Source organism: Methanococcus maripaludis (assembly GCF_002945325.1).
Taxonomy (GTDB): Archaea; AGJL01; Methanococci; order Methanococcales; family Methanococcaceae; genus Methanococcus; species Methanococcus maripaludis.
Window position 1 is genome coordinate 1,034,666 of record NZ_CP026606.1, and the last position, 56,244, is coordinate 1,090,909.

Annotated in this window: 64 protein-coding genes and 8 tRNA genes (2 of these 72 only partly in view); 40 read left to right on the forward strand and 32 right to left on the reverse strand. The window is 33.7% G+C overall.

What is annotated here, in order from left to right:
• A protein-coding gene (locus MMJJ_RS05525; RefSeq protein ID WP_104838009.1) for a GTP-binding protein crosses the window boundary here: on the forward strand, positions 1-448 show its 3' portion. Its footprint begins 26 nt before the window's first position; the window shows 448 of its 474 coding nt (coding positions 27-474); its start codon lies beyond the left edge, outside the window; it ends in the stop codon at positions 446-448.
• A 14-nt stretch (positions 449-462) separates the two neighbouring features.
• A complete protein-coding gene (locus tag MMJJ_RS05530; protein ID WP_011171658.1) occupies positions 463-807 on the forward strand; it encodes a roadblock/LC7 domain-containing protein in 345 nt (114 codons plus the stop codon).
• Between the two features lie 171 nt (positions 808-978).
• Here the strand turns inward: MMJJ_RS05530 and MMJJ_RS05535 are convergent, their stop codons facing one another.
• Entirely contained in the window at positions 979-1,923 is a 945-nt protein-coding gene (locus MMJJ_RS05535; protein ID WP_104838010.1) for a PLP-dependent aminotransferase family protein, read from the reverse strand.
• A gap of 129 nt (positions 1,924-2,052) precedes the next feature.
• On the opposite strand from MMJJ_RS05535, the gene MMJJ_RS05540 reads away from it, so the two are divergent.
• From MMJJ_RS05540 to MMJJ_RS05580, 9 genes are all read left to right on the forward strand, one after another.
• The gene (locus MMJJ_RS05540) at positions 2,053-2,943 is read left to right on the forward strand and encodes a selenium metabolism-associated LysR family transcriptional regulator (RefSeq protein WP_104838011.1); all 891 of its coding nucleotides are present in this window, start codon (positions 2,053-2,055) and stop codon (positions 2,941-2,943) included.
• A gap of 74 nt (positions 2,944-3,017) precedes the next feature.
• A complete protein-coding gene (locus MMJJ_RS05545; protein WP_011171655.1) occupies positions 3,018-3,770 on the forward strand; it encodes a DNA polymerase sliding clamp in 753 nt (250 codons plus the stop codon).
• A 33-nt stretch (positions 3,771-3,803) separates the two neighbouring features.
• Entirely contained in the window at positions 3,804-4,391 is a 588-nt protein-coding gene (locus MMJJ_RS05550) for a hypothetical protein (protein ID WP_104838012.1), read from the forward strand.
• On the forward strand, positions 4,348-4,629 hold the full coding sequence (locus tag MMJJ_RS05555) for a 50S ribosomal protein L44e (protein ID WP_011171653.1): 282 nt from the start codon (positions 4,348-4,350) through the stop codon (positions 4,627-4,629). Before MMJJ_RS05550 ends, MMJJ_RS05555 begins: the two co-directional genes overlap by 44 nt.
• Before the next feature lie 22 nt (positions 4,630-4,651).
• Positions 4,652-4,837 carry a 30S ribosomal protein S27e gene (locus MMJJ_RS05560; protein WP_011171652.1) on the forward strand — a complete coding sequence of 62 codons (186 nt, stop codon included), beginning with the start codon at positions 4,652-4,654 and terminating at the stop codon, positions 4,835-4,837.
• A gap of 113 nt (positions 4,838-4,950) precedes the next feature.
• Positions 4,951-5,748 carry a translation initiation factor IF-2 subunit alpha gene (locus MMJJ_RS05565; protein WP_011171651.1) on the forward strand — a complete coding sequence of 266 codons (798 nt, stop codon included), beginning with the start codon at positions 4,951-4,953 and terminating at the stop codon, positions 5,746-5,748.
• An 8-nt stretch (positions 5,749-5,756) separates the two neighbouring features.
• Positions 5,757-5,912: an RNA-protein complex protein Nop10 gene (locus tag MMJJ_RS05570; RefSeq protein ID WP_011171650.1), complete on the forward strand. Its 156-nt coding sequence runs from the start codon at positions 5,757-5,759 to the stop codon at positions 5,910-5,912.
• 5 nt (positions 5,913-5,917) lie between these two features.
• Entirely contained in the window at positions 5,918-6,583 is a 666-nt protein-coding gene (gene arfB, locus MMJJ_RS05575; protein WP_104838013.1) for a 2-amino-5-formylamino-6-ribosylaminopyrimidin-4(3H)-one 5'-monophosphate deformylase, read from the forward strand.
• Between the two features lie 9 nt (positions 6,584-6,592).
• Positions 6,593-7,048: a methanogenesis marker 9 domain-containing protein gene (locus tag MMJJ_RS05580; RefSeq protein WP_104838014.1), complete on the forward strand. Its 456-nt coding sequence runs from the start codon at positions 6,593-6,595 to the stop codon at positions 7,046-7,048.
• Here the strand turns inward: MMJJ_RS05580 and MMJJ_RS05585 are convergent.
• The 7 genes from MMJJ_RS05585 to MMJJ_RS05610 all read right to left on the reverse strand — a co-directional run bounded on the left by MMJJ_RS05585 (position 7,045) and on the right by MMJJ_RS05610 (position 12,487).
• Complete coding sequence (locus MMJJ_RS05585; RefSeq protein WP_104838015.1) at positions 7,045-7,941, reverse strand: hypothetical protein; 897 nt, start codon at positions 7,939-7,941, stop codon at positions 7,045-7,047. The two genes, MMJJ_RS05580 and MMJJ_RS05585, sit on opposite strands and share 4 nt — an antisense overlap.
• 22 nt (positions 7,942-7,963) lie before the next feature.
• Positions 7,964-8,053: transfer RNA gene (locus MMJJ_RS09310), tRNA-Sec, on the reverse strand.
• Positions 8,054-8,149: 96 nt separating this feature from the next.
• Positions 8,150-9,163, reverse strand: a complete 1,014-nt coding sequence (locus tag MMJJ_RS05590) for a homoserine dehydrogenase (protein WP_104838016.1) — start codon at positions 9,161-9,163, stop codon at positions 8,150-8,152.
• Between the two features lie 11 nt (positions 9,164-9,174).
• A complete protein-coding gene (locus MMJJ_RS05595; RefSeq protein WP_104838017.1) occupies positions 9,175-9,657 on the reverse strand; it encodes a hypothetical protein in 483 nt (160 codons plus the stop codon).
• Positions 9,658-9,827: 170 nt separating this feature from the next.
• The gene (locus tag MMJJ_RS05600) at positions 9,828-11,429 is read right to left on the reverse strand and encodes a sodium:solute symporter family protein (protein WP_104838018.1); all 1,602 of its coding nucleotides are present in this window, start codon (positions 11,427-11,429) and stop codon (positions 9,828-9,830) included.
• On the reverse strand, positions 11,430-11,621 hold the full coding sequence (locus tag MMJJ_RS05605; RefSeq protein WP_013999980.1) for a symporter small accessory protein: 192 nt from the start codon (positions 11,619-11,621) through the stop codon (positions 11,430-11,432).
• 329 nt (positions 11,622-11,950) lie between these two features.
• A complete protein-coding gene (locus MMJJ_RS05610) occupies positions 11,951-12,487 on the reverse strand; it encodes a CDP-2,3-bis-(O-geranylgeranyl)-sn-glycerol synthase (protein ID WP_104838019.1) in 537 nt (178 codons plus the stop codon).
• A 697-nt stretch (positions 12,488-13,184) separates the two neighbouring features.
• Here MMJJ_RS05610 and MMJJ_RS05620 point away from each other — a divergent pair.
• The 9 genes from MMJJ_RS05620 (at position 13,185) to comE (ending at position 22,220) form a co-directional block, all read left to right on the forward strand.
• Positions 13,185-15,161: a CoB--CoM heterodisulfide reductase iron-sulfur subunit A family protein gene (locus MMJJ_RS05620; protein WP_011171641.1), complete on the forward strand. Its 1,977-nt coding sequence runs from the start codon at positions 13,185-13,187 to the stop codon at positions 15,159-15,161.
• A gap of 192 nt (positions 15,162-15,353) precedes the next feature.
• Positions 15,354-15,758: a F420-non-reducing hydrogenase iron-sulfur subunit VhuD gene (gene vhuD / locus MMJJ_RS05625; RefSeq protein ID WP_011171640.1), complete on the forward strand. Its 405-nt coding sequence runs from the start codon at positions 15,354-15,356 to the stop codon at positions 15,756-15,758.
• A gap of 99 nt (positions 15,759-15,857) precedes the next feature.
• Positions 15,858-16,724 (forward strand): F420-non-reducing hydrogenase subunit VhuG, encoded by an 867-nt coding sequence (vhuG, locus tag MMJJ_RS05630; protein ID WP_011171639.1) that lies wholly within the window; start codon positions 15,858-15,860, stop codon positions 16,722-16,724.
• 41 nt (positions 16,725-16,765) lie between these two features.
• A complete protein-coding gene (gene vhuA / locus MMJJ_RS05635) occupies positions 16,766-18,022 on the forward strand; it encodes a F420-non-reducing hydrogenase Vhu subunit A (RefSeq protein WP_104838022.1) in 1,257 nt (418 codons plus the stop codon).
• Between the two features lie 15 nt (positions 18,023-18,037).
• On the forward strand, positions 18,038-18,172 hold the full coding sequence (gene vhuU, locus MMJJ_RS09455; protein WP_011171637.1) for a F420-non-reducing hydrogenase selenoprotein subunit VhuU: 135 nt from the start codon (positions 18,038-18,040) through the stop codon (positions 18,170-18,172).
• An 89-nt stretch (positions 18,173-18,261) separates the two neighbouring features.
• The gene (gene vhuB, locus MMJJ_RS05645) at positions 18,262-19,449 is read left to right on the forward strand and encodes a F420-non-reducing hydrogenase associated-polyferredoxin VhuB (protein ID WP_104838023.1); all 1,188 of its coding nucleotides are present in this window, start codon (positions 18,262-18,264) and stop codon (positions 19,447-19,449) included.
• Positions 19,450-19,478: 29 nt separating this feature from the next.
• The gene (locus tag MMJJ_RS05650; protein ID WP_104838024.1) at positions 19,479-20,783 is read left to right on the forward strand and encodes a formylmethanofuran dehydrogenase subunit B; all 1,305 of its coding nucleotides are present in this window, start codon (positions 19,479-19,481) and stop codon (positions 20,781-20,783) included.
• Between the two features lie 209 nt (positions 20,784-20,992).
• Positions 20,993-21,661, forward strand: coding sequence for a HisA/HisF family protein (locus MMJJ_RS05655; RefSeq protein WP_104838025.1), 669 nt, complete (start codon positions 20,993-20,995; stop codon positions 21,659-21,661).
• Between the two features lies 1 nt (position 21,662).
• Positions 21,663-22,220, forward strand: coding sequence for a sulfopyruvate decarboxylase subunit beta (comE, locus tag MMJJ_RS05660; protein ID WP_104838026.1), 558 nt, complete (start codon positions 21,663-21,665; stop codon positions 22,218-22,220).
• A 12-nt stretch (positions 22,221-22,232) separates the two neighbouring features.
• Here the strand turns inward: comE and MMJJ_RS05665 are convergent, their stop codons facing one another.
• The 4 genes from MMJJ_RS05665 to MMJJ_RS05680 are packed head-to-tail and all read right to left on the reverse strand — an operon-like array spanning position 22,233 to position 24,366.
• Entirely contained in the window at positions 22,233-22,916 is a 684-nt protein-coding gene (locus tag MMJJ_RS05665) for a DUF7388 family protein (protein WP_104838027.1), read from the reverse strand.
• A gap of 11 nt (positions 22,917-22,927) precedes the next feature.
• Complete coding sequence (locus MMJJ_RS05670) at positions 22,928-23,134, reverse strand: 4Fe-4S dicluster domain-containing protein (protein WP_104838028.1); 207 nt, start codon at positions 23,132-23,134, stop codon at positions 22,928-22,930.
• A 15-nt stretch (positions 23,135-23,149) separates the two neighbouring features.
• Entirely contained in the window at positions 23,150-24,151 is a 1,002-nt protein-coding gene (locus tag MMJJ_RS05675; protein WP_104838029.1) for an RNA-guided pseudouridylation complex pseudouridine synthase subunit Cbf5, read from the reverse strand.
• A gap of 17 nt (positions 24,152-24,168) precedes the next feature.
• The gene (locus MMJJ_RS05680; RefSeq protein WP_104838030.1) at positions 24,169-24,366 is read right to left on the reverse strand and encodes an AtpZ/AtpI family protein; all 198 of its coding nucleotides are present in this window, start codon (positions 24,364-24,366) and stop codon (positions 24,169-24,171) included.
• 115 nt (positions 24,367-24,481) lie between these two features.
• On the opposite strand from MMJJ_RS05680, the gene MMJJ_RS09315 reads away from it, so the two are divergent.
• From MMJJ_RS09315 to MMJJ_RS05700, 5 genes are all read left to right on the forward strand, one after another.
• A tRNA-Trp gene (locus MMJJ_RS09315) sits at positions 24,482-24,645 on the forward strand.
• 136 nt (positions 24,646-24,781) lie between these two features.
• Positions 24,782-25,012, forward strand: coding sequence for a class III signal peptide-containing protein (locus MMJJ_RS05685; RefSeq protein WP_104838031.1), 231 nt, complete (start codon positions 24,782-24,784; stop codon positions 25,010-25,012).
• 274 nt (positions 25,013-25,286) lie between these two features.
• Positions 25,287-26,822: a DUF6541 family protein gene (locus MMJJ_RS05690; RefSeq protein WP_211286607.1), complete on the forward strand. Its 1,536-nt coding sequence runs from the start codon at positions 25,287-25,289 to the stop codon at positions 26,820-26,822.
• Positions 26,823-26,854: 32 nt separating this feature from the next.
• Positions 26,855-27,076 (forward strand): class III signal peptide-containing protein, encoded by a 222-nt coding sequence (locus MMJJ_RS05695; protein WP_104838033.1) that lies wholly within the window; start codon positions 26,855-26,857, stop codon positions 27,074-27,076.
• Positions 27,077-27,087: 11 nt separating this feature from the next.
• The gene (locus MMJJ_RS05700) at positions 27,088-27,771 is read left to right on the forward strand and encodes a metallophosphoesterase family protein (protein ID WP_104838034.1); all 684 of its coding nucleotides are present in this window, start codon (positions 27,088-27,090) and stop codon (positions 27,769-27,771) included.
• Here the strand turns inward: MMJJ_RS05700 and MMJJ_RS05705 are convergent, their stop codons facing one another.
• Entirely contained in the window at positions 27,772-28,338 is a 567-nt protein-coding gene (locus MMJJ_RS05705) for a hypothetical protein (RefSeq protein ID WP_244901525.1), read from the reverse strand. It abuts the gene before it with no gap.
• Positions 28,339-28,545: 207 nt separating this feature from the next.
• Here MMJJ_RS05705 and recJ point away from each other — a divergent pair, with 207 nt between their 5' ends.
• Together recJ and MMJJ_RS05715 are read left to right on the forward strand one after the other, a co-directional pair.
• On the forward strand, positions 28,546-29,949 hold the full coding sequence (recJ, locus tag MMJJ_RS05710) for a single-stranded-DNA-specific exonuclease RecJ (RefSeq protein WP_104838036.1): 1,404 nt from the start codon (positions 28,546-28,548) through the stop codon (positions 29,947-29,949).
• Positions 29,950-29,997: 48 nt separating this feature from the next.
• Positions 29,998-31,284 (forward strand): phosphoadenosine phosphosulfate reductase domain-containing protein, encoded by a 1,287-nt coding sequence (locus MMJJ_RS05715; RefSeq protein ID WP_104838037.1) that lies wholly within the window; start codon positions 29,998-30,000, stop codon positions 31,282-31,284.
• Here MMJJ_RS05715 and glmS read toward each other — a convergent pair.
• Entirely contained in the window at positions 31,271-33,070 is a 1,800-nt protein-coding gene (gene glmS / locus MMJJ_RS05720; protein ID WP_104838038.1) for a glutamine--fructose-6-phosphate transaminase (isomerizing), read from the reverse strand. The genes MMJJ_RS05715 and glmS overlap by 14 nt on opposite strands.
• Positions 33,071-33,180: 110 nt before the next feature.
• On the opposite strand from glmS, the gene MMJJ_RS05725 reads away from it, so the two are divergent.
• The gene (locus MMJJ_RS05725; protein ID WP_104838039.1) at positions 33,181-33,618 is read left to right on the forward strand and encodes a UPF0179 family protein; all 438 of its coding nucleotides are present in this window, start codon (positions 33,181-33,183) and stop codon (positions 33,616-33,618) included.
• Between the two features lie 3 nt (positions 33,619-33,621).
• Here the strand turns inward: MMJJ_RS05725 and MMJJ_RS05730 are convergent, their stop codons facing one another.
• On the reverse strand, positions 33,622-34,443 hold the full coding sequence (locus tag MMJJ_RS05730) for a TIM barrel protein (RefSeq protein ID WP_104838040.1): 822 nt from the start codon (positions 34,441-34,443) through the stop codon (positions 33,622-33,624).
• 73 nt (positions 34,444-34,516) lie between these two features.
• Between MMJJ_RS05730 and MMJJ_RS05735 the strand changes: the two genes are divergently transcribed.
• Complete coding sequence (locus tag MMJJ_RS05735) at positions 34,517-35,353, forward strand: UbiA family prenyltransferase (protein ID WP_104838041.1); 837 nt, start codon at positions 34,517-34,519, stop codon at positions 35,351-35,353.
• 13 nt (positions 35,354-35,366) lie between these two features.
• Here the strand turns inward: MMJJ_RS05735 and flaJ are convergent, their stop codons facing one another.
• The 11 genes from flaJ to MMJJ_RS05790 are packed head-to-tail and all read right to left on the reverse strand — an operon-like array spanning position 35,367 to position 44,256.
• On the reverse strand, positions 35,367-37,043 hold the full coding sequence (flaJ, locus tag MMJJ_RS05740) for an archaellar assembly protein FlaJ (protein WP_013999961.1): 1,677 nt from the start codon (positions 37,041-37,043) through the stop codon (positions 35,367-35,369).
• A gap of 10 nt (positions 37,044-37,053) precedes the next feature.
• Complete coding sequence (locus MMJJ_RS05745; RefSeq protein ID WP_104838042.1) at positions 37,054-38,694, reverse strand: type II/IV secretion system ATPase subunit; 1,641 nt, start codon at positions 38,692-38,694, stop codon at positions 37,054-37,056.
• A 9-nt stretch (positions 38,695-38,703) separates the two neighbouring features.
• Positions 38,704-39,396, reverse strand: a complete 693-nt coding sequence (locus tag MMJJ_RS05750; protein WP_011171618.1) for an ATPase domain-containing protein — start codon at positions 39,394-39,396, stop codon at positions 38,704-38,706.
• Positions 39,397-39,411: 15 nt separating this feature from the next.
• Positions 39,412-39,864: a flagellar protein G gene (locus MMJJ_RS05755; protein ID WP_011171617.1), complete on the reverse strand. Its 453-nt coding sequence runs from the start codon at positions 39,862-39,864 to the stop codon at positions 39,412-39,414.
• Positions 39,865-39,904: 40 nt separating this feature from the next.
• Complete coding sequence (locus tag MMJJ_RS05760; RefSeq protein ID WP_104838043.1) at positions 39,905-40,312, reverse strand: flagellar protein F; 408 nt, start codon at positions 40,310-40,312, stop codon at positions 39,905-39,907.
• Positions 40,302-40,709 carry a FlaD/FlaE family flagellar protein gene (locus MMJJ_RS05765; RefSeq protein WP_011171615.1) on the reverse strand — a complete coding sequence of 136 codons (408 nt, stop codon included), beginning with the start codon at positions 40,707-40,709 and terminating at the stop codon, positions 40,302-40,304. Before MMJJ_RS05765 ends, MMJJ_RS05760 begins: the two co-directional genes overlap by 11 nt.
• A gap of 27 nt (positions 40,710-40,736) precedes the next feature.
• Entirely contained in the window at positions 40,737-41,705 is a 969-nt protein-coding gene (locus MMJJ_RS05770) for a FlaD/FlaE family flagellar protein (protein ID WP_104838044.1), read from the reverse strand.
• Entirely contained in the window at positions 41,695-42,255 is a 561-nt protein-coding gene (locus MMJJ_RS05775) for a flagella accessory protein C (RefSeq protein ID WP_104838045.1), read from the reverse strand. The genes MMJJ_RS05770 and MMJJ_RS05775 overlap by 11 nt, the downstream gene beginning before the upstream one ends.
• 10 nt (positions 42,256-42,265) lie before the next feature.
• Positions 42,266-42,898, reverse strand: coding sequence for a flagellin (locus tag MMJJ_RS05780; protein ID WP_181504865.1), 633 nt, complete (start codon positions 42,896-42,898; stop codon positions 42,266-42,268).
• 34 nt (positions 42,899-42,932) lie between these two features.
• Positions 42,933-43,583 carry a flagellin gene (locus MMJJ_RS05785; protein ID WP_104838046.1) on the reverse strand — a complete coding sequence of 217 codons (651 nt, stop codon included), beginning with the start codon at positions 43,581-43,583 and terminating at the stop codon, positions 42,933-42,935.
• Positions 43,584-43,620: 37 nt separating this feature from the next.
• On the reverse strand, positions 43,621-44,256 hold the full coding sequence (locus MMJJ_RS05790) for a flagellin (RefSeq protein WP_104838047.1): 636 nt from the start codon (positions 44,254-44,256) through the stop codon (positions 43,621-43,623).
• A gap of 305 nt (positions 44,257-44,561) precedes the next feature.
• Between MMJJ_RS05790 and MMJJ_RS05795 the strand changes: the two genes are divergently transcribed.
• A complete protein-coding gene (locus MMJJ_RS05795; protein WP_104838048.1) occupies positions 44,562-46,241 on the forward strand; it encodes a HEAT repeat domain-containing protein in 1,680 nt (559 codons plus the stop codon).
• A gap of 31 nt (positions 46,242-46,272) precedes the next feature.
• On the opposite strand, the gene MMJJ_RS05800 is transcribed toward MMJJ_RS05795, so the two are convergent.
• Entirely contained in the window at positions 46,273-47,169 is an 897-nt protein-coding gene (locus MMJJ_RS05800; RefSeq protein ID WP_104838049.1) for a coenzyme F420-0:L-glutamate ligase, read from the reverse strand.
• A gap of 50 nt (positions 47,170-47,219) precedes the next feature.
• Here MMJJ_RS05800 and MMJJ_RS05805 point away from each other — a divergent pair, with 50 nt between their 5' ends.
• A complete protein-coding gene (locus tag MMJJ_RS05805; protein ID WP_104838050.1) occupies positions 47,220-48,425 on the forward strand; it encodes an aconitase X in 1,206 nt (401 codons plus the stop codon).
• A 29-nt stretch (positions 48,426-48,454) separates the two neighbouring features.
• Positions 48,455-49,219, forward strand: a complete 765-nt coding sequence (gene cobM, locus MMJJ_RS05810; protein ID WP_104838051.1) for a precorrin-4 C(11)-methyltransferase — start codon at positions 48,455-48,457, stop codon at positions 49,217-49,219.
• Here cobM and MMJJ_RS05815 read toward each other — a convergent pair.
• Together MMJJ_RS05815 and MMJJ_RS05820 are read right to left on the reverse strand one after the other, a co-directional pair.
• A complete protein-coding gene (locus tag MMJJ_RS05815) occupies positions 49,216-49,413 on the reverse strand; it encodes a hypothetical protein (RefSeq protein ID WP_104838052.1) in 198 nt (65 codons plus the stop codon). The genes cobM and MMJJ_RS05815 overlap by 4 nt on opposite strands.
• Entirely contained in the window at positions 49,403-49,762 is a 360-nt protein-coding gene (locus MMJJ_RS05820) for a DUF2304 domain-containing protein (protein WP_104838053.1), read from the reverse strand. Before MMJJ_RS05820 ends, MMJJ_RS05815 begins: the two co-directional genes overlap by 11 nt.
• Before the next feature lie 85 nt (positions 49,763-49,847).
• On the opposite strand from MMJJ_RS05820, the gene pyrB reads away from it, so the two are divergent.
• Positions 49,848-50,756: an aspartate carbamoyltransferase gene (pyrB, locus tag MMJJ_RS05825; RefSeq protein WP_104838054.1), complete on the forward strand. Its 909-nt coding sequence runs from the start codon at positions 49,848-49,850 to the stop codon at positions 50,754-50,756.
• Positions 50,757-50,914: 158 nt separating this feature from the next.
• On the forward strand, positions 50,915-51,301 hold the full coding sequence (locus MMJJ_RS05830; protein ID WP_013999945.1) for a 30S ribosomal protein S8e: 387 nt from the start codon (positions 50,915-50,917) through the stop codon (positions 51,299-51,301).
• Positions 51,302-51,347: 46 nt separating this feature from the next.
• Here the strand turns inward: MMJJ_RS05830 and MMJJ_RS05835 are convergent, their stop codons facing one another.
• On the reverse strand, positions 51,348-52,520 hold the full coding sequence (locus MMJJ_RS05835; RefSeq protein ID WP_104838055.1) for a bis-aminopropyl spermidine synthase family protein: 1,173 nt from the start codon (positions 52,518-52,520) through the stop codon (positions 51,348-51,350).
• Between the two features lie 122 nt (positions 52,521-52,642).
• Positions 52,643-52,716, reverse strand: a tRNA-Phe gene (locus tag MMJJ_RS05840).
• A 116-nt stretch (positions 52,717-52,832) separates the two neighbouring features.
• On the opposite strand from MMJJ_RS05840, the gene MMJJ_RS05845 reads away from it, so the two are divergent.
• The 6 genes from MMJJ_RS05845 to pdxT all read left to right on the forward strand — a co-directional run bounded on the left by MMJJ_RS05845 (position 52,833) and on the right by pdxT (position 53,991).
• A tRNA-Asn gene (locus MMJJ_RS05845) sits at positions 52,833-52,909 on the forward strand.
• 38 nt (positions 52,910-52,947) lie between these two features.
• A tRNA-Ile gene (locus MMJJ_RS05850) sits at positions 52,948-53,022 on the forward strand.
• A gap of 14 nt (positions 53,023-53,036) precedes the next feature.
• A tRNA-Glu gene (locus MMJJ_RS05855) sits at positions 53,037-53,111 on the forward strand.
• Positions 53,112-53,124: 13 nt separating this feature from the next.
• Positions 53,125-53,209, forward strand: a tRNA-Leu gene (locus MMJJ_RS05860).
• A 29-nt stretch (positions 53,210-53,238) separates the two neighbouring features.
• A tRNA-His gene (locus MMJJ_RS05865) sits at positions 53,239-53,313 on the forward strand.
• A gap of 114 nt (positions 53,314-53,427) precedes the next feature.
• The gene (gene pdxT, locus MMJJ_RS05870; protein WP_104838056.1) at positions 53,428-53,991 is read left to right on the forward strand and encodes a pyridoxal 5'-phosphate synthase glutaminase subunit PdxT; all 564 of its coding nucleotides are present in this window, start codon (positions 53,428-53,430) and stop codon (positions 53,989-53,991) included.
• A gap of 1 nt (position 53,992) precedes the next feature.
• On the opposite strand, the gene MMJJ_RS05875 is transcribed toward pdxT, so the two are convergent.
• On the reverse strand, positions 53,993-56,244 hold the 3' portion of the coding sequence (locus MMJJ_RS05875) for a hypothetical protein (RefSeq protein ID WP_104838057.1). The gene runs 838 nt beyond the window's last position; the window shows 2,252 of its 3,090 coding nt (coding positions 839-3,090); the start codon falls outside the window, past its right edge; it ends in the stop codon at positions 53,993-53,995.

Genomic DNA, 56,244 nt, shown 5'->3' on the forward strand with positions numbered 1-56,244 from the left:
AATGGGTTCAGAAGATGTGGGTAAAACCACGTTAATGGAAAATTTAATTAAAAATGTGGGTAAAGTGGAACACAATGGTACAACTGTGGCGATAGACTATGGTAGAATTGAAATGGATGATAAAAAATTCCATTTCTTTGGAACTCCTGGTCAGGAAAGATTTGGTTTCATGAGGGAAATTGCGGTTGAGGGGGCAGATTATGCTCTTTTAGTTCTTGATGCCACCGTTGGTTTAAGGAAAGTGGATAATGATATTATTAATCTGTTATCTACTAAGAACATCCCGTTTTCAGTATTTATAAATAAAATGGACATTTGCAACGAATCAAATGCAGTTGAAATAATAAATAATTTGAACGGTTTTATAGAAAGTTCAAATATTGTTACAGGATCGATCTACCGAAAAGAAGGTTTATCAGAAATAATGGATCAATTGAAAATAATCTAAGTGGGGTAATAGTTATGATTGATAGAATTCTTGCAGATTTGAGTAAAACTGAGGGAATAAAAGGTTCAATGGTTGTAGGAAAAGATGGTCTTGTTATCGCATCACAAATTCCTTCAAACCTCGATAGCGAACTTATCGGTGCAATGGCTTCTGCAGCATTTGGTTCTGCGGAAAGAACTGCATCAGAAATCGCTCAAGGGCCACTCGAACAGATGATGGTTGAAGCAGAATTTGGTAAAACTTTAATGACTGATGCAGGAGAAGGAATTTTAGTTGTACTGTCTGATTCAAAAGTTAATCTTGGTTTAATCAGAATATCAATGAAAAAAGCAACAGAAAAAATTAAAACTGCATTTTAAGGTATTAAACAGTTTAATTGTTTAGGACCTTACTATTTGAAATAATTAATAACATTTAAATATTTAGGTACCCATAATAGATACGGGGATATGGATTTTAAATGTTTTCGGCAGTGGTGGGGGTAAACTCGACATCTCACGACTGTATTCATACACACTTTTTTTATTTTTTTAAAAGAAATTTAATATTTCATAGATTTCGTTTTCGCTTATTTTGTGAATGTCCATTTTTTTTATCTCCAAAACAACGCCTTTTCGTAAGATTCTCTCATATAATGGACACATTGTGAGGATCGATTTTCCATTGTTCAATTTAACAGATTTATCGATATTTTTAGCGATTTCTTTTGGATTTTCGTAACTTAAAAATACTGAAACTCCGTTCGAATCCTTAAAATATGCATTTTCCATGTTTTCTTTGACAATATTTGAAAATTTTATACATAATTCGTAAGACTTTTTTGAAATCAGTGTTTCTTCTATCATTTTCCCGTAAATATCGGGCATTTTGTAGGTTTTTAAAAGGTTTTTAACATCTTCTTTTAGATGTTTATCTTTTAAATTTTCATTAATTTTTTTAGAAAATCCTAAAAATCCGCCGTATTCGCAATTTATAATTTTTGGTGACCCTGTTGAACAAACAATTATATCTCCATACCCACAATCTCCACCAATTTTTCCAGAAACATCTTCTATAAACAAACAATCGTTTTCACTGCATACTTTTGCAATTTCTTTTAATGGCTGTTCTGCAAGGTATCCTGCAAGTGACGTTAAGAAGAGAGATTTTGCACCACATTCTTTAATTTTTTCATCTAGAATTTCTAAGTTAACTACTCCAAGATCCGTTTTTAGTGTTTCAACAGTTAATCCTGATAATTTAGAATATGTTTCAAAACCTTTCCATCCGCCCATGTCGGGAATTAATGTTTTTGAATTTGGATTTAATTTTGACACGATTTCTGATGCAATATGAATTGCAGAATTTCCTGAGGGGAGTATTTGGATTTCTTTTTCTGAATATAAACGATCATTTATTATCATTTTTAATTCATCGAGATTTCCAGAAGTTTTAATTTGTGATTCGATGCAGGGTTTTCTGTGCGGGATAATCATCTGTTCACCAGAATATTTTTTCTTTTAATTTCCTTAATTTAATTTTTAAAAGAATAATGACATTGTATATATATTAGTTTTTCTAATAGTATCTACTTATAAGAATAAACGTATAATAATAGTGATACCATGGACCCAAAAATCAGTTATTTTCAAACATTTTTATTTGCGGCAAAGACTAAAAGCTTTTCTAAAGCTGCGAAAAAATTGGGAGTCACCCAAGGAACTGTAAGCAACCATATATCTGTTTTAGAGAAATTCTTTGATGCACAGCTTTTTTTGAGGACTCCTGAAGGAGTTGATTTAACTACTGAAGGAAACATCCTCTATGAAAATGCAGAAAAGTTGCTTGAAAATATATCTAATGCAAAACAGCAGATGAGAATTCTGCACGAACATCCTGAAGGCTTAATTCGGATTGCTGCAAGTACTACCCCTGGAGAACATCTACTACCAAGTATAATTAAAGACTATACTAAAGTTTATCGAGATGTGTCTTTTCAGATTCAAATTACGGATTCTGAAAAATGTTTCAAGCTTTTAGAAGACAGGGCAGTTGACATAATTGCAGTTGGAAATATTTATGATGGATCATACGAAAGCGAAGTAATCGGAAAAGATAGGCTCGTACTCGTAGTTCCTCCAGAACATGAACTTGCGAAAAAAGGAGTCGCAAAACTTTCAGATATATTAAAAGAAGATTACATCGATAGAGAAGTTGGATCCGGTACAAGAGAGATATTTGTAGACGCACTTCAAGATAAAGGCTATTCAATGATGGATTTACACACGATAATGAGCCTTGGAAGCAATTCTTCGATAATTACTGCAGTTTCAGAAGGATACGGTATATCAATTATTTCAGAAATCCCTGCAAAAAAAGCGGCAGATGCAGGACAGCTAAAAATAGTGCCTATTGAGGATTTAGATCTTACTCGATACATGTATCTTGTAAAGGGTAAAAAACCAAGAAACCCAAGTGCAATAAAATCATTCTGGGACTTTGTGTCAGGAAAATAATTTTGAATCACTTAAAAAACCATATATATTTTTTGTATAATAATTCATATGAATTAAAAATCACTGGTGAGTGAATGTTCAGGGCTACATGTAATACAAGAGATTTTAAAAAAGTTATAAATGCAACCAGCAATTTAGTAGATGAAATTTGTTTTGAAGTGGACGAAAACGGGATCAAGGCAAGCGCAATGGACCCGTCGCACGTGGCGTTAGTGAGCATGGAAATGCCAAAAGACGTTTTTGAAGAATATGAAGGCGATATTCAAGATATCGGAATTGATTTAGAAGCACTTAAAAAAATCATTGCAAGAGGAAGGGGCGACGAAAAATTAATCCTGGATCTTGATGTAGAAAAAAATAAATTAAATATTACTTTTAAAAGCAACGTTACAAGGAAGTTTTCAATCGCGTTATACGATGTTTCATCAAGTAATTTAAAAGTTCCGGACATCGAATATCCAAACAGCGTTTCAATCAAAGCGGGTGCATTTGTTGAAGCATTAAAAGATGCAGAACTTGTAAATGACCACATAACCTTGAAAATCGATGAAAATAAATTTGTAATTTATTCAAAAGGCGATTTAAACCAGAGTGAAACCGTATTTGACAACAGCATTGACGATGACGACAACGCTCTTGCAGACTTTAACATGGGTGAAGCTTCAAGAAGTACTTTCAATTTAGCTTATTTAAAAGATTTAACAAAATCAACCGCTGCAGAAGATCTTTTAAAAATATATCTTGGTTCTGATATGCCTGTAAAAATCGAGTACGAAGTAAGCGGTTCAAAACTTGTATTCTTACTTGCACCAAGAATTGAATCCTAAATTTATTTTTTTTAGAATAATAACGTGAAAAACATGTATAAGAAAATAAGGGATGCATTTTTCAACGAATTTTTTAAAGAAGGACTAAATGATCTTCCGGAAAATTTTTACAAAGATGCCCGAAACTATCTCGAGACAATCGATGATAAAATTAAATTTGAAAGGGTAAAATACTACTTAAATAATCTTTTAAGTTTTAGAATTTATAAGGTAAACTGTTTAAAAGAAAGCCCAAATAAGTTCACGCCCGATGAAAAACGGGTCGTAGCTTTTATCGAAGAAACGTGCTGTGGATCTGGAAATGAAGATTACATTTCAAAAATAGATGAATCCGATAAAAAAAAAGCCAAATTTTCAGCTAATTTAGATAAACCGGAAGAAAAAACCGATAAGTGTCAAATACCAAAACATATAAATACTGAAAGTGATATTGATATTGTAAGAGTCATCACTAAGTTCCCCTGCTTTACAGATGGGAATTTACAGTATGTTTTACACAAAAATGACGTTATCTCTTTGGATAGGAAATTTTCAAAGATTTTAGAGAAACACAATATTATCAAACGGGTGAACATTCATGAAGATGAAAAAAAAGATAAACAGATATTGCCCATACTGTAAAAAGCACACCGCACACACAGTAGAACGAGCTAAAAAAAGAAAAGCTAGCGAATTGAAATGGGGTCAAAGACAGTTTAGACGAGTTACTGCAGGATACGGAGGGTACCCAAGACCTTTACCTGGAGGAGCTAAACCAATTAAAAAATTGGATTTAAGATACAAATGTTCCGAATGCGGAAAAATGCACACAAGAAGCAACGGCGGCTTCAGAGCAAGAATGTTTGAATTAACAGAATAATTAAGAAAAACGGTGAGAAAACATGCAATTAATCTCAAAACCTAAAAGCAGATTTTTAAAAGTTCAGTGCACTGACTGCAACAATGAACAAGTTATCTTTGGATGCCCTTCAACAGAAGTTAAATGTGCAGCATGCGGTAAAATCATTGCTGAACCAAAGGCATCAAAAGGTGCAATCAAAGCAAAAATCTTAGAAGTATTACAATAACTCTTTTTATTCTTTTTTAAACGTCTTTAAAATTAGTTCAATTTTATAATTGTTTAAATACTAGTGAGTATAAACACTCCATATGCTTATTATAAGATAATCAAGGTGGAATCATGAGAAACGATTTTCCTGAAGAAGGGGACATTATAATCGGAAATGTTATCGACGTTAAATCTTTTGGGGCATTTATCGAACTTTTAGAGTATCCTGGGAAGGAAGGAATGGTTCACATTTCTGAAGTTTCTTCTGGATGGATTAAAAATATAAGAGACCATATCAAAAAGGGTCAGAGAGTAGTTGCAAAGGTAATGAGAGTAACTCCTCATAAAAACCAGATAGATCTTTCATTAAAAAGGGCAACTGATCAGCAGAAAAAAGTTAAGGTTCAGGAATGGAAGAGATTCCAAAGAGCTGAAAAATTACTCCAGTTTGCTTCAGAAAAACTTGGAAAAACAATCGAAGAAGGATGGGAAGCTGCAGGATATCCTTTAATTGACGAATTCGGTGAATTATACGATGCGTTCGAATCGATTGTAATTGAAGGAAAAGAAGTTTTAGATGAACTCGAAACACCACTTCCACAAGAATGGGCAGACGTAATTTACGAAATTGCAAGTGAAAACATAGAACTTTCAAGCGTTAAAGTGTCAGGAATAGTTACACTTACAACGACCGAGCCAACTGGTGTAAAAATCATTAAAAACGGTTTGAAAAAAGCTTTAAAAGCAAATCCTTACGAGGACGTGGAAGTAAATATCACTTACATCGGAGCTCCAAAATATAGGGTAGAAGTACTTTCACCAGACTATAAAAGCGGAGAAGACGTGCTTAGAAGAGTATCTGAAGAAGCAATCGACTTTATAAAAAAACACGCTGGCGGAACTGGAAGCTTTGTAAGGGTTGAAGAGTAATTGATACTATGAAAATGAAAAAATGCCCTAAATGTGGAAAATACACATTGAAAGATTTTTGTAGTGAATGCAACGAAAAATCCGTTACAGTGAAACCTCCAAGATTTTCCCCAGTAGATAAATACGGAAAATACAGAAGAGCTCTTAAAAAAGCCAAAATGTGAAATTTATGGTTGATTTGAGATATTCTTCAGGAAATATTTTCAGTGAATCGGTCCACGAAATAGGAATTATTGCGCTTGGATCATTTCTTGAAAATCACGGTTCTGCCCTTCCAATCGATACCGATGCAAAAATTGCATCATACATCGCATTGAATGTTTCAATTATTACCGGAGCAAAATTTTTGGGGGTAGTTCTCCCTTCAACAGAATATTCTTACGTGAAACACGGTATTCACGATTCCATCAAAGATGTAATTAATTATATCAAATATCTGGTTGAAAATGGTAGAAAAATCGGGATTAAAAAATTCCTGATTATAAACTGCCACGGTGGAAACATCATAATCGAAGATGAACTTTTAAAATTAAATTCTAAAGACTGTTTTATCACGATGAAAAGTGTCTGTTTAACCCATGCATCAACTGAAGAAGTATCTTTGGGGTATGCCGTTGGAATACTTTCAGAAGATAAAATGAAGACCCACGATCCAAAAGTATATGGTGAAATTGGAATGGTCGGCCTAACAGAAGCACGGGAAAAAAATGAAGCTATAGATTTAGAAGCAAAATCTGTGGAAGAAAATGGTGTTTTTTTAGATAAAGTTAATGGAAAATCCCTTTTAAACGATTTAATTAATAATTATGTTGAAATTGTTAAAAATATGATTTAGGTGATTTATATGTGGGAAAATTCCCCTTCACACATCTGCAGAGGTGGCGATTTAAGAGGACTTGCATTTTGCTGCCCTCCTGTAAAGTACTGCCCATTACATAAAGCGTTAGAATCAATTGAAATGCCAGTAGAAGAATTTTCAAAAATAAAGCAGGATTTTGGAAGTAGGACTAGACTAGGACTTGGTAAAAATACCTGTTTTGGAAGTTTGATCTGGTGCTGTAAAATCACAAAACCATGCCCATTTAGGGATAGTGCAATGCTTGCAATCGACATGGGTGAAGACGAGTACATGGAACTTAAAAAAGAACTCGCAGAAGAAATAATCAGAAAATCAAAATTGTTTGAAGAAGGCGTTAAAGCTTTGGAAGAACAGGGAATTTCAAGAGAGGATGCAGAAAAAGCAATTTTGGAAACTGGCGACTTAAAAAAAGCATATGAAATTGTTAAAAAACAAATTTAATTAACATCTTTTATTTTCGCGTTTTTGAACTCTTTAATGTTTTTAAATTCGTCTTCGCTTAATTCGTAGATTTTAAAGACGGTATTATTTAATATACAGAAATTTTTAATCATCCTGTAAGCTTTATCTCCGTCATAATTTTCTAAAAAAGCCATGATCGGGGATTTATCGTTTGACACAATCACCGCATTTTTTTCAACAATTTCTACAATTGATGGATTTTTAGGAAGTATATTATATAAAGAATCATTTTCAACAATTTTTGGTGATTTTTCTTTAATTTTTTCTACTAATTCTTCGAAAGATACGAAATTTTTCAACAATGCATCTTTATTTTCGCCCAATATTTCATCCAAGTCCTGTTTTGATATTTTTTCAGGGCATATTTTTACATCGCTCACTGCAAAAATAGTCTTTAATTTACTCAATGCTTTTGGACCAACAAGGATTTTATCTTTTTTCTGATATATTGCGGCAATTTCTTCTTTATTTGAAAATAGAATGGTTCCTATCTCTTCTTTGTATTTTCTAGGAAATAGTGTAACTTTAAAAAGTCCGTATCCAACGTAATTTTCAATATTTCCATAAACATCTACGAAAATATCTTTTGGACTACTCTTTTCATCAAGATTATTTACGGACACTCTTTCGAGTAATTTATTTACTCGATTAGAACTCATATTTATGGCATCAATCTGGAATTCTTCAGGAATACTTTTAAAAATATCATTTAAATCCATTTTTTTGTCATTTAAACTAGAAAAAACAAGTTTTGAGTTTATGTAGTATAATTTAGCATTATCAAGGGAGATAATTCCTGTAAAATTGTTCAAAATAGATATTAACTCTTTTAAATCAGGAATTCCTCCTTTTTTAGAGTACATTTTTTCCATAAAACCCACCAAAAATATAAAACGGCGCAGGGGGGGAATCGAACCCCGAATTCCAACGGAACTCGACGGATCTGAAGTCCGCCCTCATCTACCAAGATAAGCACCCCGTGCCACGAAGCCAAGATATAAACTCTTTTTAAAGATATATAAGTCTTTTTGTTTACTTTCCTTTTAAACTTTATTAAAAAACGTTTTAAAAAAAGAGTTATTAATTTTTAATAGTCTGGTGAATATTTATTAAATCGCTTAATATGGCAGATGCAGTTTCAATATCTCCTGCACCAGTTCCTACAACTACGATATCGTTTGCAAGATCTGTATCAAACATTGCAACATTTAAACAGCCCATAACATTTAAGGGGCTGTCAACAGGTACAAGTTTTGGGCAAACTTCGAGTTTTTTGTCGGTAACTTCGCCTATTAATTTTATTGTATGGCCACTTTTATTTGCCATGACGAGTGCTTCAGGAGTAATTCTTGTTATTCCTTCTAAATTTACGTCTTTAATTGTTACATCTCGTCCAAATATTGAATTTGCCAAAATTACAATTTTTGCAGCAGTATCAAGTCCGCTGATGTCTTGGTGGGGATTTGTTTCCGCAATTCCAAGTTCTTGAGCTTCTTTTAATACCGTATCAAAATCAAGCTGTTCTTTTTCCATTTTGGTTAAAATGTAGTTTGTAGTCCCGTTTAAAATTCCTTTTATTAATTTAACATCGTTTCCTGCCAATGTTTCCTTTGCAAGATTGATTATCGGCATTGCACCACCGACTGAAGCTTCGTATCTGAAACATAATTTATTTTTTTCTGCAGCAGTTACTAATTCTTTAAATGAAACTGCAAGAGGGCCTTTGTTTGCACTCACGACGTGTTTTTTGGTTTCAAATGCTTTTAACATGTATGATTTTGCAGGTTCTCCAGTTTCAATGTTTGTAGGACTTACTTCTACAACCACATCTGCATTTACAGAGCCTATAACTTCTAAAATATCCATTTTACATCCTTTTTCGGGATAATTTGATATTTTTCTTGTTTCTTCTTTAACTTTTAAGGCTAGTTCTAAATCAAGGCCTTCTTCATCAATTGCAGCACCACTGCGGTCACAAATCGCAGCAACTTTTAAATCTAATCCATATTTTTTCTTTAAATGTTCTGATTTGAGATTAATGGCCTTTAAAACACCCTTACCAATTATTCCAAATCCTACAAGTATTATCTTCATAAATTATCCCCTTAGCATGATTTAATAAATAACAAACCTTTTTCTTTGGCTATTTTATCAAATTCGTCATAAAGTTCTTTTAATTTTTCGTTATCTATCGTTATCCTCATTCTAGCAGAAGATTCTGCGATAGGGTCAGGCATTGTTAAATCTAAATCTACAACTGTACCTATTTCATTAATTCTATCAATCGTATCGAGTACATCTGTATCAACAATGTGTCCTACGACTACAATTTCCAGATTTATTTTTTTCCTTTTTTCATTTATTTTGGCAACGATAACATCCAATTTTTCAAGGTTTTCAATAATAGAATGTAACAAATTATCGTTTAATTTTTCGATCACGACTTTTACAGGAACCCTTCCATCTCGTGTTTTATTTTCACGCATATGAATAACGCTAAAAATATTAGCTCCCGCAGAAGATATCGGTTGCAATGCTTTCAAAAGCTCTCCGGGGGAATCCTTGAGTTCTAGATCAAGAAATATCATTTTTTCACCAGTCAGTATTTCGGATGTAACATAGATACTATTCATAATCATGTTATACACAACAAGTATAAATATTAGACCAAAGCCCCTTAAAAGTTAGATCTGAACGATCGGACGCGCTCGAGATTATTAAAAAATTGATAGCTGAAAAATAAAAAAAGAAAAAAGAATTAAATTCCTTTAAAGCACTTTTTCAAATGTTCTTTTGACGGCGCTTTAGTTAAAAGACTCACCAAAACGGTTGCAATAAATGCAAGCGGTAGGGAGATTACCATTGGGTCTACATAAGGCCAGGGCATCGCGGAAATCAAAACGTCCCTACCAATCAGCATTTTTGAAATTCCAAGTGCTGCTGACTCCGCTTGATGAACGAATACTAAGCAGAACAGACTTACAAAAGTACCTGTTAAAAGACCTGCAATTGCCCCTTCTTTTGTGGTTCTTTTCCAGAATAGTCCTAACGCATATGCCGGTAAAAACGCAGCACTACAGAGTCCAAAGAATAATGCAGTTCCTCTTGCAACTATTCCTCCTGGAAGAATGTACCCTAGAATTGCAGCAATTACAATTGCAACAATAATTCCTAATCTCGTTATAATTACTGAATTTAATCCTTTTTTACCACAAATGGTTTCATAAACGTCCCTTCCAATTGATGTTCCTTGAGCGTGGAACTGGCTTGAAATTGTTGACATTGCAGCTGCAAGCAGTGAAACCAAGAATATGTAAATAAACCATTCCGGCATTGCTTTGTTGATATATAACGGCATGATACTGTCGCTGTTTCCTGTCGGGAATGTTTCAGACACTGTTGCACCAATTGAAAGAACACCTTCGGTATTCATGAAATAAACGTTTGAAAGGGTTCCTACAACGTATGCAGTACCTGTTGCAATTAAAATAAAGACTGCACCAATCAAAACAGCCCTGTTTAATTCTCTGTTACTTTTTACAGTCATGAATCTAACAATAAGTTGAGGTTGTGCTAAAACTCCGATTCCAACACCTAAAATTATGCTCGAAACAATTGTCCACCACATCGGAGAACCAAAAGTTGGCATCGAAGTCCACCCTGCATGTCCTACACTTGCAAGGTTTGCTGGAACTAACCCTGACATATTTGAAATTGCCTGGTGAGCTGTGGTAACTCCACCGAGGATATCATAAGTCATGTAGAGCAAAAACAACATTCCAAAAAACATAATCGTTCCTTGGAATGCATCCGTGTACATAACACCTTTTAAACCACCCATTACGACATATACTGCAATAATTATGGAAAATACAAGCAGTGCAACGTCAAATGAAATATTAAGTGTAGTTTCTATAAATCTTGCAGCACCAATCAAAACTGCTGCTGCATAAATTGGCATTGCACAAAATATTAAAAGCCCTGAAAACCACTGTATAAATTTACTTTCGAATCTTTTTGCCAGTAGCTCAGGAAATGTCAGTGCATTTAAGTTATGCCCCATTTTTCTAGTTCTTTTCCCAAAAAATACAAATGCTATAAAGATACCTAAAAATATATTTAGAAACGTCAGCCATAGCAAACTCATACCAAATAGCCCTGAGAATCCACCAAAACCAACAATTGCAGCAGTACTGATAAATGTAGCACCGTAGCTCATTGCCATAACGAATGGGTGGATTTTTCTACCTCCGACCATGTAGTCTTCAGCACTTGAAGTTCCTTTCCAACCTTTGTATCCGAGGTATCCAATAACTAACAAATATATTAAAACAATCACGTTTAGAAGAAGGATATTCATTTAGACCACCGTTCCGATTTCATCTTCCATCTTTTCTTCTTCTTTTTCCCAGTCCAATTGTTCTTCAATTTCTTTTTCTTCGGTTTCTGAACCTTTATTCCAATTTAATGCCCCGTATATAACGCATAATAATGTACTTAAGATGCAGAGCACGTATGCGCTTAATACATAGGGGTCTGAAATGCCTAACATGAAACACCTCTGAAAAGGATAGTCGTGTAATATGATGTAATCAACTAATATAACACATTATAAAACTTTTATAAACTATATGCTCAGTATTTTTTTGATTAACGAGTGTTAACAATACTGGAATAAAACAAAACCGAGATACCCAAATCTAAAATGTTTTTCTGTACTTTTAAACAAAGCATACTTGATTATTTTGAAAATGGACATTTGATTCATAAGGATCTCTGAAATTTACTAAACTTTAATTCTGCCACAAAATCCCTTTACCAAGTTTTAGTATATATAAATTATTGAATTCGTCAGATTAAAAAATAGAAATTTAGTGGGGATTACCACCATACTTTTTTTAAATGGAGTTTGTATGCGATAATGTTCGAAGAAAAATGAATTATCGGGGAAATTACAAGTAATAGTACAATAATGTTTGCAGGTAGTGGATACAGCGAATATGCGAATAATAATGCAAATATTATAAACGTTATTTGATCCAATAGTGGAGCGGACTGTCCCTGATTTAAGTTAAATCTTCTTTTTATAAAGCTTCCAAGCATATCTCCAAAAAGAGCGCCAGTTGCAAGTAAAAAACTCAAAATAATATATCCTGTTAGTCCGTAATTAAAAACTGATTCTGGGCCCATATATAATATAACTATAAAATGCTGTAAAATTCCAGTAATTATTCCAAAAAGTATTCCAAAAAAGGTGCCCCTGTAAGTTACACCATTTCCAATAATCCTGTTTCCATCGAAAAAATTTTTTCCAAAATCAACAGGTTTTCCCCCGCCCAAAATACAAGGAACTGCATTGGCTACATACGCAGGTAAAATATACCACAAGGCGCTAAATAACAATAAAAGTAAATCCATGAAATCCCTCGAGAATATGAAATTGACACTTAGCATACTATTTTTGTACACTATTTAAGGATTACTTCTATAAAAAAGTCGCCAGTATTTTTTAAAAATATAAAAAAATGGAGGGGTAAGAAATAGGGGGTGGTTTATGTAAAGTATGATAATTAATTAAAATAGAACGGGGAGGGGTTTTTTAAATTTTTTGTAAATTATTAACAGTATATTATTGGTAATTAAAAGAGTCTTTTATTATATGAGGGGTGGGAATGGGATTAGGAGATCAAATCTCCTACACGGTGTTATCAGTAGTGAAGTGGGGGTATGAGGGGGGTTTAAAATAACAATCTCACTACTGTTCCACACCGTGCAATCAATACATTTCAACTTTTGATATATATATCTAACGGTTATTTAATTAATTTTGAAGCTAGAATAATATTCTTTGATCAAATAACCTATGCTGATATTATTTTTTAATAATCCGCCATAGATTATGCCAATTAGAAATATTAAATGGTATTATTATAAAATCTAATATCTATTTTGCTATTACTCTACATCTCAAATAACTATTTTTAAAAGCAGTTATTACTTTTTCTAATATTAATGGGCGCTATTAGCAATTTCAAGAATGTATCTTTTTATAAGCAGGTGAGTGTAGTATAAATGTATACCAATTACCTTACTTTTTATATGTGGAGGTGAATCCATGAGTGACCCCAAAGTGGGTGTATTCGTCTGCTACTGTGGTGCAAACATCAATGGTGCAGTGGATTGTGAAGCCGTAAAGGATTTCGCTTCTGAATTAGACGGTGTAGCCGTTGCAGCTACTTACCCGTTCATGTGTGCTGACCCAGGTCAAGGTCTTATTAAAGACGCGATCAAAGAGCACGGATTGGACAGGATAGTTGTTGCAGCATGCACCCCTAAGATCCACGAGCCAACCTTTAGAGGTTGCCTACAAGACGCGGGAATATCCCCTTACTATTTAGAATTTGTAAATATTAGAGAACACGACGCATTTGTCCACATGGGCGATGTAGAGGGCGCAACCAGGAAAGCATGTGAAATGATTGCTGGTGGAGTAGAACGAGCTAAGAAATTAGAAGACGTTCCTCAAAAAGTCGTAGACGTAGATAAAAGCTGTATGGTTATCGGTGCAGGTATTGCAGGTATTCAATCTGCTCTTGACCTCGGTGACCAAGGATTCAAAGTCTACCTTGTAGACAAAGACGAGTCAATCGGAGGAAGGATGGCGCAACTTGCAAAGACTTTCCCGACAGATGACTGTGCAATGTGAATTCTCGCACCAAAAATGGTGTCTGCAGCTAACCACCCTAACATTGAATTAATTACATTTGCTGAGATTAAAAATATCGACGGTTACATCGGAAATTTCGATGTTACACTCGAGAAAAAACCAAGATATGTTGATGAAGATACCTGTACCGGATGTGGTGCATGTGCAGCAGCATGTCCAATAGAAGTGCCTAATGAATTTGATTTAGGATTAGGTACTAGGAAAGCAATTTATGTTCCATTCCCACAAGCAGTTCCATTACTTTACACAATCGATAAAGAACACTGTATTGATTGTGGACTTTGTGCAAAAGTTTGCTGTGCAGAGGCAGTAAGATACGATCAGAAACCTCAAGAACTCAATATCAAAGTCGGTACAATTATTACCGCAACTGGATACGATGAGTTCGATGCAACTAAAAAAGAAGAGTATGGATACGGAGTTTACGACAACGTAATTACAACTCTCGAAGTTGAAAGGATGATTAACCCAGCTGGTCCAACCCACGGGCACGAAATCAGACCTAGCGACGGAAAAGCACCAAAAAGAACTGTATATATACAGTGCGTTGGTTCAAGAGACGAGAAAGTTGGAAACCCATACTGTTCAAGAGTATGCTGTATGTTTGCATTGAAAAATGCGCAGTTAATGAAAATGCACGACCCTAATGCAGAAGTTTACATCTGTTACATGGATATCAGGGCTTTCGGTAAAGGATACGAAGAGTACTATAAGAGAGCTCAGGACCAGTTCGGAGTTAAATTCATTAGGGGAAGACCAGCTAACATCTTTGAAGATCCAGAAACTAAAAACTTGACTGTGAGAGTAGAAGACACCCTCATGGGAGAAATTTTAGAGATCGACGCTGATTTAGTTGTTCTTTCAGCAGGATTGGAAGCTAAAAAAGATGCCGGAGAACTTGCTAAAATGCTCGGTATCGATAGAGGTCCAGAAGGATTCTTTAAAGAATTACACCCTAAATTAGCACCTGTTAACACGAAAGTTGACGGTATTGCAATTGCAGGGGTCGCTCAAGGACCAAAAGATATTCCAGATACAGTAGCACAGGCAAAAGGTGCTGCAAGTGCTGTTGCAATTCCAATGTCACAAGGTCAGTTCAAGATCGAAATGATTAGGGCAACAGTTAACGAGGAAGTATGTGGTGGCTGTAAAGTATGTGCTTTAATGTGTCCATATAACGCTATCACTTACGAAGAAAAAGACGGTCACTTGGTGGCAATAACTGATGACGTTGCATGTAAAGGATGTGGAGCTTGTGCAGCAGCATGTCCAAGCGGTGCAATGCAGTTAAGATACTACCGAGATGAACAAGTCATTGGAATGATTGACGGTATATTAAATGCCGCAAAAATGTTAGAAGAATAATTTAAGCACAAGGAACTAGGGAATGAAATACTGAATAACTAATTATCTATTAAATTAAATTAAATTCTCAGCAAAATTAAGTTAGGAATGGTGTTAATTCAGATCATGTGACGAACAACCCGAAGGCTAAGGCCAGGGGAGTTCTGATGAGCTACGAGTTAATTTATTAAAAAATTAAAAAAGGGATATATTATGGCAGAACCCGTAATTATGGCCTTTGTATGTTACCAGTGAGGATACGGTGCAGCCGATTTGGCTGGTACGAGCAGAATGCAATACCCTGCATCAGTTAGAGCTATTAGAGTGCCATGTACTGGTAAATTCGATATTACCTATGCATTAAGAGCATTCCAAAAAGGCGCTGATGCTGTATTCGTTGCAGGTTGAAAACCAAACGAATGTGCATTCGAAACTGGAAACTTCAAAGCTGAAGAAAGGGTTAAGTTTGGAAAACAGATCCTAGATGAACTCGGAATCGGTGGCGAAAGACTTGAGATGTTCTTCATGTCAGGTGCTGACGCAGGTAAATTTACCGAAGCAGTTAAAGAAATGACCGATAGAGTTAAAAAACTAGGACCCAACCCAATCAAAGCGTAAAACCGTTTAAAAAGAGAATGAATTTTGCGGGGAACCAAAAGGACTCGTAAAATGACTGCCCTCTGTGTAGGGAATTTTTAACAATCACAAGGTGATTAAATGGCAGATAAAGTTAAGGTAGGCATTATACAACTCTGCGGATGCTCTGGATGCCATATATCACTACTTGATTTACACGAAGGCCTTTTGGACGTTCTTCCAGCTTTGGAAATTGTATACGCTCCAATCATTGCTGACGTAAAAGAAATTCCTGATGTTGACGTATTCTTAGTCGAAGGCGGAGTAAGAAGCGAACACGATGAACACTTGATTCATGAAATCAGGGAAAAATCAAAAGTAGTGATTGCATGGGGATCCTGTGCAGCTTTCGGAGGTATTCCGGGACTTGGCAATATGTATACTCCAGAACAACTTAAAGAAACAGTTTATACGACAGTTTCAACAGATAACCCTGGAGTTATTCCAACTGAAGGAGTTCCTGAACTAACTACTGAGGTAAGGGCTATTTCTGATGTAGTTAAAGCAGATTACGTAATTCCTGGATGTCCTCCAAAACCTGCACTAACCGCAGGGGCAATTGTTGCATTATTGGAAGGAAAAGATCCAGTATTACCGACAAAAATTGTATGTGATGAATGTCCAAGAACAAAAGAGAATGTATTCCCTAAAGAGTTCAAGAGATCCTTTGAAGGAACTCCTGATCCAGAGAAATGTCTCTTTGAACAAGGATACACATGCATGGGTATGGCTACAAGAGCAGGCTGTGGTGCAATGTGTCCATCAGCAAATATGCCTTGTAGAGGATGCTACGGTAAAACTGATGAAACTTTGGATCAAGGGGCAGCAGCTGCAAACACTTATGCAAATGCAGGAGAAGCAGCGCTTGAAATCCCGGATAAGGTTGCAACACTAAACAGATTCACGTTACCTGTTGCTTTAGTATCCAAAAAAATCCAAAAAGAATAAACAAATACTTTCAAAAAACATAATTTAAGGATGGTGACTCTATGGGTAAGGTTACTATCGAACCTCTATCCCGTTTAGAAGGGCACGGTAAGGTTTCAATAACCTTAGATGATGCGGGAAAACCAACAGATGTAAAATTACATATTACTGCCCTTAGAGGATTCGAACAGTTTGTTGTAGGACGACCTGCAGAGGAAGTACCAAGAATAGTACCAAGAATTTGTGGAATTTGCCAGACTCCGCACCACTTGGCAAGTGTTAAAGCAGTAGATGCTGCATGGGGTGCAGAAGTACCAAGTGCAGCCGAAAAATTAAGAGAATTAATGCATCTTGGAAACATGATGCATTCTCACGCATTGCACTTCTATTACTTGGCAGCTCCTGACTTTGTACTTGGTCCTGATTCAGATCCTGCAGCTAGAAACATTATTGGAGTTATTGGCGCAGCTCCTGAAGTTGCTAAAAAAGCAATTGCAATGAGACGAGTTGGTCAATCAATTGTTGAAACAATTGGTGGTAGAGCAATTCACCCTGTTACAGGAGTTCCTGGTGGGGTATCCAAAGCATTGAGCGAAGAAAAAAGAGACGAATTATTAAAAGAAATTGACGAAATGATCGCATATGGTCAAGACGGTATCGCTCTTATCAAATCACTCAATGAAAAATACATGGATGTTGTAAAATCACTCGGTGTAATTGATACCTGGTATTTAGGTATGGTAAAAGAAGGTAAACACAATTTCTACGGGGACACATTAAGATTCATGTCACCTGATGGAAAACAAACTACCGACTTTAAACCTTCAGAATACTTAGATAACATCGGTGAACACGTTGTAGGACACAACTACGTTAAATATCCATACAACAAAAAAGTTGGATATCCTGACGGTCTCTACAGAGTGGGCCCATTAGCAATGCTTAATGTATGTGATTCAATGCCTACGCCTCTTGCCGAAGAAGCTAGAAAAGATTTCGCAGACACTTTCGGAAAACCTGCAAACCAATCATTAGCATACAATCATGCAAGATTGATAGAATTGCTCGCTTCATGCGAAAGAGTCAAAGAACTTTTAGAAGACTCAGAAATAACTTCAACAGACATTAAAGCAGAAGTTGAACCAAAAGCAGGAAATGGTGTTGGTGCGATTTACGCTCCAAGAGGTACTTTATTCCACAATTATGAAACAGATGATAAAGGAATTGTTGTTAAAGCAAACATGATTGTAGCTTCAACACACAACGTACCTACCATGGAAAAAGCTATCCAACAAGCTGCAGAAGTTGTCTTCAAATAAGCAACGGTGGTAAAGATGGTAGATGAGGCAAAATTAAATTTAATCGAGATCGTGCTAAGAGCATACGATCCATGATATTCATGTGCAGCGCACATGATTGTAAAAGACGAACAAGGAAAAGTTCTCCTTGAAGTCAAAAAAGAAGAATAAAACTTCTCTAACCGAACCCTAAACGGGAGGCTAGGGAAACCTTCAATAGAAGGCCCCATACCTTTAAAAATTTTTTCGGGGGTTGTCATTTGGCAGGAATATCTATTCAAGAGGATGCTTGCCTTGTGTGTAATGCCTGTGCGAAGGCATGCCCTACAGAGGCAATAGAGATTGCCCCCTTTAAGACATGTATTCAGTGCTTTAGTTGTGCTACTGCATGTCCGACAGGGGCATTAGTTGAAAAAGACGGAAAGTTAGTTTTCAATGGAAGCAAATGTGATTTGGACGGAGCATGTCAAAAAGCATGCCCTGTAGGAATCAAAAAAGTAGATGACAGATTCCCATACTCCAAAGGACACTGTGTTCTCTGTGAGAAATGTGTTGATATCTGCCCTGCTGAAATAATTTCACTTCCTGGAAAAGCCGAAAAGCCTAAAAAAGAAATAATCATTCCACAAGAACCAATTGCAGTTACAAAAGACTGTGTTGCTTGTGGCGTATGTGTTCCAGAGTGTCCGGTTGATGCAATATCCATCGAAGATATCGCAGTAATTGATACAGACAAGTGTATATACTGTACTGTATGTTCACAAACTTGTCCATGGAACGCAATCTTTGTAGCTGGAAAACTGCCTCAAAAAAGACAGAAAACAATCAAATCTTTCACAGTTAATGAGGAAGAATGTATTGGTTGTGAGAAGTGTGTTGAAGCATGTCCTGGTTCAATGATTGAGTACAATGGTGAAGCTTTAGGTGTTAAATTACCAGGGGCATGCCCTGCATGTGGACTCTGTGTAGAAAGCTGTCCAGTTGAAGTTATTAGCTTGGAAGTTGAATATGCAAGCGCAAAACCAGTTACTGACGAAGGTCTAGTCTGGTCAGAAGAAAAATGTGCATACTGCGGACCTTGTGCAATCAAATGTCCAACAGGTGCAATAAAAGTAGTTAATCCGAAAGGATTAGAATTACCTTCAAAGAAAAAAACCGAAAAAGCAAACGAATTCGCAATGTGTATTCGATGTGGTGCCTGTGCAATGAAGTGTCCAACCGGCGCTTTAAAAATGGGCAAAATGGTTCATGAAGGTAAAGAATACGCAAGAGTTGAATTTAGCCCTGCATTATGTAATGAATGCGGCGAATGTGTAGATGTATGTCCACAGAAAACACTGGAACTCACCGGTGACGACAAAATGCCTCTTAAAGGTTACTGTGTAATGTGCTTGAAATGTATTGAAGCATGCAACAAAACCAAAAAAGAAGCATTATCATTGAAATAAACCATTCCCATTTTTTTTGGGTGATAAAAGTGGAAGTGTTTAAGAATGTCGTATGTCCATTCTGTGGGACTCTTTGCGATGATATTGAAGTTCTTGTAGAAAATAACCATGTAGTTGGGACTAGAAATGCATGCAGAATCGGAAATGCAAAATTTATGCACTTCGAGGGCGCTGTAAGACATGAATCTCCTCTTATGAGGGAAAATAAGAAGGATGACTTTAAAAAGGTTGACTACGAGACTGCAACAGAAGAAACCGCAAGGTTACTCGTCGAAGCAAAGTTACCGCTCATTTACGGGTGGAGTTCTGCGGAATGCCATGCACAGCAATTAGGTGTATTATTGGCTGAAAAAACGAAAGCTATTGTGGATAACACCGCGAGTGTTTGACACGGGCCTTCACTTTTAGCTGTACAGGATGTAGGATACCCTGTTTCAACATTAGGAGAAACTAAAAACAGAGCAGACGTTGTCTTGTTCTGGGGTTCAAACCCAATGCATGCTCACCCAAGACACATGAGCAGGTACTCAGTATTCCCAAGAGGATTCTTTAGACAAAGAGGTAAACAGGACAGACAGATGATTGTGGTAGATCCGAGAAAAACGGATACTGCAAAACTCGCTGACATTCACCTCCAAGTGGAGCCTCATAAGGATTATGAGCTTGTAAGTGCTCTTAGAGCTGCAGCAAAAGGATTTAATATTGAAGCTGAACAGGTAGCTGGTGTTCCAACGGAAACCATCTACGAAGCAGTCGACATCTGTAAAAATGCCCAGTTCGGTTCACTCTTCTTTGCGATGGGTGTAACAATGAGCAGGGGAAAACACAGAATTATTGACAATGCTATTCAGTTTGTAATTGACATGAATGCATATACTAAGTTTGTATTGACTCCAATGAGGGGACACTACAACGTTAACGGATTCAATCAGGTTTCAACCTGGGTTACTGGATACCCCTACGGTGTAGACTTCTCAAGAGGGTACCCAAGATACAATCCGGGAGAAACTGCTTCAAACGATGTATTGCAGAGAGGAGACACCGACATGATGATCAACGTTGCATCAGATGCAGGTGCACACTTCCCTCAAAAAGCAGTACAGCACATGGCAAAAATCCCGCTTGTATGTATCGATCCTCACGAAACTCCATCATCTGTAATTTCCAATATTGTACTTCCTCCAGCAATAACCGGACTTGAAGTTTCAGGAACTGCTTACAGAATGGACGGTGTTCCAATCGAACTAAGAAAAGTCATCAAAGCTCCTGAAGGAATGCTTTCCGATGCAGAAATAATGAAAATGTTGATCAAAAAGGTCGACGAAATGAAATAATTAAATTTCGGTATCCTACGACTGAAGAAAATAACTCGTTGAACGGAAACCTTTATGGACCTTTCAACAAAAATCTTTTTTTAAATTATTTATTTCAAAATTACTCTGGTTTTAAAGAATCTATTTTAATTTATTAAATATGGAAAAATTATATAATTTACAAGTTTGAAATTCATTTTTAGATTTAATTATTTGATTCGGGTGTTTTTATGGAAATTATACCAGTTATTGATTTAATGAATGGATTGGCAGTTTCTGGAAAAAGTGGAAATAGAAAAGAATATGTTCCAATAAAATCCGTATTATGTGATTCTTCAGATCCCCACGATGTAATTAAAAAATACAACGAAAATGGGGCAAAAAAAGTATATATCGCAGATTTAAACTCGATAATGGGTACCGGAAACAATTTTGAAATTGTAAAAAGTCTCGATATTTTTAAAATTGTTGATTTTGGAGTTACTGATAAAAAAGATTTAGAAAACGTCAAAAAATGTGTCAATATGACGATTCTTGGAACTGAAACTCTAAATGATATTTCGATTTTAAAAGAAGGAAATATTATTTTAAGCCTTGATTTTAAGGATGGAAAACTTTTAAATTATGATTTAGATGACATTTTAAGTAAAGTCGATAAAAAAACTCCGTTAATAATACTGGATATCTCATCAGTTGGAACTCAAAAAGGAATTAACGTGGAATTAATAAAAGATATATTGAAAAAAACCGATAATCCAATATACATTGGTGGTGGAATTAAATCTGAGGATGACTTAAAAATTTCAAAGGAACTTGGAATTTCCGGAGTTTTGATTGGAACTACAATACACAATGGAAAACTCGATTTAAAAAAAATAATTCAAAAGTACGGGGAATAGTATGGAACTTACAAGATATGAAATTATTAAAATTTTAATGGAATACGTGACCGATGAAATAGTTGTTTGTAACATCGGAATTCCAAGTAAAGAACTCTTTAAAATTAACGATAGGGAAAAAAACTTCTACATGTTAGGATCGATGGGTCTGTCATCATCCATCGGACATGGATTAGCACTTTCTGTAAATGAAAAGGTAATTGCAATTGATGGAGATGGTTCTGTATTGATGAACATGGGCTCTCTTGCAACAATTGGAAAAACAGCTCCAAAAGACTTTTTATTATTAATTGTTGACAACTGCGCTTATGGATCAACTGGAAATCAGGAAACTCATTCAACATGTACTGATTTATACCAAGTTTCAAAAGCATGCGGAATAGATTCAATTGGCGTATTTAATGAAGAACAGCTTAGAGAGGCAGTTAAACTTGTATTAACTGAATCTGGTACAAAAGTAATTATTGCAAAAGCAAGACCGCACAATGAAAACGTTCCAAACATAAACTTGGTTCCAACTGAAATAAAACACAGATTTATGAATTCGATAAAAAAATAATAAATAAAAAAGTTATTTTCCCAAAAATTTATTTTTAAAGTTTAAAATATTTTCATAATCCTGATTTATTGGATATCCGACAATAATATGGTCTTTAAATTTATTTAAATCTTCATTTTTCAAGTCTTCAAGTGAAATTATGAAATCCTGCCAGTTTCCGTGATAATTTTCACGTCTTCCAAGGTAGTTTTTCATGGAATCCAATATATTTTCATCCATTTTTTCAACATATGGTATGTAAACTGCTTTTTTAGACGAAATATCTGGATTTTCACAGCCGTAAACATAGTAAGAAATTAAATCGTTTTTTTCGATAAAATCCTGTACCAGATTTTCAACACCTTCGGTTCCAACCCAGATTTTATTTTCGTAAGTTATTGCTTTTTCTAAAATATCTAAAATCCTTGTTTTTTGGAAATTAGATTCTTTTTTTGAAAGATAAGCCTTATTTCCTAAAACAACGCAGATATCAAAGTCATATGACGCATATTTTTCTAAAAGTTCAAAAGAATCGTTTCTTTTACTTTGAACAGTTAAAACTGCTTTTTTCAAACTTTCAAGAATACTTTCATCTAGCAAAGTAGTTTCAGCATCTATAACGTGGTAATCAAAAGATTTTGAAACATTTTTATTTATTTCAAGCAATATGTCATAATCATAATTGATTTTAGTCAATTTTGTTGCAATTGCAAGCATTTTTTTCACGTTTATTCTTCAGTTTCAACGGTAATTGCCTGATCTGGACACTCTAATATGCAGAGCTGGCAGTTTGTGCATTCTTTTGGATTTACTGGGTTTGGCGGGTAAATTCCTTTTTTATTTAGTGTTTCGGACTTTTTGTAAACGTCTTTTGGACACACTTCTATGCAGATGTCGCAGCCTTTACAGTAATTTTCGTCAATTATGATCTTCATAATATTCACCGCTAATTATTTCTTCTTTGATTCCGGTTTATTTTTATTATTTTTATTTCTTTTTTTCCAGATTCTTGGATAAATTCCTGGCTCCATTATAACACGCGTTATTTCTACAACTTCGCCTTCTTCAGTTTTTAACATATCTTTTGTATTCATGAGCGGTTTTCCAACTGCAACAGCTTCTCCTTTCAGTGTTTCGATTAAAACAATTTCATCAGTTCCAATTCCTTTTTCAATTTTTGAAACTCCTGAAGAATAAAGTGTAGCTCCATGGCATACTGCATCAACCGCGCTATCCTTTACAATTATTTTTTTAAGGTGTTGTAGCCCATATTCAAGGGGTTTTACTAATTTTCTTAATTCTTCTTCGTTTCCGTCTTCCTTCCAGAATATATATGCATCAAGTAAATCCTGCAAATAAACAGCTTCATTTTCGTAAAATGGTCCGCTAATAGTTCTTCTAAGCTCTTGCATGTGTGCAGAAGTTCCAAGAGCTTCACCCATATCATCTACGAGTTTTCTTAAATATGTTCCGGATTGACATTTCGTTCTAAATAAAATATCTCGCCCATCAATTTCTAAAATCTCAATTTCGTATATTTTTCTAATTCTAAGGCTTCTTTTAACCGCTGCTTTTAAAGGAGGCCTTTGGTGAATTCTTCCAGTAAATTCTTTAAAAATTTTTTCAATATCTGAAAACTTAGCATCATCATGAAGATGCATTAAACATACGTATTCTTTTGGCGGGATGTGCCAGATCGGAACGCATTTTGTCGTGTTTCCTAATGCCACGGGAAGTGCTCCTGTAACTTTTGGGTCAAGTGTTCCGCCGTGTCCTGCTTTAACTAAATTTAGCATGTTTCTAACCCATGCGGCAACTTCGTGGGAAGTTGGACCAGACGGCTTATCAATTACAACGAGCCCAGTATTTAGAAGTGTTTTTATGTCTCTATTGTATGGGTCTGATCCGTAATTATAATCTGTTTTTGATTCTTCTTTTACAATTAATTCCAAAGTCTCACCTTAAAGGCTCATTTTCGTTTTTTATTTTTCATAAACTGTTTTTGGTGTTTTTTCATAAATCTGTAGAGCCTGAATGCAGTTACAATAATTCCTGTAAAAAATCCAATTAATACAAAGCAGTTGTTACTATATGCATTCTTAAGTATATAACCTATTATAATTCCAAAAGTTATCGGGAGGACTATTTCAAAAGCAAGATCGATCATATTTTCAAATGTTTATTTCATAATCATAAAACTCGTAATCAAAGAAAACTTACTCAAAAATAAATTTAACAGTAAACTATATATATTTCTTTTTTTATTCTTATAATGTGCAATAGGGAGTATGGTGTAGTCTGGTCTATCATCGGGGACTCCAAGTGCCTATATGGCCTTCTTAGAAATCTAAGAATTTTTAAGGCGCACAAACACAAGTTTGTTGCGTGGACTAAAGCCCGATGCAGGAGAAATCCCTGGACCTGGGTTCAAATCCCAGTACTTCCACTTTTTTTCTTTTAAAAATATTATTCCACCGTATCGGTAACTATATACGCTTTTATGCCCAAACTTAAATGAATAAATATATATATTCTGTAAAAGATATGAATTAATGAACTTATAACACTGTTCAGGTGGTTACATGAAATTTTTAGAAAAACTAACATCAAAAAAAGGTCAGGTATCAATGGAAATTGGTATCCTCGTTGCAGCAGCAGTTGCAGTTGCAGCAATCGCAGCATACTTCTACGCAACAAACGTTAAAAATGCGCAAGCAGATACTGGAGCATCAGCTGCATCAACAACAGGTAATTTAACAAATATTGCAGATAGTGCAACATCGGGAATTTCATCTATTACGCTGACTGCGTAATTTCTTTTCTATTATTTTTGGTGATTTTTTGGATTTATTTTATTTTTTGATAGTTCTAATTTTGATATACTTGATAAATCCTTTAAAAAATGACGAAAAATTGATGACAACTCCTTTTTTATCAATTTCTTATATTATAATTTCATCTTATTTTATGTCAGTTTTCGGCGTATCGTTAATCAAAATTTACTATATTATCCCGTTAATTTTTTTAACGATTTTCAATTTTAAAAAAATTTCTTTTAAAAATGTAAAGTTAAATAAAATTTCAGTTTTGTTTGTAATATTAATTTCATTACTCGCAGTTTTTGAAGGATATATAATATTTCCCGAAAACCCGTTAAATAAAACAGATACTCAATACCACAGTTATAAATCACAGGCAATAATCGAAGAAAAAAGTTTATTTTATACAACATCTGAAATCCCATACGTAAATTACGTTAAATATCCTTCAGGATTTCATTCTTTAGTTTATTTCATTTCAAATCAGGTAAATGACATTCCAGATGCATTTAATTTTTTAATGTACTTTATGCTGGTTTCAATGGTTATTGGGTTTTATTTGGTTGGAGAATCAATAAAATCAGGACTTGGATATTTTACAGCACCTTTTGTACTGGCAGGAAGTGTTTTTTATGGAATAATTTACGTACTCTATCCAAATTATCTCGCTTATTCCTTATTTTTAATCTCTGTATTTTTCTTAATTAAATACTCAAAATCAAGGGATACTAATTATCTCTATCTTTTTTCTTTAGTTTTATTTGCAATGATTTATACACACCCGTTTCCTGTTTTAATGTTGATTTTATTTATTTTATCAATCACGATATTCGAAATATCAAATAAAAATTATAACGTAATAAAAAATTATTTTATATTTTCAGTTATTCCCGCAGTAGCTTCATTACTATTAATTTCAAAAAGAATGTCAAAAGATATAGTTTCATACAGCAAATCGTCAAATCTGCTTTCAGAACCTGTTAATATAATTATTCATAACATTTTCGCAGGATTTGGAATATTTTACCTGTTTATGAAACATCCTGTGTATGCCGTTACACTCGATAACGGAGTTACATTTTTAATTTCACTATTCTTTACTTATCTCTTCATAATTGGACTTTATGGCATATTTAAACATAAAATGTATTATCTAATACTGTTTCCTATATTGTTACTCTTTATTTTGATTAACAGTGAATCTATCCATCTTAGCATACCATTTTTTAATACCATGTATGCATCAAACAGGATGATGTACAATATTCAAATAATAATGCCGATATTTTATGGTTTCGGAGTTTATTCGATCATAAACACTCTTAAAAAAAGAACATTTAAATTAGGTTTTATTTTCTTAACTTCGTTTGTTATTTTTTCTTCAGCATGCATGAATTATCAAATAATTCCTGATTATTTAAAAGAGCAGTATGTAGTTTCTGAAGCTGATTTGAATGCTTTTGAATGGATTAACTTAAATAATATTTCAAATGAAACGTTTTTAAATTTTGGGGAAGATGCAGGACAATTTTTACCAATATATACATCTAATAAACCTGTTTTTTATTACTCAAAATTTTCAAGCGGAGATTTTTCAATAGGAAATAATACAATATATGAACTTGCAAAATTTATTGATGGCAATGATCAGTATAACTACACGAAAGTATGTAAAATGAATAATATTAAGTATATTTACGTTTCAGGAGTACTTGGTGAATTATGTAGTGACTTCTTCAAAGATATGGCTTATTTTAAAATACTATATGGAGAAGACAACGTATATATTGTTGAAGTTATATAACTATTTAAAGAACTGGATGTGGACGTGGTGCTATGAAATTTTTAGAAAAAATAACATCAAAAAAAGGTCAAATAGCAATGGAACTCGGAATACTGGTTATGGCGGCAGTTGCAGTTGCAGCAATCGCAGCATACTTTTATGCAACGAATGTTAGCAATACTGGAAAACAGATTACAAATTCGACAAACCAGACAACTCAGGCACTCGCTGATGCAATATCTGATGCTACATCAGAACTGTCTAGCTACGCATAAGATGTGACTTTATGAGGCTTATAGGATTAACAGATTTACATAACCGCATAATTAATTTTGATAAACTTTTAAGGTACAAACCTGATGTTATTTTAATTTCTGGAGATTTTACAAAATGTAGCTTTGCTAAATCAGAGGATCAGGATGATTTATACGATATTGTCTATGACGTAGATACAAAACTTATCGATTTTTTAGAAAATTTAAACAACAAAATAAAAGTGTTTATAATCCCTGGAAACTGGGAAAATTTGAATACAATACAAAAAATGAATGAATCCGGGTTAAATATCGATGAAAAACTTGTTAAATTTTACGATACAATTTTTATTGGATTGGGGGGTTCAAATGAGACTCCAATTTGTAGTCCAAACGAATATTCAGAAGATGAAATTTACGAAAGATTTATCAAAATTTTAAAAAATGAAAAAATAGATGTTAAAAATAATTTTATTTTACTCTCACACGTTCCGCCAAAATATACAATGGCTGACAGGTGTGAAGCAGGACACGTTGGAAGTAGCGCAGTTAGAAAAATTATTGAAGAATTTAAACCAGTTTTATGCGCATGCGGACATGTTCATGAAAGTAGGAGTATTGATAAAATCGGAAATACCTTGATTGTAAACCCATCTTCAACTGGATTTTTTATATATGATACGAAAACTAAAAATTTAGAGATACATGATTTATAATTATCTTAAACGTCTTTTTTTCAAAGAAACTCTACTTGAAGCCTTCTTTTTTATAAATGATCTCATATCTAAGTAGTAAAATAAAATAAACAGGTATGGGAGTAATATTTCAGGATAGTAATCAATTTCAATTATATTTAATAGTATTAATCCCACCATTAAAGTTAGATACAGTATAATATACAGTTCAAATGCCCAGTAACGAACAATACTGCTTCCAACAAGCGCAAATGAAGTAATTAACATGATAAATGCAATATAAAACATGCTTAAGTATCCTAATGGTATAATATATAATAAAAACACGAATAGCAATGCTGAATAAAATAAAATGATTGCAATATAATATTCAAGTCCAAATTCCTGAAGCCCTTGAAAACTTGATGCATCGATACTTAATGAATTATCAAAATATGCTCTTGAAATTTCAAATACTACCATGGTAGCTATTGAAAACCCGATAACTGGAATAATACTGTGTATACTCAACGTTTTTAACGTTATTTCCGAAAGTACGTATGTATTAATTGTACACATCAAAACTAAAATCAGATAGTATCCAGTCATAGACTTTGATATTTTTGTGAATACATAACCTATTATACCGGAAATTAACACAAGAAGTAGTATCTGATAATCCATAAATATTCCTGCTATGGTTTTTTAAGGGTCAATTATACATATATATTAATTTTATAATATATAAATGGTACTCTCATGAGTTCTGAGTTATAAACGTCTAAATTGTACTTATTTTTGAATAATGGTGCTATAATGGAATATTTACTTAATTTAAAAAAAGCAGTTAAGATACTTAGAAAAAATCGGGACAAAAAGATACTGGTCTGTACCCACATCGATACGGATGGAATAAATTCCAGAATTATTTTAGAAAACGTGCTCGAAAGATTAAATATTGAAGCGGAATTTTTATTTTTAAGGCAGATTGATTACGGAACAATTGATACAATTCCTTTTGACAATGATTTAATAATATTTGCAGACCTGGGAAGCGGTCAAATCGATTTAATAAATGAAAAATTAAAAGAAACTTCAAAAAAGCCAAAAATAATTATTTTGGACCACCACATAGTTTCAAACGAGAAAATACCTGAAAATATTGTAAATGTAAACCCTCATAACGATGGTATTGATGGGGGAAAGGAAATCTGTGGTGCAGGGGTCTGCTATCTTTTTGCAAAGATATGTGATCCTCGGTTTACTGATCTTGCAAAATATGCAGTTTTGGGGGCTGTTGGAGATGTTCAAAGCCTTGAAGGAAATTTAATTGGGTTAAATCGGGATGTAATTTTAAGAGATGCAGTAAAAGCAGGAGATATTTCCGTAAGTCCAGATTTACAGTTTTATGGGAAACATACAAGACCGCTTTTTACTTCTATTAAATATTTCACCGATGTTAGAACTGATCTTACTGATAACGATTCTCGAATAATTAACTTTATAAATAATGTAAACAGAAAGCACGGAACCGACATAATTCCAAAAGATTATTTATGCGATTTAACATTTGATCAGAAAAAAATCATGGGCAGTGAGTTCTTACACAAATGTAGCCGGTACATTCCTCCTGCATGGCGGATACACCTTCCAAAAGTTATTTTTGGAGAAAGCTACGAGCTAACAAACGAGGAATTCAAGTCGAATTTAAAGAATCTGGAAGAATTTTCAACATGTATAAACGGCTGTTCGAGATACGATGAATACGATGTTCCCTTGGAAGTTTTAAAAGGGGATCGGGATAAAAACTATAGTAAAATGCTTAAAATGCTTAAAAAACACAAAAGAAATCTTGCGGGTTCAATGAACTTTTTAAGAAACGATGTTGAAATAGTTCAGAAAGAAAACTTCCAGTACTTTAAGGTTGACAAAAATGCAATAAAAGGAAACATCGTAGGAATTGTTGCTGGAATGAGTTATTCTCTTGAAAAAGTTGACTGGAAAAAACCGATTTTTGCAGTTTCTGAAATGGATGACGGATACAAAGTATCAGCAAGATGTCCAAAGCTTTTATCCTTTGCAGAAGATATAAATCTTGCAAGTGCGATAAACTACGCTTCCAAAAAAGTTGGTGGAAGTGGCGGGGGACACAAATTTGCATGTGGGGCATATATCCCAGAAATCGGGGATTTTGTCAAATATCTCGAAGAAAAACTATAATTTAAACTAAAAATAAAATAGAATATCAAGACTTTGCAGGTAAAAGTTATGTTTAATGAAGACACAAAATTTGCATCCCCTTATGAAATAAAAGTTTTAAACGAATTAACTGGAAAAAATTTTCAGGAAGATGATTTAATCCTTTTAGAAAAGCTTTCTGGAATGGATTACAGAAAAAGAGTTTACGTTTCAGAAGATCAGATTGGAACACTCGAATTTGATTTACTGGATTTAACGTGGAAATTTATTCCATCTCCTCTTTACTATATGATTGAAGACCCAAAAATCTCCTTAAAATATACTAAAAAAAGGCTTAAAGGAAAATACATTAAAGAAGAGCTTTTGGAAAACCCTGAAGAATTAAATGAAGCATTAAAAGATGATTTTGAATATATCGGGGTAAAAATTGGGGATTTTTTAGGAGTTGGGGTTAGAAAAGAAGATCGGGTAAAAGTAAAAGATCTTTCAAGGAAAAAAGAGCTAGATTTTCAAAAAATTGCAGATTATTTAGAGTATAATAAAGAATACCTTGATGAAATGGTTGAAAATTCAATAGAAATCCTTCAAGATGCTGTTGAAAAATACAAAAGAAAAGGATACGCGATAAACGCATCTTTTAGTGGCGGAAAGGACAGTGCAGTATGCACACTTATTTCAAAAGAAGTTATTCCTGATTTAGATGTAGTATTTATCGATACAGGCTTAGAATATCCTGAAACCCTAAATTATGTGAAAGATTTTGTAGATAAATATGATATCAATCTTGATACTGTAGATGGGGATAATTTCTGGGACAATCTTGAAAAAGAAGGCATTCCAACAAAAGACAATCGATGGTGCAACAGTGCCTGTAAATTAATGCCTCTAAAAAGATACTTAAAAAAGAAGTACGGAAACAGAAAAGTTCTTACAATTGATGGTTCCAGAAAATACGAGAGTTTCACCCGTGCAAATTTGGATTACGAAAGAAAAAGCGGATTTATCGATTTCCAGACAAATGTCTTCCCAATTCTTGACTGGAATTCGATTGATATCTGGAGCTACATATTTTCAAAAGATATTATATATAATCCAATGTATGATAAAGGATTTGAAAGAATCGGCTGTTATTTATGCCCTTCAGCATTAAACAGTGAATTTTTAAGGGTAAAAGAACTTTATCCTGACTACTTTGAAAGATGGGTTAAATATCTTAAGAAATATTTCCCAGAAAGCGAAGTATTAAGGGGATTTTGGAGATGGGATGAACTTCCTCCAAAAATGATAGAACTCGAAGAAAATATGGGTGTAGATATCGAAAAAAAGAAAAGATTAAAAAGAATTACTCAACTGTAACACTTTTTGCAAGCCCTCGAGGCTTATCCACATCTCTTTTTAAATCAACAGCTTTGTAATATGCTAAAAGCTGACAAGCAGTAGCATAGACAAAAGGACTTACCTCTTCAATTACATCAGGAACTTTTATTGAATATTTTAAATTATCTTCAACGGGTGAAATTCCGATGATTTTGCCGTTTCTTGCTTTTATTTCTTCAACATTTGAAAGAACGGGACTTAAAAGCTCGGATTTTGATGGAGGAATTAGTGCAACAGTGTCCATATTTTCATCAATCAAAGAAATAGTCCCGTGTTTTAAAAATCCGCTGCTCATCCCTTCTGCATGCAAATATGTTATTTCTTTAAATTTCAAAGCTCCTTCAAGGGCATTTGCAAGATTAATTCCTTTTGAAATAAAGAGGTAGTTTTTAGCAGTCAATTCTTCTGCAATTTTTGAAATGTTTTCTTTTTCGTCCAAAACTTTTGAAACGTAATTTGGAATATTTAATAACTCTTTTTCAAAAATATCCATGTTTTTTCCAATTATTTTACCGTACTCAATGAATAACCTGTATAAAATAACAAGCTGTGACATGAAGGTTTTTGTTGCACAAACTGCAATTTCTAGGCCGGATCCCATCATTATTGTAATGTCTGCTTCTCTTGTTGCAGTACTTCCAAGAACGTTTACGATAGTTGCAGTTTTTGCACCTTTTTCTTTAGCGTATTTAACTGCTTTCATCGTGTCGTATGTTTCACCACTTTGAGTTATTGCAATAACCAGTGTTTTTTCATCAACAATTCCTTTTGTTAAAAATTCAGACGAATCGATTGGAATAACTAATTTATTTAATCCTGAGAACCAGTATTCTGCAACCATTGCAGCATGAAGTGAAGTTCCCATTGCAGTGATGTATATTTTATCACATTTTTCAATTTCTTTTCCAAGATTTTCAATTTCCAATTTTGAAATTTTCATTGAATTTTTTAAAATTACTGGTTCTTCCATAATTTCTTTTAACATGAAGTGCTCATATCCTTCCTTTTCAGCACTTTCCATATCCCACTGGAGTTCAATTTTATCTCTTTGAACTTGTTTTCCATCGTTTAAAACTTCGATATCTATTTTATCGTTTTCTTTTCTCAAAATTACGATATCACGATCGTTTAAGGGCATTGCAAGTTTAGTATATTCTAAAAATGCAGAAATATCGCTTCCAATAAAACATTCATCTTTTTTTATTCCTAAAATTAGTGGACTTTCATTCCTAACTCCAACAAGCATTTCTGGAAAATCCTGATTTAAAATTAAGAGAGCGTACGTTCCATTAAGTTTTTTAATTGTATTTTGAATGGCGTTAATATATGTTTTTTCAGTTATTTCTTTAAAATCTTTTAGTTCTTCTTCAATCAAGTGTGGAATAACTTCAGTATCGGTTTCAGATTTGAAAATGTGGCCTTTTGAAATTAATAGTTCCTTTAATTCCTTGTAATTTGATATGATTCCATTGTGTGCAATACATATTTTTTCTATGCAGTCGTAGTGCGGGTGTGCATTATCTTTTGTAATTCCGCCGTGTGTTGCCCACCTGCTGTGCCCAATTCCAATAAAGCCGTTCATGTCATCAAAATTTTCTTTTTTTGAGACTTCTAAAACTTTTCCAGTATTTTTCTTAAGTTTAATTGTATCATCAATAGTTGCAATTCCGCAGCTATCGTATCCCCTATATTCTAGCCTTTTTAAACCATTTAGTAGTATTTTTGAAGCCCGTTCATTTCCGATATATCCAATAATTCCGCACATATAAAACACCTAAATTTTCGACTGAAAGCTATTTGACATTGTTTATATAATATAATTTCGATTATTATAGTTAGTACTATTTATTCAGTCTTATTATCGGTGATTTATTTATGAAAAAAATAACTTTAATCGGTAGCGAACTTGCAAAAACCGGAAACGAATTTATTTATCTCGGGCCCCTTGAAGAATGCGAACCTTGCAGATTTAAAAGGATATGCCACAACAACTTGGAAATTGGAACGAGGTATAAAATTGTAAGTGTGAGATCTGCAAATCACCCATGTACCGTTCATGAAAATGGAGTTAAGGTTGTAGAAGTAACGCCTGCAGAATTTACAATAATAATTGAGTCTAAAAAAGCTCTCGAAGGAGTAACTTTAACGCATGCAGATGTGCAGTGTGACAGGGTATGCTGTGAAAATTACCTTTTATGTCACCCTGAAGGAGTATCTGGAAAATATAAGGTAGCATCAATACTTCCTGAAAAAGTAGAATGTAAAAAGGGAAATTCTCTTAAAAAAATTTCAATAGTTCCGGTTCAGCAGTAATGTTTATAACTCCTCATAATTCTTTTTTAAAATAACTGCGTCGTATTCTAATCGAGGACTTTCACAAATAACCGTTCCAGAACATTCAAAATCTTTTAAAGCTTTTAAAACTGCCATATAATTAAATTCAGAATTTAAAATTGGAAAATGCTTTTTTTCGCCCCCGTTTCCAAAATCAATTCCTGAAATGTGGATGTGCATATCCTTAATTCCTTTTTTTCCAAGATTATTTTCAAGTTTTGATAATATATTTGAAAATGAATCATAATCATTTATTTTTCCAAGACTTCGTGCGAATACGTGCGAAAAGTCAATGCACGGCATAATGTCAATTTCAGCTGACAATTGGATTAATTCATCAACGCTTCCAAATTGTGAGATTTTTCCAGTAGTTTCGGGCCTTAAAATCGCATTTATTTTATTTTCATTCATTATTTCAAGTATTTTTTGAATATTTGCTTTTATTTTCCCATAAACTAAATCTTTATCCTGTTTTAAATAAAATCCAGAATGAAAAACCACGTTTTTATTTTCAGAATTTTTTTTATTGAATATACTAATTATTTTTGCAGAATCAACGATTCTTTTAATGCTGGATTCGATTTTTTCAGGTTCTTTTGCATTTAAATTGATATAATAAGGGGCATGAGCACTGAGTGTAATTTTCAAATTTTTTGCCAAAGTTTCTGCTTTTTCAGCTTTTAAATTTACGCCACGTACGAATTCAAGCTCCATCGCATCAAGATTAATTTCTTTTAAATATTCGAGTGCGCTTTCTGTATTTTTAGCATTTATTGGTATTCCTGCAGTTCCAAATTTCAACATTTTATCACATGAGTTAAGAGTATCAACCTATTTATCTAAGTTTGTAGCTATATATTTTGATGTAGGTGAAGACATGGATATAAAAGCATATTTCGAGTTAATCAGGTTAAAAAATTGTTTGACAGCATCTTTTGGGGCATTTATAGGGGGATTAATTGCATCTTACTTCAATCTGGCCATGGTCGATAATTTAATTCTTGCATCAATAGTCGTTTTTTTAGTTTGCGGGTTTGGAAATGCTTTAAATGATATTTATGATTTAAAAATTGATCGGATAAACAAACCCAAACGACCGATTCCTTCAAAACGAATCACCTTGAATAATGCAAAGGTATTTTCATATTCATTGGTAGCTATGGGTCTATTTATATCCCTGTTTAATATATCATGCTTTTTGATGGCAGTTTTAAATTCGATAGTACTCCAGCAGTATGCAAGCACGTACAAAAAAAATAAAATTATTGGAAACTTAATTGTAGCATATTTAACAGGTTCAGTCTTTATATTTGGTGGAATTGCTGTTGGAAATATTGATGTTACAATAATGCTCTTTTTATGCGCTTTATTTGCAATGTGGTCACGAGAAATAATTAAGGATTACGAGGACATCGAAGGAGACATTAAAGAAAAAGTAATTTCAATTCCTATAAAATGTGGTGAAAGGTCAATATATATCGCAGCATTTTTGCTTATTTTCGCAATTTTTTTGAGCCCACTACCATATTTATTTGGATTTTTTGGAATTTATTATATTATTTCTGTGGTTTTCTGCGATTTATTATTTTTACTTGGAATATACAAACTTGTATTCAATCCCTCAAAAATGGAAGCAAAAAAAGCTTCAAGAAATATAAAAATAGTAACAAATCTAGTTTTAATAGCGTTCTTAATCGGTTCACTATTCAAATGATTTTTTAAATAAATTAAATTGGAAGGCTCGTTCCAAGGAGGCTTCCAGTCATTACTTCTGCAATATACCCAACAATTGATGCAACCCAGAGCATTATTACAAAGTGCATTAATGAAACCTGGTAGTGTCCTCCATCCATTAATTTTATCAGGTAGCCTGAAACAATTGAATAAATTACGAGTACCCCGTAGATTAAATAAGCAATAAGGCTGAAATCTTCAGGGGTTATGATATTCACAATCGATATCATTGTGTCGGGTATATCTAAACTTGTATAAAGTCCATTAACCATGTTTGCAACCCCTGCCGAAGCGTAAAGGGTAAGGGCCATACCTCCAGCTAATCCGTACATGATCCCGGAGAACTGGCTGACACTTTGATATTTTGCTTTTCTTAAGTTAATGATTTTTCTGAAGTTTTTCCCAATCATGTGGGCAGCAACCCCTGCGTTTCCACCTAAAAATGTACAACGTTCAAACATTTCAGAGAACAGCTGTATCATGTAGCTGCAGGTATCATATCCAAAGTATCGCCATGCTTTCTGGCTGTTTACCCTGATGGATACTCTTTTGTAAAGGCCTTCCAAGTCTTTTGTTAATGGACCAAAGTCGTTTGATGAGAGGTATTCTAATGAATCAGTCATACCTCCTCCTTTTGCACTAACAGAATCCCCTAGTGACCTTAAAAAGTCTGGAAAGTTGAATTCTTTTCTTATTACGAGGTTTTCTTCACGCTGTGCGAAATATCCTCCAATAGCAAGTGGACTCATTCCAAGCGCGAAAATTATCTGGTAGGGTATTTTCATTATTTGAGGAATTTCTCCAATGAATTTTCCCCATAAAAGGAATAATGTAAATAATACTGTTCCGATAACTGATATTATTAGCCATTTTTTTAATTTCAAGTCGATTTTGGTTGGTTTTTCCCCAGTATGCCACAAACGGTCATATGGAAGTCTGCTTTTTATCGCATAGACCAAAAGTACTTCAATAAGTACAAAACCTAACAGTGCAACTGTCACCATGGTTACAAAATCATAGGGGAGTAGAAATGGTGCAATTATTGCGAAAGTCACGAAAAAGGATACTGAAGTTACTGCACTGACATACATCTCTTTAAACGTGTCAAGCGTGTAAATTGCCCTTTTGTAGAATTCACCGTAGTCTTCCATCACAATGTCCTGTTCACCGTGCAAAAATTCTTTTAATTCCTGACCGCTGTCTATTGAATAAGCCATACGATCTAAAAAATCACCAAACTGACTGCTCGGAGACCGGTTTGCCAAGAACCTGCAGGATTCTGCAAGCGACTGGTTCCATCTTTTAATTAATACAAAAATTTTATGAGATTCTGTTGCAAGCTGGCCTAATTCTTCTTTTTCGGTTGCTAAAAGGTGCATTAATTCTTTTCTATCCAAATCAGTAATTGAAAGAACACCAAATTTTGTAATGAATATGTGGAGTCTTTCATTTATCTTTTGACGTTGAGAATCAAGTTCAATATATGGGTAGCCTATGGCACTTCCCATTAAAAGAAGCGGCAGAAATAATACGACCAATCGAGTGTAGCCTGAAAAGTAGGTTATTCCCAATATTAATAATAAAATTGAGATGATACTTGCAGGAAGTATAAATTTAAGAATGTAATCTTTTGGTTTTAGTCCAACCCTTGGGAGTATATCAAAAAACATAAGAAACACCTTAAACCTGGAATGGCAGTCCTTCCAATCCTTTTTCATAGAAACTCCAGATAATATCTAAAACCTCGTAGTATCCAAAGATTCCTCTTGCAATCATTTCTTCGAGAATTCTAACTCTTAAATCAAGTTCATCGTAGATTTCTCTTGGATCTTCGTATCCTGCAACGGTTGCAATTTTGTCTTCAAGGATGTAACTGTTATTCAATCCGGTAAAGTTGTGGACGTCTTTTTGAGGGTCCCATTCAAAAACACCTCTTGTAATGACTCCATCAACTTCCTTGTAGTATCCTTCAATTTCTTCAACTGAAACAACTCTTCTTAAGAATTTTCCTCTAGCATAAACTGCAAGCTGGAACAGACAGACGTTTAAGTTATCCATAAATGTTTGTGGAATACATATCGGGTCCCCTGTAAGCCTTTGTATCATTTTTCTAACGTTTGCAGCGTGGAACGTTGAAATTACCGGGTGACCGGTCTGCATTGCCTGGAAAGCAACAGCTCCTTCGACAGACCTGATTTCCCCTACAATAATGTAATTCGGCCTTGACCTTAATGCGGCTCTCAAAAGATCAAATAGTGTAACTCTGCTCTCTTCAGGGCCTCTTTCCCTGGTTAATAACTGCTGCCAAACAGGGTTTGGAGGTTTTACCTCAGAAGTATCTTCACAGGAGAATATTTTTGATTTAGGCTTGATAAATGGTAAAATTGCATTTAGTGAAGTAGTTTTTCCTGACGCAGTTTCCCCACAGATGAATATACTCATTCCGTATTCAAGGCAGAGCCAAAGATATGCTGCAGTCTGAGCAGACATTGTACCCCAGCTGATAATTTGGGTAATGCTTATTGGAACGTCTGTAAATTTACGAATTGTAAATGATGGGCCTTTTAATGAAACGTCCCCTGAATAAAGAATGTTTATCCTTGATCCATCCGGTAAAGAACCATCTACAATTGGTGTAGCGTCAGAAACTGGTCTTCCGATTCTTTCACACATATTTTTTAAGTAATTGGAAATGTCCCCTTCATCTTCCCATTCAATGTTTGATGGAAGCATATCATAGATTTTGTGAACCAGCTGGCAGTTTTTAGCACCGATTACGTGAATATCTTCAATGTATGGGTCTCTTTTTATTGGTTCAAGAGTTCCAAGTCCGATTAAGTCTCTTTTCAATAAATAGAGGAATTTATCTCTTTCACTTTTATTTATGTTTATTTTTCCAGAATCGGTTATTTTTGACAGAATTCCTTTTTTCTTTTCGTTTTTTTGACTTGATACTTTTGCAACCATGTCAAATAGTTTTGTGACTACTTTTCCAAACTCTTCATCGTTTTCAGGAATATCGCTGTATGGCGCATACTCTAATATTTTATCGAGGATGTCGAAATATTTTTTTCTCTCTTCTGAACCGTTTAATTTAGGTTCTATTGCAATATATCTTGTTTTTAAATTAGGGGTTCCGTAAAGGTGGATAAATATCGGGTCACCTATTGGATAAATTATATTTGGATATCTTATTTCTTTAAAATCTCTTGAAAGGCTTGGAACGAATTCTGGGACTTTCATGTAAGTTTTTTTAAATTTTTCAACGTAATTTTTTAAATGGGGATTGTTCATTTGTGCAGTTTTGAAATCATTAGCCATATTACCACCTTATGCTACAGAGGATATTTCTACGGCAATTCCAAGTCCTGGATCGACTCTAAATACCATAACTTTCTGGAAGGAACTTTTTGCAAAGTTGTATTTTTCAATTTTAGCAGAATTTTTAAGATTTCCCCCGAAAGAATAAGTTGCTGTTTTTATGACAATTGTTGCAGAAGTTCTGAGTATTGTCAATATTGATTCAGGGAGTTCTTTTGGGTTTACTGTGTAAATTATAATTTTATTCATGGATGCAATTCTTTTAAAAAAAGCCATTAAATCTGTGATCTGTACTTCACTTGCATCATTAGATACTAATGTAGAAATAGAATCAAATAAAACAATATCTTTTTCATAAAATGCTCTTGTATGCATTACTTTTTTAATAAAGTCATCTTTTATTGCATTTTCTGAAATTAACGGATATACTGGAATGTACAAAAGATTACCATCTAATAATTTTTTATTTATGGTGTATTTCAAGGACATCATCTGTTTTACAAATTCAGTGGTTGTCAATTGGGTTGATACATAAGAAAGCGAATAAGAGTTCTGTAAAAATCCGTATGCTAACCGCTGACAGAATATTGACTTTCCGGATGACTCTTCTCCTTCAATTAAGATAACGCTTCCAAAGGGGATTCCCCCACCAAGTCTTTTGTGAACGTCATCTCTGCTCAGCTCTATTCTTGCTAGTTTCAAATCAACCACCGATACTTAATTGACATCTCCTGTTATTGTTCTAGATACGCCATGTTCAGATACTATTTTTATTTTGTGAAATCCAGTTTCGTTATAATTAATTTCAATTTTTCCAACTTCTGATGGACTTAAAACGCTGCCGGCACCATTTACAATGCTCGTATCAGAAATATCTCGGATTTCTCCATCTATTATTGCTGTTATTGTATCACTTTGAATAGAAATTTGTGTTTTTCCAGTATTTTTTATATATACTGTACTTATTCCGTTAATTGAATTTCTGGGGATATTTCCTGGATCATTAATAATTTCGAAATCCTGAGATAACTGCGTTGATAACGTATCGCCCTTACTGCTGATTCCGAGCGATATTTTGTGCGTACTTGTTGCAAGAATTCCTGCGACAGCGGCCGTAATTATCAAAACACTAACAAAGATTATTACTTCTGAGAAAACATTGGATGCCATCTAAATCACAACGCAAAAGTTATCCTAAAAACAAGGATCTTTAGTTTAAATTGTAGTAATACTGGTTTCCGTATTCAGAAACTACCGATATTCTTCCCGGGGAACTTGCATTTACTGAAATATTTACACTTTCTAAAGGTGCTAAATACAGTTCACCAGACGTGATTGTAAAATTCACGGGAGTTCCGTTGTATAAAACGTCCCAATTATCTAATTCATGTGTTAATTGCCCTTCATTTAAAAGGGTAATGTTCATATTTTCTGATGAATGTTCAACTGATACAACAGTTATTTTTTCATCTAATTTATTTTTCAAATATTCTGAATGCTGGTTATAAGCATCATTTACTTTTGCAGACGTTAGGTCTACAGTACTGTACATGTAAATCGAACATATCAGCACTGTAGTCAACAACAACGTTAGTCCCGCAGTTGAACTAAATCCCATAGTATTGCTCTGCGCCTCTTTTTATCCTTCTAATTTCCCATTCTAGTTTATCTAAAACTTCGCTTGATATTTTTTTACCATTTAATCTTTCGATAAATAATAATGAAACCAAGTGGTCAGCAATAGTTAATTTTCCAGAAGGACTTGCAATGTCGTCATCTTCTATTTTTATTCCTTTTGAGAATTTTAATAGTCCTGAAATTGCATTGTCAGATAACCATCCTAAGTTGTAGTAGAATTCAAGAATATCTGCAATGTTTGATTGTCCCACTCTTTCTGATAAGTATTCTAACCATTTAAATGCAAATATCAATGAAAATGCATCTTCTGGAACAGCTTCTAATTTAGCAGGCTTTTGGGATTCGAGTAATATTGATGATAATGCTGCAGTGTTCATTTCGCTCACTCCTTGTAGTTACTTAAATTACATTTTTTGTAGTTCTTCAGCCCATTTCTTTATTCTATTTATTTCTCTTTCCATGCCTTCAAGTTCTTCAACTGCGATAGGCCTTCCTGCTAATTTTTCAATGTAGAGTAATGATACAACGTGGTCTTCTGGAGCCATGCATTCATTAGCTTTCCAGTCGATATCTTCATGGAAATACTTCATGTTTTTTGATACTTTCATCAATTTGCTGATTGCTTTTCCAGATACCCATCCAAGGTTGTGGTAGTAATCAAGTACATCTATTAAATTTCCTGTTCCCACTCTACTAATTAAAAATTCAAGCCATTTGAATACTAACATGGTAGAAAGTGTATCTTCGGGCAATTCTTGAAGTCTTGCAGTCGTTTCAACTGCAGGGGTTAATTCAGGTCTCATATTATTTCCCTCCTCAATTTCCAAAGGAACTTTCGAAACAACCTTTTCAATTTTAGGTTCTTCTTTGAACTCAATGATTGGTTCAACAGTCTGTTTTTCAATTATTTTTACAGGCTCCACAACGGGTTCCTTAACAGGTTCAATTGAAACTTCAGGTTCTTCGATAATTTCTGGAACATCTACAGCCTTAGAAATTTCGGGAACTTCAATTTTTTCATCATCGAGATAGTTCAATTCTTTTTTAATGTCATCAGAAACTTTTGTTGCAGATGAAATTGTAGCAACTTTCATCAAAGCATCTAATTTCTGGCTCAAATCGTTAATTTTATTTGTAAGTTCTGCAGCCTTCTTGTCTTCCGGTTTTTTTCCAAAATAAAGGTCAGAAACTCTTCCAACGATTTTATCAAGCTGAGGTCTTGTTAATTTTCTGTTTTTTAAATTATTTTTTAAGAGTTCTACGATAAATGAAGGAATTTTGGATCTCAAATCATCCAAATATTCATCCATTTCACTCTCGGTAAGGTATTCTTCCGAAGCGGAAGCATATTCCATTTTAACGTTACCAATCATCGGAATCCTCTCCTGATATTGCTTTGGAGAATTCTTCTTCTGCAAGCACTTCATTAATAACTCCATCAAGGTCAATTTGGTGCGTATTTAAATATACGTTTGCCAGAATCACAACATCATTTTGAAGTTCTTCAACCCTTTTTTTCAGGTTTCGAGATTCATTTTCCATCATTTCTACTTTTTCCATGCTGGTTGCTGTGATTTTTGAAATGCCTATGAATGGATTGATTTGATTAGATACCACTTCGTAAAGTGCCATCATATCTTGAAAATTTTCGTTAATATTTTGAATGTCACCCCTGAGGTTTTCATTCTCTTTCCTCAGGTTTGTGACCATCATTTCAATTTTTGGGAACTTGGATTCAAGTTCCCCAATTTTGGCAAGAAGTTCTTCATTTGCAGCAAACAAATCTTCAGATTCGTTCACTGCTTCCTCTTCAAGTGTAAAACTAAATTCGTCATCAGGTTCAGGTTCTGAACTTTCTTCAGTCTTCCTGCCTAATTTGATCTTCTGTTTTATCTCTTCAATAATCTCTGAGATATTAGGCATAATATCACCATTATTGAAGTGTAGTTACATTTTCAGTAAATACAGATGGAGCTCTAAATTCAACGATTCCTGATGCACCATATTCTGGAATTACTTCACCAGAAACTTTTGAGGTTGAAGCAACATCCATAGTAACTGTAAGGTATACTTTGTCACCGTAATTTATTGTCGGGTGTGTAGAATCAGTGGTTGAATTATCACTATCCTGTAGTACTATTACACCATATTTGGTGTCAGTACCCCATTCAGTTTCATCAAAAATGCTGTCAGATCCCGCATCTTTAACAACTGCATTGTGTTGGGCACTGTCGTAAACGAGAGAATATTTTGCATCTCCTGTACTCAATGTCAAAATCGTTGTCGAAAGATCGATTTCTCCACCAACATTTGGTGTAACCATAACTGCTAATTTATCAATTGTAGTTTTGTCTGTTGCATGACCAATTACTTTTAAAACTTGTATTCCGCTTGCAACTTGTTCGGTGCTTTCTTCACCAACGGTTGAAGCTTTGTGCTGAAGTTTTCCAGCGGTATTAATAATTACTGAGGCAGCAATTGCTGCAACGAGTACCATTGCAATAAAAATTATCAAGGTACCGATTCCAACGGCACCTTTCTTATTCTTCATGAATTTTTTCACCATTTCACCACCTCGGATAAAAAAATAAGCAAGGGGCTTATTGTAATGAAACTACTTTTTCAGTGAATGTTGAAGGTGTGGTGAATGAAATAACTCCTGGAGCACCAAATTCTGGCTGAACAGATCCTGAAATTTCCATTCTTGTATCGAATGAAACTCCGCTTACAATAATTGCAACTATGTCACCTTTGTTGATAACTGGTGCTGAACTTGTAAATGAGAGATCTGCATCTTGAATTTCAACTATTCCAAATTCTGTAGTATCTGCTAATTTTGACCAGTTTACAGTTGTAGTGTTGTAAAGGTCTCCACCTGCAGTTAGGTTTGTGTATGCAGTAGTATCGTATTTAGTAACGGTTTTTGTACTTCCGTCTGAAAGTGTTAAAACAACCTGATTCATGTCGATTGCAGCACTTCCTGCGTTAGGAGTTATGTAAATTGCTAATTTTGTAATGTTTGCACCAGCTGAACCATCTTGGTATCCGCTAATACCCATAATTTGTAAACCGCTTGCAACTTGTTCGGTACTATCTTTACCGGTAGTTGAAGCTTTCTGTTGTAAATATCCGCTTGTGTTAATTAAAACACTTGCTGCAACTGCAGCAACTAGTACCATTGCAATAAAAACAATCAAGGTTCCGATTCCAGAAGCACCTTTTTTGTTTTTCATGAATTCTGTTATTTTCATAATTGAACCTCCAATAAGGATGAATTTTTTAAATTAATTATTGAAGTTCTACAAGTGCTGTTGTGTATGAAGCAGGGGTTGTAAATGAAATAACTCCTGGAGCACCAAATTCTGGCTGAACTTTTCCTGAGATTGCAGTTCTTTCAGGGATTTCTCCACCAAATGATGCATTAACGTCAACAATCAATGCTACAGCATCTCCTTTGTTGATAACTGCATTGTCAACTGCTGAATCATCGTAATCTTGTAAAATATTTACTTGGAATGTGGTTGCGGTTGCGCCAGTGTCGTTTGAAAATACACTTGAGTTTCCGCTACTCATGTCTTGGTTACCGCCGTAACCTAAAACTACGCTTTTTCCGTCGTAATCAAGCATAATTTTTGTTTGTGCTAAATCGATTGCAGAACTTCCTGCGTTAGGACATAAGTAAATTGCAAGCAATTTAACATCTGAAGTTCCAACGCTTCCAGTAATTCCGTTTATTAATAAACCGCTTGCAACTTGTTCGGTACTTTCTTTACCGGTAGTTGAAGCTTTCTGTTGTAAGAATCCGCTTGTGTTAATTAAAACACTTGCTGCAACTGCAGCAACTAATACCATTGCAATAAAAACAATCAAGGTACCAATTCCGGAAGCACCTTTTTTGTTTTTCATGAATTCTGTTATTTTCATGATTGAACCTCCTAAGTTCACCAGACTTTCTTTTCGAGAGTTTCTAGCCTTTAGAATCTCGTATGAATCCTTGAGATTTTTACCTCTTCGGGGATATTCCCGAAGAAATATGTCGTTTTTTGTTAATATATACTTTTTTTGCACTTATTTTGGCATATGGTGCTGTATTTGGTTTTGTATGTAGTTATGTATATGATTATGTAGGTAAATTTAATGAAAAAACGGTTAACCTACACAAACACATGCAAAAAACGAATATAATCCATTTAATTCATAATAATATTACTATTAAAAGCGTGATAATAATGATAGGATCTTTTAAATCAACTGATTATCATTTAAATCCAAAAAGCGGTGCAGATACAAAAGGAATATCTGGTTTTGATTTTTCAGATTTTCGAGATGTTCTTTCTGTTGGAAAATATGCATTTGAACATCGGGAATCTATAAAACATTTTATTCCAAAATTTGAAAAAGCACTTGAAAGTGATTTTAAAATAAAATGGGCGGCATTAAACTCACTTTCAATGATTTCAAAGGCAAATCCTCTCGAAGTTCTGCCGTTAATTCCAAAAATTGCGGAATTATTGGAAAACTCTGACTGGAGAATTCGAAAAAATGCAGTTTTATTTTTTGGAGATTTTGGACTTGTATGTTATAATAATGTTAAACCCTACATGGAAAATTTGAAAAAGTGTATTAATGATTCAAACATTGATGTGGTTTGTTCAAGTGCATATGCTCTTTCAAAAATAATGTTAAATTCAAAATGTGAAGAAAAAATTGATTTATTTGGGATACTGCGCGAAAAAATAACTTCAAAAGTAGTTTTAATGGATTTAATAAAAAATATCGGAGAAATTAACCCTGATTTAATAAAATCTTGTCAAAATGATGTATTATCCTGTTTAGATTCAAATGATCCTGTTTTAAAATCAAAAGTAATTAAGATTTTAGGAGATATTAAAGATTACGAACTCGACGAAAATACGTCTAAAATATTGATCGATTCATTAAAAAGTGATAATTTAGAAATTAGGCGAAGTTCAGTTTATTCAATATGGAAATATTCTGAAAAATATCCCGAATACTTAAAAAATGCAATTAATACGCTTGTTGAATTTACAAGTTCGAGCGATAAATATACTAAAATATATTCGCTTTTAGCGCTGAATAAATTAAGCTACACGGAACCACTTAAATTTGAAAATTTAAACATAAATCCATTATTGGATGAAGATCCTGATGTCATTTATCCTTCAATCACGCTTCTTTACAATTTATCAAAATACAGCCCGAAAGTTACTACAAGACACTATAAAAAAGTCTGTGTATTGATGAACAATCCTGATAAATACATTTCAAAGCAGGCTCTTCGAATTGTCGGTAATCTTGGAAAATACGATCAAAAGTACATTAACAGATATATTAATAATGTAAGATTGAAACTTTCAGACGAAGAACTTTCAAAAGAAGCAACGATCGCAATGGTAAAATCCGGCTACATTGAGAAAAAGAATCTTGAAATAATTTTAAAGGCTGCAGACAAGGCTAAATATAATATGGAGTTTTTAAGAGAAATAATTGAAGAATATCCAAAAGAACTTCTTTCATCCCTTGAAAAAGAGTTATTTAATTTAAAAAGAACGTGGAATCAAGAATATATCAATGAACTCTGTTATTCTATAAATGAGAGATTATCATTAAATGATCCAGATTTTACGAATATAAAATTGGAAAGACCTGAAATTGAAGAACCTCCCGTAATTGTTGCTTTAAAATCAGAGTGCACAGAAGTAGAACTTGAAGATGGAAAACAGGTTTATATTTTAGATAAAAGCAAATGCATTGAAACTTCGCTTTCGGGGGACCTTTTAGAACTTTTAGATGTGGAAAATAAAAATGAATTCGATATTTACAAATTATCGCACGATTTAATGATTCAATCATTAATCGAATCTGCAATAAATGAGCCAAAAAGATAGATATTTTATTTTAATTTTTTACTTTTTTAAATTATTCACATTTTACAATAACTAATGGGCTGTGTTCCATCTCTTTTAAAACATCAACAGTTATTTCAAAAGTGTTGTATTTTTTCATTAAATCATGAATTGACTTTGTATATGGGACTTGAGACGTATCTGATAGATTTGCAATGTATAGAATCGTTTTTAAGGGATATTTTTTGTAATTCTCATTTCCCACAATTGCAAGCGGGGTTGCACCACAAAGGCCGCCCTGTTTTAATATTTTTCCAAATTTCCCTAAAATATATCCAAAAACACCTATTTTTGAAATTATTCCATCAATTGCAATTGGAAGTGCTGTAACGTACCAGTTAAAAAACCTGTATGTTGCATCTGTATCGATTACCATAACCGTTAAATCGAGATTCAGTTCTTCCTTTATTTTTTTATGGAGTTTTTTTGCAGAATTTTCAGGTTTTTCTGGAAGGAGGGATGCATAAGTACCCGGAACGTTTGTTAAGTCAATTCCGCCTTCTGATGCAGGTTTTAGTGCGTATATTAACCCTACATTTTCAATTACTATTTGTTTGTGTTTTAGTGTTTCCGTCTTTGGCATTTTTCTTAAATTTTTAACCCTGTCGCCCCTAGTACCTAAAAGAGGGCCTAATACATATCCCCAGCCGTATTTTGATAGATAATATGTAAAATATGCCCAGAATTTAGGATTCGCCAAACTTTCATCTACGAAGTTGTCTTCGCTTGTAGCTATGAATTTTTCACTGACGACTAAAAAATCCCCGTTTTTTATTTCAAATCCGTTTTCAATTTCATTTTTTAAAGAATTGATGGATTCTGATACAAAATCTTCGTTTCTATCGATATATCTGGTTCTTATCGGTGTTGCATTTATTTCCATTTTTTCACGAATTAAAACTATCTCCATTATTTTTATATTTTGGTACTCTATAATTAGTAAGGAAAAAGGTGAAAATTATGCATCTAACGAGAGAAGAGGAAAAATTGTATGCAGGAGAATACGGGGAAGCCCTAGAAACCTGCATGAACTTACTTGTGTCATTAGGCGATATTTACGGAGCAGAAAAACTGGTAGATATATCTTCTGCACAGGTTTCCGGAGTTTCTTACAAAACTATCGGTGAAAAGGGACTGGAATTTTTAAAAGACCTTGCAGATCAGGGTTTAAAGGCAACAGTTCCAACAACGTTAAATCCTGCTGGAATGGATTTGATAAGGTACGATGAACTCAAATTCCCAAAGGATTTTGCAAAAAAACAGCTCGAAATAATTGACTGTTTTAAAAGAATGGAAATTGAAATCAGCTGTACATGTACGCCTTATTTAACTGGAAATGTTCCAATGTTTGGTTCACACGTTGCATGGGCAGAGTCTTCTGCAGTAGCTTATGTAAATTCAGTAATCGGTGCAAGAACCAACAGGGAGGGCGGACCTTCAGCATTAGCAGCTGCAATCATTGGAAAAACACCATGTTACGGATACCATTTGGATGAAAACAGGCTTCCAACACAAGTTTTTGAAGTTGATATGGAACTTGAAGATGCAAGTTCATTTTACGGAATTTTGGGAAGAATTACGGGAAAAATTGTAAAAAACGGAATTCCATACTTCAAATTTAAAAATTGTGAATCAGTTAAAAATGATTATTTAAAAGCACTTGGAGCCGCACTTGCAGCAAGCGGCGGTGTTGCATTATACCACGTTGAAGGAATAACTCCCGAAGCAAAAAAAGGACTGGAAATAACAGGTCTTGAAAAAGTAGTTATCGGAAAAGACGATTTTGAAAAAGAATATGATTCTTTCAAAACTTCAGAAAAACCAGATTTAATTTGTATCGGATGTCCACACTGCAGTCTTGATGAAATCAAAGAAGTTGCAGAGTTTGTAAAAGCTGAAAATGCAAAATTCAATGCAGAAGTTTGGGTTTGTACATCAATTCACATGAAATCGATTGCTGACAGGATGGGATATACGAAAATTATTGAAGATGCTGGCGGAAAAGTAGTTGTTGACACGTGTATGGTCGTAGCTCCGATTGAAGACATGGGATACAAAAACGTTGCAACGAATTCTGGAAAAGCTGCAACGTATCTGCCGGGTTTTTGCAAAAGCAACGTGATATACGGAACAACTTATGAAATTTTGAAAAAAGCAACTGAATAATTTATTAATTTTAATAAATCGGTGAAATAATGAAAAAGATGATTATTGTTGGTGCGGGTCCTGGAGACAAGGAATTAATCACGATAAAAGGAAAAAATGCAATTGAAAGTGCAGATATCTTAATTTATGCAGGTTCGTTAGTAAATCCGGAAGTTTTAGATTACAACAAAAAGGATGCAAAAATCTACAACAGTGCAACGATGACACTCGATGAAGTAATCGAAGTTGCAGTAAACGGAATTAAAAACGGATTAACTGTTGTAAGGGTTCATACTGGAGACCCTGCACTTTACGGTGCGATAAAAGAGCAGATCGATGAATTGAAAAAATATGAAATCGATGTAGAAATAATTCCAGGAGTAACTTCCCTTTTTGCAGCAGCGGCAACTTTAAAATCAGAATTAACGCTTCCTGATGTATCACAAACAGTAATAATTACACGGCCTGAAGGAAGAACTCCAAAACCTGCAAAAGAAAGTTTAATCGCGCTTGCAAAACACAACGCTACAATGGCAATTTATTTGGGAACAGGAATGATAGAAAAAGTATGTAAGGAGCTAATTGAAGGTGGATATCCGGAAAACACTGCGGTTTCAGTGGTATATCATGCATCATGGCCTGACGAGAAAAAAATTACTGGAACACTAAAAGACATATCTGAAAAAGTAAAAGGCGAAGGAATTACAAAAACAGCACTTATAATCGTTGGAAATGTAACAAATCCTGACAGTTATGATTATTCAAAACTTTACGACAAAGACTTTGAACACGAATTTAGAAAACCTAAAAATTAAAGATTTAATTCTTCTATTTTTTCCATTAAAATTTTTAAATCAGTTTTTTTTGCAACGTTCTGCTCATTACCTATTAATTCAGTTAATTTTATTTTTAATTCTTCAATATTTTCCGATTCTTCAATTAATTCTCTTATATATTCCATATTTTGAACATAAGGCGCAGTTTCCATTACTAATTCTCTATTTTCCATCATTTTCACCTTTTGTTTTTTTATCGTATCTTTCATTAATTGCAATTTCTGAAACAATTGTTGTAATTTCTCTTTCAAGGTGTTCTGTCCTTAAATATGATTTGTAAACTAAGAAAAACAGAATTATAATTCCAAAATACACTAAAACGTCAATACCTCTTCCTACACCCAGACTGTTTGCAATTTTTCCAAGAAAATTTGGAAAACTTACCATTAACATTACAAAAATCCATCCTAAAATCCATATAACTGCAGTAAATGGTGAAATAGCACTTTTTTTAGCCTGGACTGCAACTTTTAAAATAACAATTAATCCAACGATAATCCCGATAATTTGAACAGGTTCCATCAACACACCTCGTCTGCATATATACTTTACACCATAATTTTATATATATTTAATTTATAACTAATGAAAAATGTCGGTGGTTTTAATGAGGCATTTAATTTCGATGAGAGACATCGGCCGGGAAGAAATTCTGAATATTTTAGACGAATCCGAAAGAATGGAAGCTATTTTAAATGAAAAAGGTCACTGTGATTTTTTAAATGGGAGAATACTCGCAACTCTTTTTTACGAACCATCAACAAGGACAAGACTTTCTTTTGAAACTGCAATGAAAAGGCTTGGTGGAAACGTTATTGGTTTTACGGATATTTCAAATACTTCTGTAACAAAGGGCGAATCTTTAGCCGACACTATCAAAGTAATCAGTGGTTACAGTGATTTGATTGCAATAAGGCACCCGTCAGAAGGAGCTGCAAGGCTTTCAAGTGAAAATTCAAAAGTTCCAGTTATAAATGCTGGAGATGGATCAAATCAGCACCCAACGCAAACACTTCTTGATTTATACACGATTAAAAGAGAAGTTGGACACATTGAAAATTTAAAAATCGCATTTATAGGGGACTTAAAGTATGGAAGAACTGTCCACTCCTTATGTCAAGCATTATCCTTATTCAAAGGTGTAGAAATAAAATTAATTTCTCCAGACGAACTTAAAATGCCAAGAGAAGTAATTGAAGATATCGCTGGAAAAATAAAACTTTCAGAAATGGCTGATGTCGATATTGACGATGTTGATGTTGTTTACATGACAAGGATTCAGAAAGAAAGGTTTGTCGATGTTAATGAATACTACAAGGTAAAAGGAATATATCGACTTTCAAAAGAGCACATCGGGGAGAAAAACGTGGTTATCATGCACCCTCTTCCAAGGGTAGATGAAATCGATTCTGAAGTTGACAACATCCCTCAAGCAAGGTACTTTAAACAGTCATTTTATGGAGTTCCTGTCAGAATGGCGATTTTAAAGCTTTTATTTGAAGATTCAATAAAATAATTAAATTATTATTCTTATTTAACCTATTTTAAAATGCAGTTAATTTTTTATACTATCATATCAATCACATATTATACTCGCATACTCTCTCAAAAAACTTATTATATAAGGAAAAACTTCGATTTTTTTTTAAAAATAAACACAAATAAGGTGTAAACATGGCAATTTGGCAAGGAGCAAGCAGAAGACTCTCAACAGGAGCTAAAGTTTGGAGAGCTGCAAAAAAACATAAAAGAGAAATGGGAAGACCTGCAGCAGAAACACAAGTTTCAGAAGTAATCAAAAGAAAAATTGTAAGATGCAGAGGCGCAAACTTAAAAGTTAAGTTGGAAAAAACAAACTATGCAAACGTCTTTGATCAAGCAAACAAAGTTTGTAAAAAAGTTGCAGTAACAAATGTTATCGACAACAAAGCAAACAAACACTACATCAGAAGAAATGTTATGACAAAAGGCGCAATCATCGAAACAGAAATGGGTAAAGCAAAAGTTACCTCAAGACCTGGACAAGATGGTGTTGTAAACGCTGTTTTATTAACAGAATAATTCTCTTTTTTTATTTTAAAAAAAATTAAAATTTTAATTTTCAAATTTATTTTTGTTTTACTTTAGCTCTTTTAATCATCGAAAATTTTTTTCCACCGCATTCGCAGGTTAAATCTTCGATTCTTTTTACATTATTTCCCACTTCATGGATTTTTTTACAATTCATGCATTGGTAGTATCTTAAAGTTGGTTTTAATTCTCCAGTGTATATTTTTTCAGAATTAACTTCTATTTTTTTCAAATTTTTACCAACAAGTCTTGCCAAAAATGTAGTGTTTCCAATAATTTCGGTTCCTTCATAGAAATTAAATCCAGGAATCAATTCGTAAATTAAAAAGTTCATATTGTTGATTGATTTTTGAAGTTCAATGTATTCTTCTACAGGCTTGTGAGAGAATGCAAGATACAATATTCCGTTATCTCCGAGTGCTTCGATGCCCCTTGACATGAAAAGCACTGCGCCGTTTAGTGTATATGGTGGATCGGTAAATATTGTATCAAATTTATTTACAAATTCACTTGGAAGTTCATTTTTAAAGTCCCATTTTACAGTTCTAATGTTTAAATTCTCTTTTTTAGAAACTTCTGAAATTAATTTCAAAAGTCTATCATCAATATCTAAAACAACAACTTCACTGCAAAGCCCTGTCATCGCAGTTGGAATTGATGCAAGGTCATCGTCACCTACAAATAAAACTCTTTTTCCTTCCAAATCTCCCCTATCCGCCATTATTGCAGCTCTTGCAGTGGCGGTTTCAGGCGTTGCAAAAGACTGGTCAATCATTGTGTTTACTTGCGGTCTTAATTTAGCGTAAGTTTTGTGCTTTTTCAATATCTTTTCAAATTTTTCATCAAACACGATATTTCGCCCACTGCATACTGGACATTTCATGTCAGATTTAAGCTTAAGTCCAAGTTCATTTTCAACAAAATCAATACCTTTTTTTGAAAGCACAGCTCCTTTATCATCTCTTTTTAAGAGCGATTCTCTTTCAAGAATTGATCTAACTTTAGATACAATTGGGAGGGGCAGTTTTACATACTGACCAATCTTTTTTGTTGAAATTGGCTGATTTCTATATATGCATCTTAAAATATCTTCAACAGCTCTTTCCCCTTCTGAAACTTTCACGTTTTTTGCAATACGCTTCAAAAATGATTTTTTAGCGTCAATTTTTAAGTTTTCCGTTTTTTTACCCATGCTTCCGATAATCTTCATGAATCCACCAGTTTATATTACAATAAAATAATAGTATCTTATTATTAAAAATAACATATTAAAAAATAACACATAAAACCGTATATTCAAATTAATAAATTAATATTCCCAAAATAAAAACGTGCCAAGGGGGTGATTCGAACACCCGACAACTGGATCTTCAGTCCAGCGTTCTCCCAGGCTGAACTACCTTGGCAATTTCCAGTTAAATCCACAATTAAGCATATCTTTTATGATATAAATACTTTACTACGAAAGGTTTATATATCAGAATGTTGATTGTTATTGTGCGGTCAAGTAGTATGACAGCGAGCCTCCTTAGCTCAGTAGGTAGCAGCGACGGACTGTTAATCCGTAGGTCGCAGGTTCGAGCCCTGCAGGAGGCGCCATTTTTTCTAACAAATTATTCACTCTCAAGACCGGGTACGGGCCCGTAGCTCAGGCTGGTTAGAGTGCTCGGCTCATAACCGAGTGGTCATGGGTTCAAATCCCATCGGGCCCATATATTTGAAACAAGCTCCAGTGGTGTAGTCCGGCCAATCATCCGGCCCTTTCGAGGCCGGGACTCGGGTTCAAATCCCGGCTGGAGCATTTTATTTTAAGTGCAGGGGTTGTCGAGCCTGGCCAAAGATGCAGGACTTAGAATCCTGTCCAGTAGTGGTTCCAGGGTTCAAATCCCTGCCCCTGCATTATAGTAATATTAAAAAACGATATTGTGGCCGTGGTAGGGTAGTGGCTATCCTGAGGGACTGTGGATCCCTCGACCCGGGTTCGATTCCCGGTCTCGGCCCCATTTTTTATTTTAGGAAAATATATTTGTTAATTTAAATATATAATTGATTATACAAATTTTTAAACAATGATTTACTATCCGTATTAACCACAATTTATAAAAAACGGTGAATTTATGAAAATAATCGGGATACTCGGCATTCAGGGCGACATTGAAGAACACGAAGATGCAGTTAAAAAAATAAACTGCATCCCTAAACGGATAAGAACGGTAGATGATTTAGAAGGAATAGACGCATTAATAATTCCCGGCGGAGAAAGTACCACAATTGGAAAATTGATGGTAAGTTATGGATTTATCGATAAAATTAGAAATTTAAAAATCCCGATACTTGGAACTTGTGCAGGAATGGTTCTTTTATCTAAAGGAACTGGAAAAGAGCAGCCATTACTTGAAATGTTGAATGTGACGATAAAAAGAAATGCATACGGTAGTCAAAAAGATAGTTTTGAAAAAGAAATAGATTTAGGCGGAAAAAAAATAAATGCAGTATTTATTCGAGCACCCCAAGTTGGGGAGATTCTCTCAAAAGACGTTGAAATCATTTCAAAAGACGATGAAAATATTGTAGGAATAAAAGAAGGAAACATAATGGCAATATCATTTCACCCGGAACTTTCAGATGACGGGGTTATTGCATATGAATACTTTTTGAAAAATATTGTAGAAAAAAAATAAATTAATAATTCATATTCATTTTTCTTTTTTTAATGAGTTCTGCTATTTCTGAACTTACATAAGGATTTGAACTCGTTTCAAAGGTTTTTAATTCATCAAATAAATAATCAGGTATTTTATCGATTCCTTTTATTTTAAAGAATTTTATCAGGAAGAGTTTAGAATCGTCATTTGATGTTTTAAGATACTCAATAATTTGTTTGCTGACCTTTTCAAGCATTTCAAGGTTATCCTCAAAGTTGCATGAGTAAATTACTTCAAGAGCTTTTTTAAAGATTATCCATTTTTTATCGTCACTTATTAATTCTAAAACTTTTTTAGAAATTTCAGGATGCTCTGTGCATTTAACATTTAATTTTACCATGCTGGCAAGCGTTTCTAACGCTTCAACCTGTATTTGCGGTTCATTTTCATCGAGAAGTTTTGAAATAAGTGGTAAGTATTCTTCAAAATTTTCAGCATTTAAAACTGATTCTTCAAACCAAGAAGTTTTTTTAGTTATTATCACTTTTAAACATTCAAGTCCCTTATACGCTAATAACGGGTATTTCTCATTGAAAATTATTTTGAAAATGTTATTAAGTACTGATTTTTTGTATTTTCCAAGTTCGTACATTAAATTAGTATCACCGGATTTTAAATTGGCTTTAAAAATATCCAGTAAAATTATCGTAATAATTAGTGAATTTCTTTCAGAGTTAAGGATGCTAAATTTCATAAAATCAAAGAATTCAAGATCCACGTAGTTTAGTGTTTTATAATCATGTGTTAACAGGTATTTTAGTGAAAAATAAATCTCTTGCCAGGTTTGATTTTTGATATCGACAACTTCTGACTCAAAGTTATTTTCCAAGATATAATTTTCAAGCTCCTGTTTTTCTTCAAATATTTTTTTAGATTCTTCTGTATCGATTTTTTCAAGTATTTTTAAAGATAGTGATGTGATTTTCGGGGTTGCTTGCGGATATATCACAAACTCTTTTATTTTTCGAGTAATTCTTTCGCTGATTTTATAGCCTTCCAAAATGTATTCAAAAATTTCATTTACTGCATTTATACGCCTTGAAATTATCATTTCGTTTAAATTCCCATATATAATTGCTTCACGCGGTTTTGGAACTTCTGAAAATTTATTTTTGAGTCTATTTAATAACTCGCCTGCGATTTCAAAGTCTTTTTTAAGTTTAAATAATTCATGAAATAAGTCAAAATATTCTTCAGTTAATTCCTGCATTTCAATGAATTCTAGGATTTTTACGATATTTTCGCTATCTTCTGATCTAATGTAACTTTTTAATTTTACTTTAAGTCTGATTACTACTGATTTATTAAGTTCAGGATGATTCAGCGCTTTTTCAAGTGTTTTAAACTTTTCTTCCAGATTTTTAGATTCATAACCAATTAATTCTTTTGATTCTGGAATCATTTTTAAAGTATCTTCGCAGATTGTTCGAATAATAGTAAAATGGTCTGTAAAATATTTTGTTGCAAGGGCACCTTGTAATTTAGAACTTATTTCGGAATTTTTCAAAATTTCAGGATATTTTTTGATTAATTTGTTATAAAAAATTGCACAATCCTGCCTTATTTCCATATTTGGATCATCAAGACATGCAATGGATTCGATTATTAATTTTTTTGGAATTTTAAATCCTCTTTCAAGAATGATCTGAAGAATCCATGCGCCAATAGATCTTACTAGATACACTCGATCGGCAAGAATTGTCTGTATTAAATCTTGTTTATAATCTATTTCGCTTGGAAATGCATACAGCAAATTTCCAATTTTTTTTCCAATTTCAAACCTATAAAGCCAGTCTTCGTTTTTAAACTCTTTTTCAAGGTTTTTAAACTGTTCGATTGCCCGGTTTTTTGGAAGTTCACTGTATTCGATCATGAGGTCTTCATCAAAATACATATTTTTTTCAGGGCTTAATAAATCATAACGCCCCAAATTTACAAGCAATCTCGTTCCACTATAATAATTTAGGTTGTTTTTTCTGAATAGCTTTCCAAGGTCATTATTTTCAAGAACTTTTTCAATACGTAAATTCAATTCATCATTATTTAACAAAACAAAAGAATTCAGCATTTCAAATCCATAAAAGCTTATTAAGTAGTTTTCGTGTGTTAAATATTCTTTAACTGGATTTTCGATTAGTTTTAAACATTTTTTAGTATCCATTTCTAAATTCATGTCAATTGTTAGGTATGAAAAAGCAAGCATTGCATTTATTGCAGTAATTTCATCCG

Bases quoted from the DNA above. Each gene is read 5' to 3' on its own strand.
- MMJJ_RS05530 (WP_011171658.1), top strand. From the start codon at position 463: ATGATTGATAGAATTCTTGCAGATTTGAGTAAAACTGAGGGAATAAAA.
- MMJJ_RS05535 (WP_104838010.1), bottom strand. From the start codon at position 1,923: ATGATTATCCCGCACAGAAAACCCTGCATCGAATCACAAATTAAAACT.
- MMJJ_RS05540 (WP_104838011.1), top strand. From the start codon at position 2,053: ATGGACCCAAAAATCAGTTATTTTCAAACATTTTTATTTGCGGCAAAG.
- MMJJ_RS05545 (WP_011171655.1), top strand. From the start codon at position 3,018: ATGTTCAGGGCTACATGTAATACAAGAGATTTTAAAAAAGTTATAAAT.
- MMJJ_RS05550 (WP_104838012.1), top strand. From the start codon at position 3,804: ATGTATAAGAAAATAAGGGATGCATTTTTCAACGAATTTTTTAAAGAA.
- MMJJ_RS05555 (WP_011171653.1), top strand. From the start codon at position 4,348: ATGAAGATGAAAAAAAAGATAAACAGATATTGCCCATACTGTAAAAAG.
- MMJJ_RS05560 (WP_011171652.1), top strand. From the start codon at position 4,652: ATGCAATTAATCTCAAAACCTAAAAGCAGATTTTTAAAAGTTCAGTGC.
- MMJJ_RS05565 (WP_011171651.1), top strand. From the start codon at position 4,951: ATGAGAAACGATTTTCCTGAAGAAGGGGACATTATAATCGGAAATGTT.
- MMJJ_RS05570 (WP_011171650.1), top strand. From the start codon at position 5,757: ATGAAAATGAAAAAATGCCCTAAATGTGGAAAATACACATTGAAAGAT.
- arfB (WP_104838013.1), top strand. From the start codon at position 5,918: ATGGTTGATTTGAGATATTCTTCAGGAAATATTTTCAGTGAATCGGTC.
- MMJJ_RS05580 (WP_104838014.1), top strand. From the start codon at position 6,593: ATGTGGGAAAATTCCCCTTCACACATCTGCAGAGGTGGCGATTTAAGA.
- MMJJ_RS05585 (WP_104838015.1), bottom strand. From the start codon at position 7,941: ATGGAAAAAATGTACTCTAAAAAAGGAGGAATTCCTGATTTAAAAGAG.
- MMJJ_RS05590 (WP_104838016.1), bottom strand. From the start codon at position 9,163: ATGAAGATAATACTTGTAGGATTTGGAATAATTGGTAAGGGTGTTTTA.
- MMJJ_RS05595 (WP_104838017.1), bottom strand. From the start codon at position 9,657: ATGATATTTCTTGATCTAGAACTCAAGGATTCCCCCGGAGAGCTTTTG.
- MMJJ_RS05600 (WP_104838018.1), bottom strand. From the start codon at position 11,429: ATGAATATCCTTCTTCTAAACGTGATTGTTTTAATATATTTGTTAGTT.
- MMJJ_RS05605 (WP_013999980.1), bottom strand. From the start codon at position 11,621: ATGTTAGGCATTTCAGACCCCTATGTATTAAGCGCATACGTGCTCTGC.
- MMJJ_RS05610 (WP_104838019.1), bottom strand. From the start codon at position 12,487: ATGGATTTACTTTTATTGTTATTTAGCGCCTTGTGGTATATTTTACCT.
- vhuG (WP_011171639.1), top strand. From the start codon at position 15,858: ATGGCAGATAAAGTTAAGGTAGGCATTATACAACTCTGCGGATGCTCT.
- vhuA (WP_104838022.1), top strand. From the start codon at position 16,766: ATGGGTAAGGTTACTATCGAACCTCTATCCCGTTTAGAAGGGCACGGT.
- MMJJ_RS05655 (WP_104838025.1), top strand. From the start codon at position 20,993: ATGGAAATTATACCAGTTATTGATTTAATGAATGGATTGGCAGTTTCT.
- comE (WP_104838026.1), top strand. From the start codon at position 21,663: ATGGAACTTACAAGATATGAAATTATTAAAATTTTAATGGAATACGTG.
- MMJJ_RS05665 (WP_104838027.1), bottom strand. From the start codon at position 22,916: ATGCTTGCAATTGCAACAAAATTGACTAAAATCAATTATGATTATGAC.
- MMJJ_RS05670 (WP_104838028.1), bottom strand. From the start codon at position 23,134: ATGAAGATCATAATTGACGAAAATTACTGTAAAGGCTGCGACATCTGC.
- MMJJ_RS05680 (WP_104838030.1), bottom strand. From the start codon at position 24,366: ATGATCGATCTTGCTTTTGAAATAGTCCTCCCGATAACTTTTGGAATT.
- MMJJ_RS05685 (WP_104838031.1), top strand. From the start codon at position 24,782: ATGAAATTTTTAGAAAAACTAACATCAAAAAAAGGTCAGGTATCAATG.
- MMJJ_RS05695 (WP_104838033.1), top strand. From the start codon at position 26,855: ATGAAATTTTTAGAAAAAATAACATCAAAAAAAGGTCAAATAGCAATG.
- MMJJ_RS05700 (WP_104838034.1), top strand. From the start codon at position 27,088: ATGAGGCTTATAGGATTAACAGATTTACATAACCGCATAATTAATTTT.
- MMJJ_RS05705 (WP_244901525.1), bottom strand. From the start codon at position 28,338: ATGACTGGATACTATCTGATTTTAGTTTTGATGTGTACAATTAATACA.
- recJ (WP_104838036.1), top strand. From the start codon at position 28,546: ATGGAATATTTACTTAATTTAAAAAAAGCAGTTAAGATACTTAGAAAA.
- MMJJ_RS05715 (WP_104838037.1), top strand. From the start codon at position 29,998: ATGTTTAATGAAGACACAAAATTTGCATCCCCTTATGAAATAAAAGTT.
- glmS (WP_104838038.1), bottom strand. From the start codon at position 33,070: ATGTGCGGAATTATTGGATATATCGGAAATGAACGGGCTTCAAAAATA.
- MMJJ_RS05725 (WP_104838039.1), top strand. From the start codon at position 33,181: ATGAAAAAAATAACTTTAATCGGTAGCGAACTTGCAAAAACCGGAAAC.
- MMJJ_RS05730 (WP_104838040.1), bottom strand. From the start codon at position 34,443: ATGTTGAAATTTGGAACTGCAGGAATACCAATAAATGCTAAAAATACA.
- MMJJ_RS05735 (WP_104838041.1), top strand. From the start codon at position 34,517: ATGGATATAAAAGCATATTTCGAGTTAATCAGGTTAAAAAATTGTTTG.
- flaJ (WP_013999961.1), bottom strand. From the start codon at position 37,043: ATGTTTTTTGATATACTCCCAAGGGTTGGACTAAAACCAAAAGATTAC.
- MMJJ_RS05745 (WP_104838042.1), bottom strand. From the start codon at position 38,694: ATGGCTAATGATTTCAAAACTGCACAAATGAACAATCCCCATTTAAAA.
- MMJJ_RS05755 (WP_011171617.1), bottom strand. From the start codon at position 39,864: ATGGCATCCAATGTTTTCTCAGAAGTAATAATCTTTGTTAGTGTTTTG.
- MMJJ_RS05760 (WP_104838043.1), bottom strand. From the start codon at position 40,312: ATGGGATTTAGTTCAACTGCGGGACTAACGTTGTTGTTGACTACAGTG.
- MMJJ_RS05765 (WP_011171615.1), bottom strand. From the start codon at position 40,709: ATGAACACTGCAGCATTATCATCAATATTACTCGAATCCCAAAAGCCT.
- MMJJ_RS05770 (WP_104838044.1), bottom strand. From the start codon at position 41,705: ATGATTGGTAACGTTAAAATGGAATATGCTTCCGCTTCGGAAGAATAC.
- MMJJ_RS05775 (WP_104838045.1), bottom strand. From the start codon at position 42,255: ATGCCTAATATCTCAGAGATTATTGAAGAGATAAAACAGAAGATCAAA.
- MMJJ_RS05780 (WP_181504865.1), bottom strand. From the start codon at position 42,898: ATGGTGAAAAAATTCATGAAGAATAAGAAAGGTGCCGTTGGAATCGGT.
- MMJJ_RS05785 (WP_104838046.1), bottom strand. From the start codon at position 43,583: ATGAAAATAACAGAATTCATGAAAAACAAAAAAGGTGCTTCTGGAATC.
- MMJJ_RS05790 (WP_104838047.1), bottom strand. From the start codon at position 44,256: ATGAAAATAACAGAATTCATGAAAAACAAAAAAGGTGCTTCCGGAATT.
- MMJJ_RS05795 (WP_104838048.1), top strand. From the start codon at position 44,562: ATGATAGGATCTTTTAAATCAACTGATTATCATTTAAATCCAAAAAGC.
- MMJJ_RS05800 (WP_104838049.1), bottom strand. From the start codon at position 47,169: ATGGAGATAGTTTTAATTCGTGAAAAAATGGAAATAAATGCAACACCG.
- MMJJ_RS05805 (WP_104838050.1), top strand. From the start codon at position 47,220: ATGCATCTAACGAGAGAAGAGGAAAAATTGTATGCAGGAGAATACGGG.
- cobM (WP_104838051.1), top strand. From the start codon at position 48,455: ATGAAAAAGATGATTATTGTTGGTGCGGGTCCTGGAGACAAGGAATTA.
- MMJJ_RS05815 (WP_104838052.1), bottom strand. From the start codon at position 49,413: ATGGAAAATAGAGAATTAGTAATGGAAACTGCGCCTTATGTTCAAAAT.
- MMJJ_RS05820 (WP_104838053.1), bottom strand. From the start codon at position 49,762: ATGGAACCTGTTCAAATTATCGGGATTATCGTTGGATTAATTGTTATT.
- pyrB (WP_104838054.1), top strand. From the start codon at position 49,848: ATGAGGCATTTAATTTCGATGAGAGACATCGGCCGGGAAGAAATTCTG.
- MMJJ_RS05830 (WP_013999945.1), top strand. From the start codon at position 50,915: ATGGCAATTTGGCAAGGAGCAAGCAGAAGACTCTCAACAGGAGCTAAA.
- MMJJ_RS05835 (WP_104838055.1), bottom strand. From the start codon at position 52,520: ATGAAGATTATCGGAAGCATGGGTAAAAAAACGGAAAACTTAAAAATT.
- pdxT (WP_104838056.1), top strand. From the start codon at position 53,428: ATGAAAATAATCGGGATACTCGGCATTCAGGGCGACATTGAAGAACAC.